Genomic DNA, 57,671 nt, shown 5'->3' on the forward strand with positions numbered 1-57,671 from the left:
GCTCGACGGACGGCAAGGACTGGAAGACCCTCGACACACGCTCCGGTGAGTCGTTCGACGAACGGTTCCGGACAAAGTCGTACGACATCGCGGATCCGGCCGAATACCAGCACTTCCGGCTCGAGATCACGAAGAACAACGGCGCCGACGGCATCCTCCAGCTGGCCGATGTGCAGCTGTCCACGGGCGGTGGCGAGGGGCCGGTGCCGCCGGACATGCTCTCGCTGGTCGACCGCGGTCCGAGCGGATCGCCCACCGCGAAGGCGGGCGCCGGGTTCACCGGAAAGAGAGCCCTGCGCTACGCCGGACGGCACATCGCGGACGGGCGGGCGTACTCGTCCAACAAGGTCTTCGACGTGAACGTGGCGGTGGATCCGCTGACCCGGCTGTCGTACCGGATCTTCCCGTCGATGGCGGACGGCGACCGGGACTACGACGCGACGAACGTCTCCGTGGACCTGGCCTTCACCGACGGCACCTACCTGAGCGAGCTCGGGGCGCGTGACCAGCACGGATTCGCGCTGTCGCCCCAGGGGCAAGGCGCCGCCAAGGTGCTCTACGTCAACCAGTGGAACAACGTGGTCTCGCGGATCGGGTCGGTCGCGGCCGGGAAGACCGTCGACCGGATCCTCGTCGCCTACGACTCCCCGAGCGGACCGGCGAAGTTCCGGGGCTGGCTGGACGACGTGACGCTGGAGCGGGCCGCGCCGGAGAAGCCGAAGGCGCATCTGTCGGACTACGCGCTCACCACCCGCGGCACCAATTCCAGCGGCGGCTTCTCGCGCGGCAACGACTTCCCGGCGACGGCCGTGCCGCACGGCTTCAACTTCTGGACGCCGGTGACCAACGCGTCCTCGCTGAGCTGGCTCTATGACTACGCCCGCGCGAACAACGCGGACAATCTGCCGACGATCCAGGCGTTCAGCGCGAGCCACGAGCCGAGTCCGTGGATGGGCGACCGGCAGACCTTCCAGGTGATGCCGTCGGCCGCCCCGGGCACCCCGGACACCGGCCGTGAGGCGCGGGAACTGCCGTTCCGGCACGAGAACGAGACCGCGCGGCCGTACTCCTACGGGGTGCGGTTCGAGAACGGGCTGAAGGCGGAGATGACGCCGACCGATCACGCGGCGGCCCTGCGCTTCACCTACCCGGGCGACGACGCGAGCGTGCTCTTCGACAACGTGACGGACCAGGCGGGACTGACACTCGACAAGGACGCCGGGGTGATCACGGGCTACTCGGACGTGAAGTCCGGCCTGTCCACCGGGGCGACCCGGCTCTTCGTGTACGGCGTCTTCGACAAGCCGGTGAAGGACGGTTCCGCCGCCGGGGTCAAGGGCTATCTGCGCTTCGACGCCGGTGCGGACCGAACCGTCACGCTGCGGCTCGCGACCTCGCTCATCAGCCTCGACCAGGCGAAGGACAACCTGCGCCAGGAGATCCCGGACGGCACCTCCTTCGAGACGGTCCGGGACCGGGCCCGGGGGCAGTGGGACCGGCTGCTCGGCAAGGTCGAGGTGGAGGGCGCCACGCAGGACCAGCTGACCACGCTGTACTCCAGCCTGTACCGGCTGTACCTGTACCCCAACTCGGGCTTCGAGAAGGTCGGTTCGGCGTACCAGTACGCCTCGCCGTTCTCCCCGATGCCGGGCCCGGACACCCCGACGCACACCGGCGCGAAGATCGTGGACGGCAAGGTGTACGTCAACAACGGCTTCTGGGACACCTATCGGACCACGTGGCCGGCGTACTCACTTCTGACGCCCTCTCAGGCGGGCGAGATGGTCGACGGGTTCGTGCAGCAGTACAAGGACGGCGGCTGGACCTCGCGCTGGTCCTCCCCCGGGTATGCGGACCTGATGACCGGCACCTCGTCGGACGTGGCCTTCGCGGACGCCTATGTGAAGGGCGTCGACTTCGACGCGAAGTCGGCGTACGACGCGGCCCTGAAGAACGCGACCGTCGTGCCCCCGTCGTCCGGCGTGGGCCGCAAGGGCATGGCGACCTCGCCCTTCCTCGGCTACACCAGCACCGACACCCACGAGGGCCTGTCCTGGGCGCTGGAGGGCTACCTCAACGACTACGGCATCGCGCGGATGGGACAGGCGCTCTACGCGAAGACCGGCGAGAAGCGCTACAAGGAGGAGTCGGAGTACTTCCTCAACCGGGCCCGCGACTACGTGAACCTCTTCGACTCGAAAGCGGGCTTCTTCCAGGGCCGGGATGCCGACGGCAACTGGCGTGTGGGGTCGTCGAGTTACGACCCGCGCGTGTGGGGCTACGACTACACCGAGACCAACGGCTGGGGCTACGCCTTCACCGCCCCGCAGGACAGCCGGGGCCTCGCCAACCTGTACGGCGGCCGCTCCGGGCTCGCGGAGAAGCTGGACGAGTACTTCGCGACACCCGAGACGGCCTCACCGGACTTCGTCGGCTCCTACGGCGGTGTCATCCACGAGATGACGGAGGCGCGGGACGTCCGGATGGGCATGTACGGGCACTCCAACCAGGTCGCCCACCACGTCACCTACATGTACGACGCAGCCGGTCAGCCGTGGAAGACGCAGCGCAACGTCCGTGAGGTGCTGTCCCGGTTGTACGTCGGCAGCGAGATCGGTCAGGGCTATCACGGTGACGAGGACAACGGCGAGCAGTCGGCCTGGTACCTGTTCTCGGCGCTGGGCTTCTACCCGTTGGTGATGGGCAGCGGCGAATACGCGGTCGGCTCACCCCTGTTCACCAAGGCGACGGTCCATCTGGAGAACGGTCGGGACCTGGTGGTCAGGGCGCCCAAGAACAGTGCGCGGAACGTGTATGTGCAGGGACTGAAGGTCAACGGCCGTGCGTGGACGTCGACTTCACTGCCGCACTCCCTGCTGGCCCGCGGTGGTGTCCTGGACTTCGACATGGGTTCCCGTCCATCGAAGTGGGGCACGGGGAAGAACGCGGCTCCGGCGTCGATCACCCAGGACGACGAGGTGCCCACGCCGCGTGCGGACGTGCTCGTCGGTGACGGGGCGCTGTTCGACAACACCTCGGCGACGGACGCGGCCGTGACCTCGGTGGATCTGCCGGTGTCCCAGCAGGTCAAGGGCGCCCAGTACACGGTGACGTCGTCCTCGGACCACACGAAGGCGCCGAGCGGCTGGATCCTCCAGGGCTCGGACGACGGGACCACGTGGAAGACCCTGGACCGGCGGTCCGGGGAGTCGTTCGCATGGGACCGGCAGACACGGGCGTTCACCGTGAGGTCTCCGGGTACGTACGGGAAGTACCGTCTGGTGCTCGACGGCGAGGCGGTGGTGTCCGAAGTCGAACTGCTCGCCTGAGCAGCAGCGTTGGGGGTCTCATGCAGGGTGTCGATCCGGCCTGGCTGCCGGACGGGGCGTTCCGGCCGATCGGCACCCGGCGGACACTGATCCGCGGCACGGGTCCACTCGTGGACACGGTGTACGGGGAGGTGGCGGAGGCCTGCGAGCGGTACGGAGGGAGCGTCTCTCGGGAACCCGGCTCGTACGATCTGGTGTTGGAGCTGGAGGGTGACGACGGCTCCGAGGGGTTCGTGTACGGACGCCGTGACGGCTGTACGACCGTCACGGCGTCCGGCGCGCGCGGGTTGTTGTACGGGTTCTTCCACGTCGTACGGCTCGGGGAGGCGGCGTTCCAGGGCCAGGCTCAACTTCACGAGAATCGGCCCTTGTTGGCACTGCGCATGCTCGATCACTGGGACAACGTGGTCGTGCATCCGGTCATGGGGCAGGTGGAGCGCGGGTACGCCGGCGGGTCACTGTTCTGGGAGGACGGGCGGGCGCGTGGGGACCTGGAGCGGGTGCGGGCCTACGGCAGGCTGCTGGCGGCCTGCGGGATCAACGCCGTGGCCGTCAACAACGTCAACGTGCACGCGACCGAGGCACGGCTGCTGACCGATCGGATCGGTGAAGTGGCGGACCTCGCCGACGCGTTGCGGCCGTACGGTGTCCGGACGCATCTGTCGGTCACCTTCGCCGCGCCGGTCGTGCTGGGCGGGTTGGCGAGCGCGGATCCGCTGGACGAGTCGGTGCGGGCGTGGTGGGCCGAGGCGACCACCCGGGTGTACACGGCGATCCCCGACTTCGGCGGGTTCGTGGTGAAGGCCGACTCCGAGGGACAGCCGGGCCCGTTCGCGTACGGGCGCAGTCACGCGGACGGCGCGAACATGCTCGCCGCCGCGCTCGCGCCGCACGGCGGTACGGTCCACTGGCGGGCCTTCGTCTACGACCATCACCAGGACTGGCGGGACCGCTCGACGGACCGGGCACGGGCCGCGTACGACCATTTCGTGCCGCTGGACGGGGAGTTCGCCGACAACGCCGTCCTCCAGGTCAAGCACGGGCCGATGGACTTCCAGGTGCGGGAGCCGGTCTCCCCGCTGATCGGGGCGATGCCCGGCACCCGGCTGGCCGTGGAGCTGCAGGCGACACAGGAGTACACCGGGCAGCAGCGGCATGTGTGCTGGCTGGGGCCGATGTGGAGCGAGGTGCTGCGGTTCGGCATCGACGGGGAGTCCTCGGTGGGCGCGCTGGCGCGTGGCGGGCTCGTCGCCGTGGCTAACGCCGGGGACGACCCGTTCTGGACGGGGCATCCGCTGGCTCAGGCGAACCTGTACACCTTCGGCCGGCTGGCCTGGGATCCGGATGCCGACCCGCAGCACGTCCTGGACGAGTGGATCCGGCTCACCTTCGGGCGGCCCGGGCCCGCACTCGCGGCGGGTCTGCGCTCGATTCTGGACGGCTCGTGGCGTACGTACGAGAAGTACACCGCTCCCCTCGGCGTGGGGTTCATGGTCCAGCCGGGGCACCACTACGGGCCGAGCGTCGACGGCTACGAGTACAGCCCCTGGGGCACCTATCACTTCGCCGACCGTGACGGCGTGGGTGTCGACCGGAGCGTGGCGAGCGGGACCGGGTACGCGGGGCAGTACGCGAAACCCTGGGCCGACGTGTACGAATCGCCGCTCTCATGCCCGGACGAGCTGTTGCTGTTCTTCCACCACGTGTCGTACGGGCACATGCTGCGCAGCGGCAAGACGGTGATCCAGCACATCTACGACACGCACTTCGAGGGCGTGGCGGAGGTCGAGGCGGCCCGGGAGCGGTGGGCCTCGCTGGTGGACCTCGTGGACCCGGAGCGCCACGCACGGGTGGCGGAGCGGTTCGAGGAGCAGCTCCGCAGCGCCCGCGAGTGGCGCGATCAGGTCAACAGCTACTTCTTCCGGAAGTCGGGGGTGCCGGACGAGCGGGGGCGGACGATCTACTGAGCACGGAGTACGGCGACGCCCAGCGGGTCGAGGGTGAGAGGGTCGCCCGCCTCCATCTTCTTGCCGCTGAGCAGGTCGGTCGCGGTGGTGTGGGCCGTCAGGTCGGCCGGCTGTGCCGCGTGGTTGAGGAGGAAGAGCAGGCGGGTGCCGTCGGGGGCGACCCGGGCGGCGGTCTCCAGGCCCTCGTGGTCGGCGTACGGGCCGATGAGGCCGTGGCGGGACAGGACGCGGCGGACCACCTGGTCGACGCCCGGCTGGTCGAGCGCGGTGGCCACGTACCAGCCCTCGCCCCGCCCGTAGGTGTTGCGGGTGACGGCGGGGGTTCCCGCGTAGAAGTCGGAGCCGTAGGTGGCAACAGTCTCGGCGCCCCGTGGCTGCACGATCTCGAAGACGAGCCGTCCTTCTGACGCGAGTTCCGGGATCGGCTGGGCGAACTCCGCCTGGCGGGCGTCCCATTCGTCGATCCGGATGCCCATGAGCGGGGCGAGCGGCCCGGGGACGTCGGTGAGGAAGGCCCGGCCGTGTGCGTCGACGCGGCCGGAGAGGAAGGTGGCCAGGACCGTGCCGCCGCGTTCCGCCACCGCTTCGAGGCGGGCGGCGAGGTCGCCCTTGACCATGTGCAGGGCGGGGGCGAGGACCACGTCGTACGGGGTGAGGTCGGCGGTGTGCGGGACGACGTCCACGTCGGCGCCGGCCTCACGGGCGGCCCGGTAGTAGGCGTGGACCACCTCCTGGTACTTCACCAGCCGCGAGGGGCCGTCGGAGATCTCCAGGGCCCACCAGCTGTCCCAGTCGAAGAGCAGGGCGGTGCGGGCGGGCGTGCGGGCGCCGAGGGTCGCGTCGCCGAGCGTCTCCAACTCCGCCCCCAGGGCGGCCACTTCCCGGAACACCCGGGTGTCGTCGCGGCCCGCGTGGCCGATGACCGCCCCGTGGTACTTCTCGCAGGCGCCGCGGGAGGCGCGCATCTGGAAGTAGAGGGCCGCGTCGGCGCCGTGGGCGATGGCCTGGAAGGTGGCCAGGCGCAACTCCCCTGGTCTGCACAGTGGGTTGACGTCGCGGCAGGCCGTCGTGGACGGGGTCTGCTCCATGAGCCAGAAGGGGGCGCCGTCCTTGAGGCCGCGCATCAGGTCGTGGGCCAGGGCGGGCCAGGTCGGCGGGGCGTCCAGGGGCGGGTAGCTGTCCCAGGACGCGAAGTCGAGGTGGGGTGCCCAGCGGTGGTAGTCGAGGGGGCGAAACATGCCCATGAAGTTGGTCGTGACGGGGGTGACCGGATCATGGGTGCGGATCACCTCCTTCTCGGCGAGGAAGCAGCCGAGCAGCGCGTCGGTGGTGAAGCGGAAGTAGTCGAGCGTGATGCCCTGGAAGGCGGTGTGGTCCGGGCCCCGCCAGTGCTCGGTGAGGGCGTTGGGCGGCTCGATCTCCTCGAAGGAGGTGTAGCGGTGCGACCAGAACGTCGTCCACCAGGCGTCATTGAGGGCGTCGAGGGTGACGTACTTGGTCCGCAGCCAGTCGCGGAACGCGCCGGCACACAGGTCGCAGTAACAGACGCCGCCGTACTCGTTGTTGATGTGCCAGGCGAGCAGCGCCGGGTGCTCCGCGTACCGTTCGGCGAGCCGTGCCGCCATCGCGGTCGCGAGTCGGCGGTACGCAGGTGCGCTGGGGCAGAAGTTGTGGCGCTGGCCGTAGCGGTGGCGGCGGCCCTCGAAGTCGGTGCGGTTGACCTCGGGGTACGCCTTGCCCAGCCAGGGCGGCAGGGCTGCCGTACCCGTGGCCAGACAGACCTGTCGGCCCTCGGCCGCCGCCCGGTCGAGGACGCGGTCGAGGATGGTGAAGTCGTAGGTGTCCTCGGCGGGTTGGGTGAGCGACCAGGAGAAGACGCCCACGGTGAGGGTGTCGATGCCGGCCCGGGTGAACAGCCGGTGGTCCGCGTCCCAGAACTCCTGCGGCCACTGCTCGGGGTTGTAGTCGCCGCCGTAGGGGATCTTGGAGTTCGACGGGCTCATGCGGTGAAGTCCTCCTGGGTCTCGGCGATCACCGGACGGCTGCTGTGCAGCAGGGACAGCAGCAGCGGGGCGGCCAGCAGCGCGGGCAGTGCCTCGGTGAGTACGGCGGTCCCGGCGGCGGTCAGGACGAGCAGCGAGGCGGCGCCGAGGGTGGCGCTGCGGTGCCGGAACAGGAAGTGGCCTGCGAGGCGTGCGGTGTCCCTCGCCCGGAAGGTGAACAGGGCGGTGAGGACCAGCGCGTGCGCGCCCCAGAGCAGGGAGCCGGCGCCGATCGCCGCGAGCAGCACCGCCCACCAGCCGGGCAGGCCGGTGGCGGTGAAGTGGGTCAGCGTGAAGGCGATGACGGTGAGCCAGGCCAGCAGGGGTGCCCACAGCTTCAGGGCGGGGACGGCGTTGAGGCGCCAGCCGCGCCAGTAGGCACGGGCCGGGTGGAGCTCGGTGAGGTCGCGGTCGCGGTGCTGGAGGGCGTACAGGGCGGCGGCCGTCGCCGGGCCGAGGGGCAGCAGGCACACGGCGGCGAGGGGGAGGTTGGCGGGGGCGGGGCCCAGCAGGAACAGACCCGCAAGGCCCGGGAAGGCGGCGACGAGGAGCAGGGCCTCCACGATGACGAGGGTGTGGACGAGGGCGGCGGCGCGGGAGAGGGAACCGGTGCCGAAGGAGGGAGCGGCGGAGGTGGCGCGGGGGTTGACTCCGGGCCCGGGGTCGCGTCGCACTCGGCTCGCTCCGCTCACCGCGGTCACTCCCCTGACCCCGCTCACTGCGGTCCCGTCCCCAGCAGTCGGCGCTCGTCCCACCACTCCGGTGCCTCCTCCACGACCGGGGCCACCTCCACGAGGGTGATCTCGTGGCGGGCCAGCGTCAGGTCCAGTACGGCCCGGTCGTCCTCCACCGGCAGCCGCAGGTGCTGCCGGCCGGGCTCGGCGGCCTCGTGGAGTACGTCGAGCTGGTGCGGGCCGGGTGAGCGCGGGCTGCCCATCCGCTGCCAGGCGGTGCGGGCGTTGCCGTGCTCCTCGTCCACCACGGACCGCCGTACGAACGCCTCCCGCGCGCCCCGCACCGGCACGGACAGGCGCAGCCTGTGCCCGGACGGCCCGGGGGTCTGCCCGCTCGCGTCGACCGGCGCCCAGGCGAGGACGGTCACCCGGCCGTCGGGGTGCCGGGTGACCAGGTGGTCGGCGCCCCGGGTGAGGAGGTCGGGGCCCATGCGAGCCATGAAGGCGTACAGGTGGTACGTCGGCTTCTTCACCTGGCGGTGGGTGAGCAGACCGAATCCACCGTGGAAGAGAGCCGTGGGGGGCCCTTCCTCCTCGAACATGTCGCTGAAGGTCCAGTACGAGAAGGAGTCGACGTGGTCGCCGCCGCGTGCGAGGACCGGCGCCAGGTACGCCGCGTGGAAGGCGGAGTCGTGGACCGGGTTGTCGGGGCGGTAGGAGGAGTTGAACTCCGTGATGTGGACCGGGAGTCCGACGAGTCGGGTGCCCTTCAGACGCTCGCGGGGCGTGGCGAACTGGTCCAGCAGGTCCTGGGCGGGTGCCAGGGTCTGGTGGGTGCCGAAGGGGACGTGCTGGGCGGGGCCCGAGGTGTAGGCGTGCTTCGACACGAAGTCCACCGGGACATCGCGCTGTGCGGCGAACTCCGCGAAGCGGTCCAGCCACTCGTCCGCGGCCGGTGAGATCGCGGGGCCGCCGACCTGGAGATCCGCGTCCACGTCCTTCACCACGCCCGCCGTCACCTCGTAGAGGCGGTGGTACGCCTTCTCGTCCGCGCCCTGCCAGAAGTCGGACAGATTGGGCTCGTTCCACACCTCGATGGGCCAGGTGCGCACCTCGGCGAGGCCGTATCGGTCGATGAGGTGCCTGAGGGTCGCCCGGACCAGTTCGGCCCACTCCTTCTCGGACCGGGGCGGGGTGACGTTCCCGTGCCACCAGAACACGGTCTGCTCCCCCGACGCCAACTCCGCGGGCATGAAGCCGAGTTCGAGGAAAGGCCGGATGCCGAGCTCCAGGTAGGCGTCGACGACCTGGTCGACGTAGGTGAAGGAGTGCCGGACGCGGCGGGTGCCCTGCCACTCATAGGGCCGGTACACGCCCATGCCGTCGCTCAGCAGTCCGTGTCCCCGGATGTACCGGAAGCCGATCTCGCGCTGGAGCAGCTTCAGGGAGTCCTGGTAGTCGCGGCGCAGGGCGAGTTCGATCCGGCCGGTGCCGACGCAGTGCCGCCAGGCGTCGGACAGGGGGCCGGACGGCTCGGTGGGGACGCGGAAGATCACCCGTTCTCCTTCTTGAACCGGTCGTGCGCCTTGTTGTGCAGGTCGACGAGTTGCTGCATGTTCTTCGCCTTCAACTCGGCGACGAACGCGTCCCATTCGGACATCGGGCGCTTGCCGAGCACGAATTGCAGGGTGTTCTGGATGGCGTGGTCCTTGAGCGGGGTGTCCCAGAGGGTCGCCTGTTCCTGCTCGAAGGACTGCAGGGGGTGGGCCGGGTCGACGGGCAGTTCCTTGCGCCGGGACATGACGTCCTGGAACTTCTTCTCGTCCGGGCCGAAGTTGGAGGACACCAGCTCCCAGCTGCCGCCGTAGGTGAACACGCCGTTGAAGAAGCCGTAGTCCTTCTGGAGGTCCTTCGGGGCGTCCGGGTCGGAGCCCATCAGTGAGATCCCGGGCTTCAGCGTGTACGTGCCGCCGGACTCGGTGTAGGTGACGCCCTCCACGCCCCACTTGCAGAACTTCTGGCCCTCGTCGGAGTACCAGAGCCAGTCCACGAACTGCATCATCGCGACGAAGTCGGCGCTCTTGAGGGCCTTGCTGGGGATCATGACGCCGTTCTCCAGCCGGATGCCGCTCAGCAGGATCGGACCGGCCGGACCGAGGGGCACCGGAACCATCTCGATCTTCGAGCCCTTGACCTGTTTGCCCAGGTTGTAGCGGTAGTTCTGCACCAGCTCCTGCGGGTTGGCGCTGATCACATAGGACTTCTCGGCCAGCAGCTTCTGTACGGCCTGGTCGTCCTGCTGGGTGAAGCTCTCGGGGTCGAGCAGCTTCTCGGCGACGATCTTTCTCAGGTACTCGATCATCTGCCGGTAGGCGTCCTGGGCCGCGGTGAAGACGAACTTCTGCGCCTTGGTGTCGAAGCTGATGTTGTCGTACGTCCATCCCGCCTTGACGCCGTACGCCTGGCCGAGGTAGCTGAACAACGCGCCGCACGGGAACGGGGTGTTGGTGCTCCAGCGGTCGGTCCAGGGGTATTTGTCGGGGTACTCCGCCTTGAGCGCCTTGAGGACGTCGTACACCTCGTCCCAGGTCGTCGGCAGGGTCAGTCCGTGCTTGTCGAGGATGTCGGTGCGGAAGGACAGCGAGTAGCCGGCCTTGGGCCGCTCGTGCAGGCCGGGCAGCAGGTAGTACTTGCCGTCGGACTGGCGGATGGAGTCGAGCTCGGGCTCGAGCCTCCACTTCCTCACCTTGTCGCGGAAGTTGGGCATCAGGTGGACGTACTCGCTGACCGGGAGGATCGCGCCGGAGGACACGAACGCCACCTCCGCGGGGTGGTACGTCTTCGGGATCAGGAAGGGTGCGTCACCCGCGCCGATGAGGACGCTGCGCTTCTTCTCGTAGTCGGCCAGCGGGACGTCGAGGGGTTTGATCGTGATGCCGGTGCGCTGGGTGACCTCCTTCCAGAACAGCCAGTTGTTCTTGAGGGGGTAGACCGGGTTGTCGTTGTGCAGCATGGAGAAGGACAGCGCCTTGGTCGCCTTGAACTGCTGGCCGGCCCGGTACTCCTTCATCGCGCCGTTCTGCTTCTTGGAAAGGTCCTTGGAGTCGCCTCCGTCCTCACCGCCGCCGCAGCCGGTGAGGGTGGCGAGGCCGACAAAGCCTGCGGCGGCCAGGATCTGACGCCGTGACAGCTGTCCGGTGTTCTCCACGGATACTCCCTTGTTCCGTAAGTGACATGACGGGCCGTCAGCCCTTGACCGCGCCGAGCATCACGCCCGAGACGAAGAAGCGCTGGACGAACGGGTACACGCAGATGATCGGCAGTGCGGTCAGCACGATCGTGACGGCCTGGATGCTCGCGCCGACCTGGCTGAGCTCCGCGGTGCCGGCGCCCGCGTTGCCGCCGCCGGTGGCGCCCGCGATGAGATTGCGCAGATAGACGGTGACCGGCATCAGGTCGGAGTGGTCCATGTAGAGGAACGCGCTGAACCAGGAGTTCCAGAAGGACACCGTATAGAACAGCACCATGGTCGCCACCACCGCCTTGGACAGCGGCAGCACGATCCTGAGCAGGATGCCGTAGGTGCTCAGGCCGTCGATCTGCGCGGCCTCCTCCAGCTCGGTGGGCAGGCTCTCGAAGAACGCCTTCATCACCAGCAGGTTGAAGACGCTGATCGCGTTGGGCAGCGCGATCGCCCAGACGCTGTTCTTCAGTCCGAGCTCGGTGACCAGGATGTAGTTCGGGATCAGACCGCCGGTGAAGAACATCGTGAACACGGCGATGCCGACGAGCAGCCCGCGCCCCCTGAGGTGCTTCTTCGACAGGACGTAGGCATAACAGGTCGTCAGGACCATCGCCACGACGGTCGACACAACGGTGTAGAACACGGTGTTGCCGTAGTTCCGCCAGAACATCGAGTCCTGGAACACGATCCGGTACGTGGTGAGGTTGAACCCCTTGGGCCACAGGGTCACTTCACCGGCCCGGATCTGCCGCTCCCCGCTGAAGGAGCGAGCGACGATGTTGACGAAGGGATAGAGGGTCACCACCACGACGAGGGTGAGGATCACCCCGTTGACGCCCTGGAAGACCCGGTAGGAACGGCTCGGCTTCACCACAGGCTGGTCCCCACCGTGCGGCGCGAGAGCGTGTTGGCGGTGGTGATCAGGACCAGGCCGATGACCGCCTCGAACAGCCCGATGGCGGCGGCGTAGCTGAAGCTGTTGGACTCCACGCCCGCCCGGTACACATACGTCGAGATCACGTCGGCGGTCGGGTAGGTCAGCGGGTTGTACAGCAGCAGGACCTTCTCGAAGCCGACCGCCATGAACGTGCCGACGTTGAGGATCAGCAGCGTGATCATGGTGGGGCGGATGCCGGGCAGGGTGACGTGCCAGATCTGCTTCCAGCGGTTGGCGCCGTCGATGCGCGCGGCCTCGTACAGGTCCTCGTCGATGGTGGTGAGCGCGGCGAGGTAGAGGATCGTGCCCCAGCCCGCGGTCTGCCAGATCTCCGAGCCGACGTAGATCGTGCGGAACCAGCCGGGTTCCTGGATGAAGCGGATCTCGTCGTGGCCGAGCCAGCCGAGGGCGTGGTTGACCGGCCCGTCGGTGGCGAGCATCTGCAGGGTGAGGCCCGCGACGATCACGATCGACAGGAAGTGCGGGAGGTACGACACCGACTGCACGAACCGCTTCAGGGAGCGTCGGCGCACCTCGTTCAGGAGCAGGGCGAGGACGATCGGGATCGGGAAGCAGAACACGAGCGTGAGCCCGCCGAGCCACAGGGTGTTGCGGAACACCTGCCAGAAGGTCGGGTCGCTGAGGAACATGTGCACATAGCGCAGCCCCACCCAGTCCTCGCCGAACATCGAGCCGCCGGGCTCGAAGCGCCGGAAGGCGATCACGTTGCCGATCATCGGCAGATAGCGGAAGACCAGGAAGAACAGCAGCGGCAGGACCGCCAGCGAGTACAGCTGCCAGTCGCGGCGCAGGGCCCGGCGCCATCCGCTGCGCGGCGCCGGACGGGCGACTGCCGCGGGCGGGTCTTCGATGCCGGGTGGTGGAGAGGCCGACTTGACGGATGTGCTCATGCTCGGTCCTCTCAGACGGAGGCACGGAACCGAAACTTTCGAGCTCTTACCGGTAACTGCGCGGCAACTTAGAGGTACGAAGAAAGCGCTGTCAATGGGTCGGACGTGAGATACCTGGGGCACGTGTGGGGTAGAACAGGGGGGCCAAGACCCAGCGCCGTCCGCAAGTTTCACTGTCTGGACCGACTCATGCGAGGTGTCCTGTGCCCGCGTTCGACCTGCCCAGGAGGGAGCTGGAGCGGTACCGTCCCGACGTCCAGGAGCCCCCGGATTTCGACGTGTTCTGGCGTGACACCCTCAAAGAGGCGGCGCAGACGGACGTGTTGGTGTCGGTGCGCCCCGCGGAGAGCGGGCTACGGCTGACGCAGACCTGGGACGTGACCTTCCGGGGCTTCGCCGGCGATCCGGTGCGCGCCTGGTACAGCAGACCGGCCGGGGTGGACGGGCCCCTGTCCGCGGTCGTCGAGTACGCCGGGTACGGCCGCGGGCGTGGCCTGCCGCACGAGCGGCTGACCTGGGTGAACGCCGGGTACGCGCATCTGCTGATGGACAACCGCGGACAGGGCGACCAGTACGGCAACGGTGGGGCCACCCCCGACCCGCACGCCTCGGCACCGGGCGGCCCGGGACCGGCGGCACGCGGCCTGCTCGACCCCCGCGACTACCACTACCGGCGGCTGATCACGGACGCGGTGCGGGCGGTGGCCGCGGTGCGCGCCCTTCCGGGTGTGGACGCGTCCCGCGTCGCGGCCGTCGGCAACAGCCAGGGCGGCAGCCTTGCGCTGGCCGTCGCGGGACTGGTGCCGGACCTGGCGGCGGTCCTGGTCACCGCGCCTTTCCTGTGCGGCATCCGACGGGCTCTGGATCTCACCGACGCGAGTCCGTACGGCGAAATCAGCGCGTACCTCTCCGTGCACCGGGGCGCGCAGGAGGCCGCGTACCGCACCCTCGCGTACATGGAGGGCGTCTCCTTCGCGCGGCGCGCCGCCGCCCCGGCCCACTTCGGGGTCGGCCTGCGCGACACGGTGTGCCCGCCGAGCGGGGCGTACGCGGCCTTCAACCGCTACGGCGAGCTGACCGGCGTGGACCCCCGCAAGGAGATCCACGCCTATCCGTACAACGGCCACGAGGGCGGCGACGCGGTGCAGGTGCGGCACCAACTCGACTGGCTGGGCGAGGTGTTGGAGCCCGGCCCGGCCAGCTCACCGCCAGGGTGAACCGTGCAGGTCCGTCGGTCCAGCCGATTGCCCCAACTGATTTGACGTCGTTGTCCGTTGAGGCGGTAGAGTCACGTACAGACCCACGCGACAACGTTGTCGCGTGCCGTGTCGTCCCAAGCCATGCATCATCCGCGCCGGCCACCACCCCCCTGCGCCGGCACGGCTCGCGGACCCGGTGGCGCACAGCCCCACCGGGTCCGCCCTGAGCGGTTCGAGCGTGTCCTGACGGTGACTCAGCCGACGCGGCAGGGAAGGGTCGTGGCCGTGTCGCCTCCGGAGCCGGTGACGACGTATCCGAACGTCGTACTCTGCCCCGGACTGAGCGAGCCGTTCCAGTTGGCGTTGTGGACCATCACGTCCTGGCCGGTGTAGGTGGCGTTGCCGTTCCAGAGACTGTCGACCTTCTGGCCGGCCGGCAGGGCCCAGTCGACCATCCAGCCCAGCATCGGGACGTCGCCGGAGTTGGTGACGGTCACCTCGGACTGGTAGCCGCCGCTCCAACTGCCCGTGGTCTTACGGGTGGCCGTGCAGGTGCCGGGCACCGGTTCGGTCGGGTTGCCGGGCTCGTGGATGCCGGTGACCTCGCCGTTGCCGCCGTCGAAGACGACGTCGGAGCAGGAGTAGAAGGTCTCCGCGCTGTCCGAACGCTGCCAGACCATGTAGATGATGTGGCGGCCGGACTTGTTCGCCGGAAGCTGCCCCGTCCAGGAGTAGTTGGCCTCGACCGTGCCCGGGCTGCCGTTGAGCGGCGGGTGGTCGACGCTGAGGAACGGCTGGGCCTCCATGTCGTCCCAGGTGAGGGTCTTCTTCGGGTCGAAGCCGTCCTTGGTGACGTAGACGTAGAACCAACCCGGGTGCGCGGCCCAGGCGTTGTAGGAGAAGTCGACCGTCTTGCCCGCGGTGAGGTGGGTGAGCGGCCAGTCGTCGCGGGCGGCGTTGAAGCCGGTGAAGTTGGTGTTGCCGCCGCTGCACAGCTCGCCGTCCGGCACGAAGCCGCGGGTGCGGCCGGCACCGTCCGAGCGGAGCACGGAGAACCAGTTGTAGAACGGTGTGGTGCCGCTGACCGCCTGCGCGTTCTTGCAGGCCGGGTTGACCGGCTTGATCTCACCGGTGTCGGTCAGCCCGTCCTGCCAGCACAGGAAGGTGCGGCTGGCGGGCTTCATCGGGGTGCCGTGGGCCTCGGCCTTGCCGCCGGTCGTGAGGACGAGGCTGAGGGCGGGGATGGTGGCGAGCAGGGAGACGAGGACCAGGAAGAGGGCTCTGGGGCGGGTCACCCTCGATAACTTTGTCAGGATCATGACATTCCCGTCCGTTCCTTGAGGTACGGGCCGTTGCGGGGTGTGTGCGGTGCCGTGGGGTGGGGGCGGCACGCGGGCGGGTTCCGGTCCGTCCGCATGGGAGCGCTCCCACCCCACGTGTTGCGGAAGGTAGCGCGAACCGGGGCGACTGTAAACAGCCGGCGGTCCTTCGTCTGCACGATCACACGCGGGCGGCGGTCACACCGGGTGGGCCGTCTGGAAGGCCAGCCGCTCCTGCGCGCCTTCTCCTACGGCCGTCAGCGCGTCGTCGAGGTCCAGGAACTCCTCCCAGAGCGTCCGCCCGCTCACCTCGGCCAACCTTCTGACCACGAGGTCCTCCAGCTCCGGCACCCGTTTGTTCTTCCAGATCTTGTCGGCGACGCTGACGAGCAGGTCCTCGAGACCGATGTCCGGGAGGGTCCAGCTCGCGTGGGTGGCGGCGAAGCGGGCGAGTTCGGGGGCTGTGCCGTGGGCCAGAAGGAGCTCACGGCCGGCCTCCTCGTGTGCGGAGCCGGGGCCGGAGAGCTCGCGGACGCGCACGGCCTTGCCCACGTCGTGCGTCGCGGCCCCGAACAGCACTGCCTCACGGTCGAGTGGGAGCGCCGGGTACCGCTGGGCCAGCCACTCGACGAGCTCGTACGCCACGTCGTGCACCAGCCGCAGGTGCGCCGCCAGGCGCGGCGGGGCGTCGAGGACACGCAGGAGGCGGGCCACCTCGTCGGGGAGGGGGCGTGGGCCGGGGGCGTGGAGGGCTCGGTGCAGGGGGTCGGGGGTGGTCACGGGGCAAGGGTAGGGGTGGGGTGGGAGGGGGGAGGTGATTCCGGCCGATCATCTGGCAGAGCCGATGGGGATGGCGGCTTTGTCTGTTTGTCGAAGGGTTACAGGGGCGCCAACTGCACCCTGCCGGTGAACCGGCCGCCCACTTGGTCGGCGAGCCAGTGGACGCGGGCGATCTGGTCGCTGTTCCGGTCCCGGGCGTGAACGAAAACGGTGTGGTCCTGCGACGGTTCGTCCTGGTAGAGGTCCCGGGAATTGACCGTCAGCGTGAGGTAGGCCCACTTCTGCGAGATCGCTTCCAGCCCGGCTTCGGGAACCGCAGGCCATGCGTCCAGATCCCACCGAACTGCCGCGGGATCCGGCCCCAGAGCGGTGATGAAGGGCTCCGCGCGGTCCAGCGGGCGCCCCCAGTCGAACACCCGGATCGGCAGATGGTCTGAAGGGTTGTCGCCGGCCTCCGACGATCCGTGCTCTTCGCCGGCCAGCGCCCGCCATACGAGGTCGGGCAGTACGTGACGTACGTGCTTCAGGACATCCCGCGACCTGATCACGCCTTCGAAGTCGACTTCTCCGTGGTGGAAGTCTGCGATGCCCAACAGTGTGCGCACCGCACGTATGGCTTCAGGCAGGTCGGCGGTCGTCAGGACAGCCGCCGCGGCAGAGTTGCTCATCTCGGCACCATACGACGGCAATGGATGGGTTACACCGGAGCCCGTTTCCCTGCGACCGTCCACTCCTCCAGCCCGGCCTCTGCGGCCGCCGGAAGTTCGATCGTGAACTCCGTGCGGCCCGGGGCGCTGTCCACCTGGATGCGGCCGCCGTGCGCGTTCGTGATCGCGGCCGCGATGGCCAGACCGAGCCCGGATCCGCCGGACTTGGCGTCGGCGCGGGAGCGGGACGTGTCCGCTCGGGTGAAGCGTTCGAAGACCGTGGGGAGGAGGGCGGGCGGGATGCCCGGGCCGTTGTCGCGGACTCGGATGACGCGGCGCTCGTCCGTCGACTCCACCGACGCCACCACCCTCGTCCCGCCCGGCGTGTGCATCCTCGCGTTGGACAGGAGGTTGGCCACCACCTGGTGCAGGCGGGCCTCGTCGCCGGTGACCAACGCCGGTGCGCCCAGCTCCAGTTCGAGCTGCCAGTCGTGGCCGCTGCCTGCCGCCCGCGCGTCCCACACCGCCTCCGCGACCAGCGCCGCCAGGTCGACCTCGCGGGACTGAAGAGGGCGGCCCTCGTCGAGGCGGGCGAGGAGGAGCAGGTCCTCCACCAGACCCGTCATCCGTGCGGACTCCGCCGAGACCCGGCGCCAGGCCAGTACCGGCTCGATCCGGTCGGTGCCGCGGTTCATCAGCTCGGCGTATCCGGCGATCGAGGCGAGGGGCGTACGGAGTTCATGGCTGGCGTCGGCCAGGAACCGCCGCATGCGCTCCTCGCTGCGCTGCCGTTCGGCGAGGGAGGACTCCACGTGGTCGAGCAGATGGTTGAGCGCGGCGCCGACCTGGCCGGCCTCGCTGTCGGGGTCGGTGTCCCGCTCCGGCACCCGGGTCAGGACGGTGACCTCGCCGTGTCCGAGCGGGGCGCGGGAGACCTCGGCGGCGGTGGCGGCGACCCGGCCGAGGGGGCGCAGTTGCCGTCGTATGACCACCGTGCAGACGCAGCCGGCGGCGGCGAGCCCGGCCACCGCGACGCCTGTCTCGATCATCACGAGCCCGCTGATCATGTCCTGGACGTCGGCCATGGGCAGGCCGGCGAGGACCCGGACGCCTTCGCCCATGAGAACGGTGACCCGATAGGTGCCGAGGCCGGGCACGGTCCGGGTGTGCATCGCGCCGTCGGCCCCGATCCCGGCCAGGGCGGCGCGCTGGCCGGTGCTGAGCCCCTGGATGGGGGCGTCCTGGACGACGACGGCCGCGGAGACGACGGCGCCGTCCTCGTCGAGCCGGGCGGCGAGCATTCCCGCGGGCTGCCCGCTCTCCCTCAGGAACGTCAGATCGTCCTGGAGGTTCTGGTGCAACGAGGCTCCTCCCAGGGCCCGTTCGGCGGTGTCGAGGACGCGGTCGTCCAGGTTGCCCATCAGATAGGCGTGCTGGAAGAGCGTGGTGATCAGGCCCATCGCGACACAGACGACGACCAGGGTGGCAGTGACGAAGACGAGCAGGCGGGTACGGAGGGACCGGGTGCGCATCCCCGCGTTCGGTCGCCGGCTCATCTCCCGTCCTCCGCGGCCCTGATGGCGTACCCGAGACCGCGCACGGTGTGGATCATCGGTGCCCGTCCCCTGTCGATCTTCCGGCGCAGACTGGAGATGTAGACCTCGACAAGATTGCCGCCGCCGTCGAAGGAGCTGCTCCAGACCTGGTCGAGGATCTGCGCCTTGCTGAGCACCTGGCGTGGATGGCCGAGCAGCAGGCTGAGCAGGTCGAACTCCTTCGCGGTGAGCTGGACGGGCACACCCGCCCGGCGCACTTCGCGGGTGTCCCCGGTCATGACGAGGTCGCCGAGCACGTGGACGGAGTCGCCGGTGCGGCCGTCCCGGGACGCGGCCCGGCGCAGCAGTCCGCGCAGCCGCAGCACGACCTCCTCCAGGGAGAAGGGCTTGGTGACGTAGTCGTCGGCGCCTGCCTCCAGGCCGTCGAGGCGGTGTTCGAGGGCGTCGCGGGCGGTGAGCATGAGGACGGGCAGCTTCGGGTGCTCGTGGCGCAGCTTGCGCAGCACCTGGAGGCCGTCCAGATCGGGAAGCATCCCGTCGAGTACGACGGCGTGCGGTGCGCAGTCGCGCGCCGTCCTCAGCGCGCTGCGCCCGTCGAGGGCCGGATAGGGACGCCAGCCCGCCTCGGTGACGGCGACGGACAGCACGTCGTTGAGTGCGGGCTCGTCGTCGACGAGGAGCACGCGTACACGGCCCGTTCGGGGCCCGGAGGTGCCGGTCATGTACCGATCGTGTCCCGGCCCGCTGAGGGAATCCTGTGTTCCACCTGAGGGTGGGTGATGACCTGCGGCGGCGGGGTACGGCGAAGGGCCGCACCCCCGTCACCGGGAGTGCGGCCCAGGCCCTTGCGCGCCCGAAGGACTTACTTGCGGATCAGGCTGCGCAGCACGTACTGCATGATGCCGCCGTTGCGGTAGTAGTCGGCCTCACCGGGGGTGTCGATGCGGACGACCGCGTCGAACTCCACGCCCGTGTCGGTGGTGACCTTGACCGTGCGCGGCGTGGTGCCGTTGTTGAGCTCCTCGACGCCGGTGAAGGAGAAGGTCTCCTCGCCGGTCAGGCCGAGGGACTCGGCGCTCGCGCCCTCCGGGTACTGCAGCGGCAGGACGCCCATGCCGATGAGGTTCGAGCGGTGGATGCGCTCGTACGACTCGGCGATGACGGCCTTGACGCCGAGGAGCGCGGTGCCCTTGGCGGCCCAGTCGCGGGACGAGCCGGAGCCGTACTCCTTGCCGGCCAGGACGACCAGCGGGATGCCCTGCTCGATGTAGTGGCGCGAAGCGTCGTAGATGAAGGAGACCGGAGCGCCCTCGACGGTGAAGTCGCGGGTGTAGCCGCCTTCCGTCCCCGGCGCGATCTGGTTGCGCAGGCGGATGTTGGCGAACGTGCCGCGGATCATGACCTCGTGGTTGCCTCGGCGCGAGCCGTAGGAGTTGAAGTCACGACGCTCCACACCGTGCTCGGTGAGGTACTTGCCGGCCGGGGTGTCGGCCTTGATGGCACCGGCGGGCGAGATGTGGTCCGTCGTCACCGAGTCGCCCAGCTTGGCGAGCACGCGGGCGCCGTTGATGTCGGAGACCGGGGTGGTCTCCATCGTCATGCCCTCGAAGTACGGGGGCTTGCGGACGTACGTCGACTGCGGGTCCCACTCGAAGGTGTTGCCGGTCGGGATCGGCAGCGCCTGCCACTGGGCGTCGCCCGCGAAGACGTCGGCGTAGGACTTGTTGAACATGTCCTCGCCGATGGCGTTCGCCACGACGTCGTTGACCTCGGCCTCGGAGGGCCAGATGTCCTTGAGGTAGACCGGGTTGCCGTCCTGGTCGATGCCCAGGGCGTCCTTGGTGATGTCCACCTTCATGGAGCCGGCGAGGGCGTACGCGACGACCAGCGGCGGGGACGCCAGGTAGTTCATCTTGACGTCGGGGTTGATACGGCCCTCGAAGTTCCGGTTGCCGGAGAGGACCGAGGTGACCGCGAGGTCGTGGTCGTTGACGGCCTTGGAGACCTCCTCCGGCAGCGGGCCGGAGTTGCCGATGCAGGTGGTGCAGCCGTAGCCGACGAGGTTGAAGCCGACCTTGTCGAGGTAGGGGGTGAGCCCCGCCTTGTCGAAGTAGTCGGTGACGACCTTGGAGCCCGGGGCGAGGGTGGTCTTGACCCACGGCTTGCGGGTCAGGCCCTTCTCCACGGCCTTCTTCGCGACGAGCGCGGCGGCGACCATGACGTACGGGTTGGAGGTGTTGGTGCAGGAGGTGATGGCCGCGACCGTCACCGCGCCGTGGTCGATCTCGTACGTCGAGCCGTCGGGGGCGGTCACGGTGACCGGGTTGGACGGGGCGCCGTTCGGGGCGACGGCCGGGGCGTCGGAGGCCGGGAAGGACTCCTTGCCCGACTCGTCGACGTCGTCGACGTAGTTGCGGACGTCCTGCTTGAACTGCTCGGCCGCGTTCGCGAGGACGATACGGTCCTGCGGGCGCTTCGGGCCGGCGATGGACGGGACGACCGTCGACAGGTCCAGCTCGAGCTTCTCGGAGAAGTCCGGCTCGGCCTTCGGGTCCAGCCAGAGGCCCTGCTCCTTGGCGTACGCCTCGACGAGCGCGAGCTGCTGCTCGGAGCGGCCGGTGAGCTTGAGGTACTTGATGGTCTCGTCGTCGATCGGGAAGATCGCGGCGGTCGAGCCGAACTCCGGCGACATGTTGCCGATGGTGGCGCGGTTCGCGAGGGAGGTGGCGGCGACGCCCTCGCCGTAGAACTCGACGAACTTGCCGACGACACCGTGCTTGCGGAGCATCTCGGTGATGGTCAGCACCAGGTCGGTGGCGGTGGTGCCGGGCTTGAGCTCACCGGTCAGCTTGAAGCCGACGACGCGCGGGATGAGCATGGAGACCGGCTGGCCGAGCATGGCCGCCTCGGCCTCGATGCCGCCGACGCCCCAGCCCAGCACACCGAGGCCGTTGACCATCGTGGTGTGCGAGTCGGTGCCGACGAGGGTGTCGGGGTACGCCTGGCCGTTACGGACCATGACGGTGCGGGCCAGGTGCTCGATGTTCACCTGGTGGACGATGCCGGTGCCGGGGGGTACGACCTTGAAGTCGTCGAAGGCGGTCTGGCCCCAGCGCAGGAACTGGTAGCGCTCGCGGTTGCGGCCGTACTCCAGCTCGACGTTCTGCGCGAAGGCCTCGTTGGTGCCGAACTTGTCGGCGATGACGGAGTGGTCGATGACCAGCTCGGCCGGGGAGAGCGGGTTGACCTTCGCCGGGTCGCCGCCGAGCTCCTTCACGGCCTCACGCATGGTGGCGAGGTCGACGACACAGGGCACGCCGGTGAAGTCCTGCATGATCACGCGGGCCGGCGTGAACTGGATCTCCTGCGACGGCTGGGCCTTCGAGTCCCAGCCGCCGAGGGCGCGGATGTGGTCGGCGGTGATGTTCGCGCCGTCCTCGGTACGGAGCAGGTTCTCCAGGAGAACCTTGAGGCTGTACGGCAGGCGGGCCGAGCCCTCCACCTTGTCCAGCCGGAAGATCTCGTACGACTCGTCGCCCACGCTCAGCGTGGCGCGGGCGTCGAAGCTGTTCGCCGACACGACAGTCTCCTTCATTTTTGTGCGCTTACCACCGCATCCTGCCGCCACACCGTCTTGGCCGATCCGCTAAGGTAAGGCTAAGTTAGGCATGCCTTACTGTCAGACCCGGCGAAAGCGTGCGACTGCGGTACGCCTCGGCAGATATCTCGATGTCGAGATAACTCTAGTACATGAGGCCGGAATGGTCATGCCCGGCTTCCCTGTGCCGCCCGCCGCCGCGGTCCCGGGTCGGCGCGGTCGCGGTCATCAGTTCGCCAAGTCGGGGTATGCGGAGGGAGTTGGGAGCACCAGACCGACCCGAGGGGAGACCCACATGGGCCTCACGTTCCGCAAGAGCTTCCGGATCCTGCCCGGCGTGCGGCTGAACATCAACCGGCACTCCTGGTCCATCACCACCGGCGGCGGCAAGCACGGCCCGCGGCACACGCACAGCAGCACGGGACGTCGTACGACATCGATGGATCTGCCCGGACCTTTCGGCTGGCGTCGCACCCGTACCGCCAAGCGCCACTGAGGCTCCCTCAGGTCCGCGGAGGTCCTCTCACCCGAATGGACCACCCGGAATGCGCCATCTCATATCTGAGATAGCCTCGAGCTCATGGCAGACGACTACCTCGTACGCATCGGCAAGCTCATCCGTGACGCCCGGCAGCACCGGGGCTGGACACAGTCGCAGCTTGCCGAGGCGCTCGGCACCAGTCAGAGCGCCGTCAATCGCATCGAGCGCGGCAACCAGAACATCAGCCTTGAGATGATCGCCCGTATCGGTGAAGCACTGGACAGCGAAATCGTCTCTCTGGGCTATGCGGGCCCCATGCATCTGCGCGTGGTCGGCGGCCGTCGGCTGTCCGGCACGATCGACGTCAAGACGAGCAAGAACGCGTGTGTGGCCCTGCTCTGCGCCTCACTCCTCAACAAGGGGCGCACGGTGCTGCGCAGGGTCGCCCGTATCGAGGAGGTCTACCGCCTCCTGGAGGTGCTGAGCTCCATCGGGGTCCGCACCCGGTGGATCAACGACGGGGTCGACCTCGAGCTGGTGCCGCCGGCTGAGCTGAACATGGACGCCATCGACGCCGAGGCCGCCGTCCGCACCCGCTCCATCATCATGTTCCTCGGTCCGCTGCTGCACCGTATGGACAGCTTCAAACTGCCGTACGCCGGCGGTTGCGACCTCGGCACCCGGACCATCGAGCCGCACATGATCGCGCTGCGCCGGTTCGGTCTGGACGTCGCGGCGACCGAGGGCCAGTACCACGCGCGCGTGGACCGGGCGGTCCGCCCCGGCCGTCCGATCGTGCTGACCGAGCGCGGCGACACCGTGACGGAGAACGCGCTGCTCGCGGCCGCCCGCCACGACGGCGTCACCGTCATCCGCAACGCCTCCTCCAACTACATGGTCCAGGACCTGTGCTTCTTCCTGGAGGCGCTGGGGGTGAGGGTCGAGGGCATCGGCACCACCACCCTCACCGTGCACGGCGTGCCGCACATCGACGTGGACGTCGACTACTCCCCCTCCGAGGACCCGGTCGAGGCGATGAGCCTGCTGGCCGCGGCCGTGGTGACGGAGTCGGAACTGACCGTGCGCCGGGTGCCCATCGAGTTCCTGGAGATCGAGCTCGCGGTCCTGGAGGAGATGGGGCTCGACCACGACCGTACGCCGGAGTACTTCGCCGACAACGGCCGTACCCGGCTGATCGACCTCACGGTCCGGCCCTCCAAGCTGGAGGCGCCGATCGACAAGATCCACCCGATGCCGTTCCCCGGGCTGAACATCGATAACGTCCCGTTCTTCGCGGCCATCGCGGCGGTCGCACAGGGTCAGACCCTCATCCACGACTGGGTCTACGACAACCGGGCGATCTACCTGACGGACCTGAACCGGCTGGGCGGGCGCCTCCAACTCCTCGACCCGCACCGGGTGCTGGTGGAGGGCCCCACCCGCTGGCGTGCCGCCGAGATGATGTGCCCGCCGGCCCTGCGCCCCGCCGTGGTCGTCCTGCTGGCGATGATGGCGGCCGACGGCACGTCCGTGCTGCGCAACGTCTATGTCATCAACCGCGGTTACGAGGATCTGGCCGAGCGGCTCAACTCGGTGGGGGCGCAGATCGAGATTTTCCGGGACATTTGATGAGCGCATGCCGCCGCACCCCGTCTGGCCTGCGGTGCAAGGGGGCAGGGAGGGGTTCGGCGGCGTCTCTGGGACTTCGCTGGGACTGAGCAACACATGCGTGAATTGCCGGCCGGGGTCTGGTCGTACGGGGTGACGAGACTTCGCCAGACCCTGAGCTGTCGGTCCGGCGCACGACCGTGATCCTCTCCTTGTCGCGGTCGGCGTCGTGTGTAGGGACAATCGCGCGCGCCGGCTGGTCGATCGACGTGCGGGGCGGATCACTTGAGTGTGGTGGCCGGTGGGCCGGCGACGGCGGTGAGTTGGAGCTTGGTTTCGTCCTCGCTGCCGGGCACGGCGGTCATGATGACGATCTTGAGCTCGGAGTCGCCGTCGGTCAGGACGTCGCAGTCCACCGTGACAGGGCCCACCGACGGGTGGTCGATGGTCTTGTGGTCCTCGCGGTGCGCGGACACCTCCCCGGTGGCCCATAGTTCGGCGAACCTCTGGTTGCCCGCGTTCAGTTCACGGATCAGCGTGGCCAGGCGGCTGTCCCGGGGGAAGCGGCCGGTGGCGCGGCGCAGGTCGGAGACGACGGCGGCGTCGGTGGCGTCGCGGTCCGCCTCGGTGACCGGCCACAGCGCGAGGCGGGCGGGGCCGGCGTCCACCGGGAACCTGTCGCGGGCGAAATTGCGCAGCCGCGGCGGCGAGGCCGAGGGGTCGCCCAGCAGGGCCGCCCATCCACGGTTCCACCACACCAGTTGCCAGTCCGCCGCGAACACGGCAGCCGCCACGTCCCCGAGGCGGGCGAGCACCCGCTGCATGCCGGGCGGGAGATGGTCGGAGATCGCGCCGTCTACCGGCGGTACGAGCTGGGCCAGCAGGTACAGATGGTCCCGCTCGGCGGTGGACAGCTGCAGGGCGCGCGCCAGGGACGCCACCACCGATGCTGAGGGTGTCGTGGCCCGCCCCTGCTCCAGGCGCACGATGTAGTCGACCGATACCCCGGCCAGATCGGCCAGTTCCTCACGCCGCAGCCCGGCGGCCCGGCGCCCGCGGGACACCTGCAGCCCGGCGGCCGACGGAGGCAGCCGATCACGCCACGTGCGGATCATCGCGCCCAGTCCGGTCCCGGGTGTCGTCGACATGGACTCCATCCTCCTGCATCCCCCGGTCGTGCGTGGGGCGCAAGGGTGGTACTGGTCTTCCTACCGTCGAAGCGTCCCTGGTCCGCCTCCCTCGTGGAGGCAAGCATCGAACGCATGACCATCACCTTCATCACCGGAGCCAACAAGGGCCTCGGCCGCGAGACCGCCCGCCGCCTGATCGAATGTGGGCACACCGTCCTCGTCGGAGCCCGCAACCGCGAACAGGGCGAGGAGACCGCCGCCGTGCTCGGCGCACGCTACGTCCCCATCGACGTGACCAACGACGCGTCCGTGGCCGCCGCGGCCGCGGACGTCGCCGAACACGAAGGCAGGGTCGACGTCCTGATCAACAACGCCGGTGTCCACGGCCCCGCCGGCGATCCCAGCGAACTCACCGCCGCCGACGCCCGCGCCGTCCTCGACGTCAACGTCATCGGCGTCGTCCGCACCACCACCGCGTTCTTGCCACTACTGCGCCGCTCGGAGGCCCCTGTGATCGTCAACGTCAGCAGCGGTATGGGCTCCCTCGCCCTCACCCACGACCCCGACCGGCCCGAGTCGCACGTCATCGCGCCGCTGTACACCTCTTCGAAGGCCGCGCTGACGATGTTGACCACGCAGTACGCCAAGGGGCTCCAGGGCATCCGCGTCAACGCCGCCGACCCCGGCTACACCGCGACCGACCTCAACGGTCACAGCGGCCCCCAGACCGTCATCGAGGGCACGGACGCGATCGTCGCCCTCGCCACCGAGAAGCCCGGTGCCGGCACCGGACGCTTCCTCTCCCGCCATGGCGAGATCGCCTGGTCCTGAACGGCGCGGGGTAACGGCGCGGGGTAGCGGTCGCCAACCGCGCCGGTCGGCAGGAGCGAGGCGCCTGGTGTTCGCCCCGGTCGGGACCGGGGTCATCCCTCGAAGCGGTAGCCCATGCCGGGTTCGGTGATGAGGTAGCGGGGGTGGGCGGGGTCCGTTTCCAGTTTGCGCCGCAGCTGGGCCATGTAGACGCGCAGGTAGTTGGTCTTGTTGCTCTGGGTGACCCCCCACACCTCCTGGAGCAGGTGCTTCTGGGTGATCAGTCGCCCCGGGCTGGTGACCAGGATCTCCAGCAGGTGCCATTCGGTCGGGGTGAGGCGGACGTCGTGGCCGCTTCGGACGGCCTTCTTGGCGAGCAGGTCGATGGTGAAGTCGGCCGTCTCCACGAGTGTGGTCCCGGGTGCGAGCGGGGTCTCCTCGGTGCGGCGGACGGCGGCCCGGAGCCGGGCGAGCAGCTCGTCCATGCTGAACGGCTTGGTGACGTAGTCGTCGGCGCCGGCATCGAGGGCGGCGACCTTCTCGTCGGACGCCTGCCGGGCGGACAGCACCAGGATGGGCACCCGCATCCAGCCGCGCAGCGCCTTGATGACGTCGACGCCGTCCATGTCGGGCAGTCCGAGGTCGAGCATCACCACATCGGGCGGGCGTGCGGCCGCGAGGCGGAGTGCGGTGGCGCCGTCGGGTGCCGCGTCGACCCCGTACCGGCGTGCCTGGAGATTGATGATGAGGGCCCGTACGAGCTGCGGGTCGTCCTCCACCACCAGCACCCGTGTCATGGGTGTACGCCTTCCTGTCGTACGACGGGCCATAGGTCTCGGGGACCCGGCAACCGACGTCGGGACTGCGGAAGTTGACGGAACCGGGAATGCTCCCGGGCTGCCGACTCCCGCATGGGCCGCATCAGGCCATCAGCCCTTGGCCACGAGGTCCTTGAGCGCGATGTTGAGCTCGAGGACATTCACGCGGGGTTCGCCCATGAAGCCGAGGGTGCGGCCCTCCGTGTGGTCCTTGACCAGCTTGTCCACCTCGGCGACGGACAGCCCGTTCTTCTCGGCGACCCGGTGGACCTGGATCTCCGCGTAGTCCGGGGAGATGTCCGGGTCCAGGCCGGAGCCTGAGGACGTCACCGCGTCCGCGGGCACCTGCGAGGAACTGACCGTGTAGCCGGGTACCGAGTTGTCCTTGACGACGGCGGCCTTGGCGGCCTTCACCTGCTGGACGAGGTCCTTGTTGTCGGCGGAGAGGTTGGTGGCACCGGACAACAGCAACGTGTACCGGGTGTTGACGCTGTTACGGCCGAGGCCGTTGGCCGGGCGGCCCTGGAACCACTTCAGGTCGGGCTCCGGGGTCTGTTGGCCCTTCTTCAGCGGCAGGTTGTAGAACTGCCCGATCAGGGACGATCCGACGACCTTGCCGTCCGCCTTGATCTCCGAGCCGTTCGCCTTGCCGGGGAACAGGCCCTGGGCGATGCCGGTGACGGCCAGCGGATAGATGACGCCCGTCACCAGGGTCAGCACGAGGAGGGCACGCAGGCCCGCCCAGAGCAACCGGGCCGTGTTCGATACCGAGTTGTTCATGGGGATCAGCACGCTTTCAAGAAATTACAGCCCGGGGATGAGGGAGATGAGCAGGTCGATGATCTTGATGCCGACGAAGGGGGCGATCAGGCCGCCGATGCCGTAGATCGTGAGGTTGCGGCGGAGCATCTTGTCGGCGCTGACGGGCCGGTACTGCACCCCCTTCAGGGAGAGCGGCACCAGCGCGATGATGATCAGCGCGTTGAAGATGACCGCCGACAGGATCGCGGAGTCCGGCGAGGCGAGGCCCATGATGTTGAGCTTGTCCAGGCCCGGGTAGACCGCGGCGAACAGCGCCGGGATGATCGCGAAGTACTTCGCCACATCGTTGGCGATGGAGAACGTGGTCAACGCGCCCCGGGTGATGAGGAGTTGCTTGCCGATCTCGACGATCTCGATGAGCTTGGTCGGGTTGGAGTCGAGGTCGACCATGTTGCCGGCCTCCTTGGCGGCCGACGTACCGGTGTTCATGGCCACGCCGACGTCCGCCTGGGCCAGCGCGGGCGCGTCGTTGGTGCCGTCGCCGGTCATCGCGACGAGCTTGCCGCCGGCCTGCTCCCGCTTGATGAGCGCCATCTTGTCCTCGGGGGTGGCCTCCGCGAGGAAGTCGTCGACGCCGGCCTCCTCGGCGATCGCCTTGGCCGTCAGCGGGTTGTCACCCGTGATCATGACGGTCTTGATGCCCATCCGGCGCAGCTCGTCGAACCGCTCCCGCATGCCCTCCTTGACGACGTCCTTGAGGTGGACGACGCCTAGGACGCGGGCGCCGTCGGTGTCCTGGACCGCGACGAGCAGCGGAGTGCCACCCGCCTCGGAGATTCGATCGGTGAGCGCGCCGGCGTCCTCGGACACCTCGCCGCCCTGCTCCCGGACCCAGGCGACGACCGAACCGGCCGCGCCCTTGCGGATCTTCCGGCCGTCGACGTCCACACCCGACATCCGGGTCTGCGCGGTGAACGCGATCCACTCGGCACCGGCCAACTCCCCCTGGTGACGCTCGCGCAGTCCGTACTTCTCCTTCGCCAGTACGACGATGGAGCGGCCCTCGGGCGTCTCGTCGGCCAGCGAGGACAGCTGGGCGGCGTCGGCCAGTTCGGCCTCTGTAGTCCCGGTCACCGGCACGAACTCGGACGCCTGCCGGTTGCCGAGCGTGATGGTGCCGGTCTTGTCGAGGAGCAGGGTCGACACGTCGCCGGCGGCCTCGACCGCCCGGCCGGACATGGCCAGCACGTTGCGCTGCACGAGCCGGTCCATGCCCGCGATGCCGATCGCGGAGAGCAGCGCGCCGATGGTCGTCGGGATGAGGCAGACCAGCAGCGCCACGAGCACGACCATCGTCAGGTGCGTTCCCGCGTAGTCCGCGAACGGCGGCAGCGTGGCCACGGCCAGCAGGAAGACGATGGTGAGCGAGGCGAGCAGGATGTTGAGCGCGATCTCGTTCGGCGTCTTCTGCCGGGCCGCGCCCTCTACCAGGTTGATCATCCGGTCGATGAAGGTCTCGCCCGGCTTCGTCGTGATCTTGATGACAATGCGGTCGGAGAGGACCTTCGTGCCGCCGGTGACCGCCGACCGGTCTCCGCCGGACTCGCGGATGACCGGTGCCGACTCACCCGTGATCGCCGACTCGTCGACGCTCGCGACGCCCTCGACGACGTCACCGTCGCCGGGGATGATGTCGCCGGCCTCGCAGACGACCAGGTCCCCGATCCTCAGTTCGGTGCCGGGGACCTGCTCCTCCACACCGTCCTTGAGCAGCCGCCGTGCCACGGTGTCCGTCTTGGCCTTGCGCAGGGTGTCCGCCTGCGCCTTGCCGCGGCCCTCGGCGACCGCCTCGGCCAGATTGGCGAAGACGACGGTCAGCCACAGCCAGGCGCTGATCGCCCAGCCGAACCAGTCGCCCGGGTCCTTGAAGGAGAAGACGGTGGTCAGCACCGAGCCGATCCACACCACGAACATCACTGGCGACTTGACCATCACCCGCGGGTCGAGCTTGCGGCAGGCGTCCGGCAGCGACTTCAGCAGCTGCTTGGGGTCGAAGAGGCCCGCGCCGACACGGCTCTCCTTGTGACCGGTCGTGACGTCCTGGTGGGGTGCCCGGGTCGGGGTGGCTGTGGACATCGAGTCCTCGTGCTTCTGCGTGTCGGTCGTCATGACGCCAGCCCCTCGGCGAGCGGGCCCAGCGCGAGGGCCGGGAAGTAGGTCAGACCGGTGATGATCAGGATGGCGCCCACCAGCAGGCCGGTGAACAGCGGCTTCTCGGTGCGCAGCGTGCCCGCGGTGACCGGGATGGGCTGCTGCTCGGCGAGCGAGCCGGCCAGCGCCAGCACGAAGATCATCGGCAGGAAGCGGCCGAGGATCATCGCGAGGCCGATCGTGGTGTTGAACCACTGCGTGTCCGCGTTCAGACCGGCGAAGGCCGAGCCGTTGTTGTTGGCGCCGGACGTATAGGCGTAGAGGATCTCGGAGAACCCGTGCGCGCCGGAATTGGTCATGGAGTGGCCCGGCGTGGGCAGGGCCATCGCCGCGGCGGTGAAGACGAGTGCGAGGGCCGGTGTGATGAGGATGTAGCAGGCGGCGAGCTTGATCTCGCGGGTGCCGATCTTCTTGCCCAGGTACTCGGGTGTGCGGCCGACCATCAGACCGGCGATGAACACGGCGATGACCGCCATGATCAGCATGCCGTAGAGGCCGGAGCCGGTACCGCCGGGGGCGATCTCGCCCAGCATCATGCCGAGCAGGGCGATGCCGCCACCGAGACCGGTGAAGGAGGAGTGGAACGAGTCCACCGCGCCGGTCGAGGTCAGCGTGGTCGACACCGCGAAGATCGACGAGGCCCCGACCCCGAACCGCGTCTCCTTGCCCTCCATCGCCCCGCCGGCGATCTGCAACGCCGGTCCATGGTGGGCGAACTCGGTCCACATCATCAGGGCGACGAAGCCGACCCAGATGGTGGCCATGGTGGCGAGGATCGCGTACCCCTGCTTGACGGAGCCGACCATCACGCCGAACGTCCGGGTCAGCGCGAACGGAATCACCAGCAGCAGGAAGATCTCGAACAGGTTGGTGAACGGAGTCGGGTTCTCAAAGGGGTGGGCGCTGTTGGCGTTGAAGTATCCGCCGCCGTTCGTCCCGAACTCCTTGATGGCCTCCTGCGAGGCGACCGCCCCGCCGTTCCACTGCTGCGAGCCGCCCATGAACTGACCCACCTCGTGGATCCCGGAGAAGTTCTGGATCGCACCGCAGGCGACCAGCACGATCGCCGCGATGAAGGCGCCCGGCAGCAGGATGCGGGTCACCCCGCGCACCATGTCGGACCAGAAGTTGCCCAGTTCCCCGGTGCGCGAGCGGGCGAAACCGCGTACGAGAGCGACGGCGACGGCGATGCCGACGGCAGCGGAGACGAAGTTCTGCACAGCCAGTCCGGCGGTCTGCACGACGTGGCCCATGGCCTGTTCGCCGTAGTACGACTGCCAGTTGGTGTTCGTGACGAAGGACGCGGCGGTGTTGAACGCCTGGTCGGGATCGATGGACTTGAAGCCGAGCGAGCCGGGCAGATGGCCCTGGAGCCGCTGGAGCAGGTAGAGGAAGACGATGCTCACGGCCGAGAAGGCGAGGACGCCGCGCAGGTAGGCCGGCCAGCGCATCTCGGTGTTCGGGTTGGCACCGATGCCCTTGTAGATCCACTTCTCGACGCGCCAGTGCTTGTCTGAGGAGTAGACCTTGGCCATGTAGGTGCCGAGGGGGACGTAGGCGAGCGCCAGCGCCGCTATGAGCGCGAGCAGTTGGAGCACGCCGGCGAGTACGGGACCCATGCTGTGTCTCAGAACCTCTCCGGGAAGATCAGGGCGAGGACGAGATAGCCCAGCAGGGCGACGGCCACGACCAGGCCGACGATGTTCTCGGCAGTCACAGCTTCGTCACCCCCTTGGCGACGAGCGCCACCAGCGCGAACACGGCGATCGTGGTGACGACGAAGGCCAGATCGGCCATCGTGTACTCCCGGGATGAGGTTCGGATTGAACGGACGCTCAGAGCAAACCGCCTCTGTGCCCGGATCCGGTCGACCGTTGACGGCTCTCTTACGGCGACCCCCACACCCTTGACGGGACTCTTACGCCCCTGAGCGCAGCCGGGCCCAGTGGAACCCTGGGGTCCCACTGGGCTCAGGCGCTCTCCAGGGCATGCAGCTGAGCCCGGACACTCCTTGCCATCCGGTGCGTCCGTCGACCTCTCGGCTCGAGATCGAGGGACCGCGACGCCACGACCGACGGAGGATCATTGTTGTCCGGTACTGCGCAGTGCCACCGCGATGTGGCTGTAGTTGGGTATGGACGCTCCGTTGGCCTTCTCGTAACGGACCGCCTGGGCGAGCCCGAGCTTCTCCCCAGTGGACAGGGTCCGGTTCCCTGTCCACAACAGCACCTTCAGTTGCTCGTTCTGGATGGTGAGAAGCGGTTCGGCAGGCTCCAATGACAGGCCGGTACGGGCGCACCAATCAGCCACCGCGGTCCAGAAGCCGGTCAGGGTGTTCCAGCAGACTGCACTGCGGGCGCCCAGCAGGGCGTACACCTCGTCGGGCGACCAGAACATGTCGAGACCGTGCGACACAAGGTTCTGGATGTTCTCCAGCAGTGAGACGACGAACTCGTAGTTCGCCTCGTCCTCGAGCAGTTCCTCCACGATCGCCAGAACCTCGGTGATCGCGCCGGAGTCGCGCTGCGCGACGCGATAGGCAACCTCTCGACCGACGACCTGGTCGTTGCCGTCATCTGTCGATGCGGGCCCGATGCCTGCAGCGTCAAGCAGTCGCCGAGATCGCCCGGCCGGCCGTCGGCGCCAGGGAATTCGCATCGTGTCCTCATCTACTTCCGCACACTCGTCCAGAGACCCTTCCGCCCTGGCGGCCGATCAGCATGACAGAGCGGTCACCGCAGAACCTATGCCGGGTGGGGAGAGCTGTTTGGCGGCGACGTTGCACGACCGGGGGCGCGCGTCCTCCTCGTACAGCAGATACCGCTGACTCAGGTCGACACCTCCCCGCCACCGCCTCACTTGCACTGCGGAAACCGATCTGTTTCCCTATGGGGAAACAGATCGGTTTCCAACCGGTGTTCGGGCCATGGCCAGCGACAAAGGAAAAAAATGACTACCACCTACGACCCTGGGGCGCCCGCCTCCGGGAAAACCGACCCGGGCCGCCGTGGCTCACACGCCGTGCGCTGGTGGGTGCTCGTCGTGCTGGGCGTGGCGCAGCTCATGGTCACGCTCGATGCGACCGTCGTGAACATCGCGCTGCCCGCCGCGCAACACGACCTCGGTTTCAGCGACGGCAGCCGGCAGTGGGTCATCACGGGCTACGCCCTGGCATTCGGCAGCCTGCTGCTGCTCGGCGGCCGACTCGGTGACCTGTTCGGCCGGCGTACCACCTTCGTCATCGGCCTGATCGGCTTCGCGGCCGCATCCGTCGCCGGCGGAGCGGCCGGCAGCTTCGAAATCCTCGTCGCGGCACGTGTGGCCCAAGGACTCTTCGCCGCACTGCTCGCACCCGCGGCTCTCTCACTGCTCAGCGTGACCTTCACCCAGCCTGCCGAGAGGGCGAAGGCCTTCGGCATCTTCAGTGCGCTGTCCGGTGCGGGCGGCGCGGTCGGACTGCTGCTCGGCGGCATGCTCACCGAGTGGGCGTCGTGGCGCTGGGTGATGTACGTGAACGTCGTGTTCGCGGCGGTCGCGCTGGTCGGCGCGTTGCTGTGGCTGGCCAAGCCGGCGGTCACCGAGCGGCCCAAGCTCGATATTCCGGGCACCGTCGTGGTGAGCGCCGCGCTGTTCGCCATCGTCTACGGGTTCGCGCACGTCGAATCCACCAGTTGGACCAACCCGGTCACCCTCGGCTCCATGATCGTCGGCGTGGTGCTGCTCGCCGTGTTCGTGTGGCTGGAGTCGAGGGTCGCGCATCCGCTGTTGCCGCTGCGACTCGTGCTGGACCGGACCCGCGGCGGTTCGTTCCTGGCCGTGTTCGTCGTGGGGATGGGGATGTTCTCGATCTTCCTGTTCCTGACCTATTACCTGGAGGCCAGCATCGGCTACTCGCCGATCAAGACCGGTCTGGCGTTCCTGCCGATGGTCGGGGGAATCGTCGCCGCGGCGACCACGGCACCTTCACTGCTGCTGCCCAGGGTCGGTCCGAAGATCGTGGTCTCCGCCAGCTTCCTGGTCTCCGCAACCGGTATGGCCCTGCTGACCCGGCTCGCGCTGGACAGCGGCTACGTCGCCGACGTCATGCCCGGGATGATCCTGCTGGGCCTTGGCCTCGGCGGGGTGATGACCACCGCGTTCCAGGGTGCGACGTCAGGCGTGCACCATGAGGACACGGGCGTCGCCTCGGCGCTGATCAACACCAGCCAGCAGGTGGGCGGCTCGATCAGCACGGCCCTGCTGACCACCGTCGCCTCGTCGGCCGCGACCGACTATCTGTCCTCGCACAAGGCCGGCGCGCTGACCGTGGCGCAGGCCGGGGTCGAGGGCTACACGGCCACTCTGGCGTGGGGCGCCGGGTTCTTCGTGGTCGGTGCGGTGCTCGCGGCGTTCCTGATACCGAACACGCCGCTGGCTCCGTCGGAAGGCGAGCCCGTCATCGGGCACTGAGCCGCATGTGCGGGCACCTTCCGTCAACTCGTCGCCAGATCCGCGAAGTTGGCCGAATGCGCCGAGGCTGACGGACACGTGGGGCAGGGCGGCGCGATCACCGGCAGGGTGATCACGCCGCCCACCTGCCGCTGCGGTGGCTGTACGCGCCCCACCCGATGGAGACGCGGACCGGCAACGACTGTAAACCGATCAGTTTTCATTTGGTGGGAATCGAGTTAACCTCACCGTATGACAACCGAGGCGAAGTCAAGTTCCAGGGAGCGGCTGCTGGAGGCGGCGGCCACGCTCACCTACCGGGATGGTGTCGGCATCGGTGTCGATGCGCTGTGCAAGGCAGCGAGGGTGTCGAAGCGTTCCATGTACCAGCTGTTCGAGAGCAAGGACGAACTGCTGGCCGCGAGTCTCGAGGAGCGTGCCGCCGCCTTCGTGGCCGGGCTCCTGCCCGCGGCGGACGACGGCCGTTCACCCCGCGAGCGGATCCTGCACGTCTTCGGGCAACTGGAGTCGCAGGCCGGTGCCCCCGAGTTTGTGGGCTGCCGGTACCTGACCGTTCAGGTCGAGCTCAAGGACCAGAGCCACCCTGCGAGCCAGGTGGCCCACCGGATCAAGGCGAACCTGACCGGGTTTTTCCGTTCCGAGGCCGAGCAGGGCGGTGCGAGTGATCCCGACCTGCTGGCCCGCCAGCTCATCCTGGTCTTCGACGGCGCCAGCGCCCGCGCGGGAATCCAGGCCGACAAGCTGACCGGGCTCATCGCACCGACGGTGACGACCCTGCTCGACACGGCAGGCGTGCGCTGACGCGACGGCCCCCACGGATTCACGCCTGCGCCGCGGTCAACCGCCTGTACGTTCACCATGGCACGGAGGCCTGCCCGCCGTGCCGTGCATTGCGTGCACGGGCCCGCTGAGCCCTTGTTTCGACACGACGGAATACCGACCGCCGTGAGGCGGAGCACCGGGTCGCTGCGCGTCACGACAGCGCGCCGTCCCACCGCCGCCGAGCCTCAGCCGGCCGGCCGGCCGGCTGACGCCCGCCCGCCCCACCCGCACCTGAGCACACCCGCACAGCAAAAGACCACCGGGAAGCGGTACATGGCGGAGCCGCAGATCGAGTTCGACGACGCGGCTCACACGCGACCCCGCCGCGTCACGGCGGCACTACGAGGCATCCGCCGATGAGACCGAGCGCGCCGGTGCAGTGGGGTGGCCCGGCCGGAGGAGGGGCCGTCGGGCCGGGACCCCGACAAGAAGCGCGCCCCCGGACACCCTCGTTCCGCGCTTCACCAACGGTCCGATCGCGGTCGTCGACGCCGCCGACCGACCAGGCCCTGCGAGGCCTCGCCCGACGCCTTCGGGAGCCAGCCCGAAGCGTCGAAAGGAGCAGACCGGCAAGCCGCCAACCTTTCGCCTCATCGACATCCCGTACACGAAGTGACAGGCCCCGGTCAAAGGCTTCCCAAGTGCCGGATACTCCCCTCCACTCATGGTCGGGTCCCAACGAAGGCCGTACGTATGCCTGTTTGGGAGGACCTCGTGTCAGTACCGACCCGTAAGAGACGATGGCTCACAACCTGGGCCATCACCGCATCCGCCGCACTCGTCGCGCTACCCGCAAGCGCCGCGTCCGGCCAGAGCAACAGCCCCTTCGGCGCCCGCACCCTCGCTCAACTCGCCGCCGAACGCACCGACTCGGTGGGCGCCATGAGCCCCAAGGCGAAGGCCGAGGACGGCGACGACGGCAACGAGGCCGACGAGATAGCCGAGGGCGCGGACCAGTACGCCGAGGCGCGCACCTCGCCCGGCATCGTCGCGCCGGGCGCCTACGGCGCCGCCTGGTCCGACCTGACCAAGCTGCCGAGCAGCGGCGGCAATTGGCGCAACGTCACTGACCTGCCGTACAACTCCGACGATTCGCGCTACCGCGACATCGACTCCAACTCCAGCGGCGGCTCAGGCAACGTCACCGGCCGGATGGCAGCGGTGGCCGCCGACGACGACGGGTACGTGTACGCGGGCAGTGCGGGCGGCGGCGTATGGCGGTCCCGGTCCGGCGGCGGACACTGGCAGCCCATCAGCGACGGGCTGCCGGCGCAGTCCACCGGCGCGCTCGCGCTCGACGGGACCGGCCGGCTGTGGCTGGGCACCGGCGAGGCGACGACCAACGCGGACGCCTACCTCGGCAGCGGCGTCTACGTCCTGTCCCACCCGCACCAGGGCACCTTCTCCACCCGCAGCCGGGTCGGCGGCGACGAACTCGAGTCGAGCAGCATCCACGAGCTGCGCTTCGGCGGCGGCAAGGTGTGGGCGGCGACCACCAAGGGTGTGTGGAGTCACTCCACGAAGACGCTGAAGGGCGCCTGGAAGCTGGAGTTCGCGCCCAACCCCGCCTATCTGCCGGGCGGTTCGGAGTCGAAGGATCCGAGCGCCCCGTACAAGAACATCGCCAACGACATCGCGATCGACCCGAAGGACCCGAGCAAGGTCGTTCTCACGGTGGGCTGGCGCAGCGGTGACGACTACAACGGCTTCTACACCAAGGGCGCGGGCGGTGCCTGGACGCGGATCACCAGTGGACTGGGCGACCTGCCCGCCGACGCGGACGACGTCGGCAACGTCACCTTCGCCCGCTCCGCCGACGGTTCCCGCTACTACGCCATCGACCAGTCACCGGAGCAACTGAACACCAACCCGGACAGCGGCCTGGAGGGCATCTTCGTCTCCAAGTCCGGCTCCCCCACCGGTCCTTGGACGAAGATCGCCGACTACCAGGGTCTGGCCGCCGACGGTTCCGCGCTGACCACCAGCGGCTACATGCCGGGGGTGCAGGCCTGGTACAACCAGTTCCTGACGGTCGACCCGGCGAACGCGGAGCACGTGTACGCGGGGTTGGAGGAGGTCTACGAGACCAAGGACGGCGGCAGCACCTGGTCGACCGTGGGACCGTACTGGAACTTCTCCTTCCCCTGCTGGAACATCGACCCCGCCAAGCAGACCGGTGACTGCAACCCGACCACCCACTCCGACCAGCACGGCGTGGCGATCGGCAGCTACCACGGCAAGAGCTTCGTGTACGTCGGCAACGACGGCGGTGTCTACAAGCGGCCGGTCAACGGCTCCCAGGACACCTCCGGGCACGCCACCGACTGGACCTCGCTGAACGACGGCACCATCGACACCCTGCAGTACTACTCGGTGGGCATCGGCAAGGATCTGGACCACGGCGGCGTCTCCGTCACCGGCGGCCTCCAGGACAACGGCCAGTCACTCCTGCGCAGCAACGACAAGGTGATGGGCTCCAACTTCGGCGGGGACGGCGGCGACACCCTCACCGACCCGGCCAACGGGTGCAACATGGCCGAGGAATACGTCTACCTCTCCATCCAGGTGACACAGAACTGTGCCGTCAACGACGGCAGTTGGATCGACGACGCCGCCAAGGCCACGTCGTACAACGTCGCCCCGGCCGACAACGCGACCGGCGAGGCCCGTTTCATCGCCCCGCTCGCGGCCGACGCCAAGAAGCCCTCGACCTGGATCGCGGGCGGCCGCCATGTGTGGGTGCAGACCCACGGCTACGCCATCCGCAGCGGCAGCGAGTGGACCAGCGTGTACGACCTCGGCGAAGGCCACACCGCGACCGCCGTCGCCACCTCCGGCGGCAAGGTGTACGCCGCCTGGTGCGGGCCCTGCAACAACCAGGGCTTCACTCGCGGGATCTCCGTCGGCAACACGGACGGTACCGGCTGGCACGACATCGCCCTGCCGGCCACCGGCGCGGACGGGACCGTACCCAACCGCTACCTCAGCGGCTTCGCCGTCGACCCGAAGAACGCCGACCACGTCTACCTCACGGTCAACGGCTTCTCCCGGCAGTGGACCGAGGGCCCGGGCGCCGGTGTCGGCCACGTCTTCGAGTCCAAGGACGGCGGCACCACCTGGAAGGACATCTCGAAGAACCTCCCCGACGTGCCGGCCGACTCCGCGGTCGTCACCCCGAACGGAGGCCTCGCCGTGGGTACCGACCTCGGCGTCGTCTACCGGGCGCCGGGACGTACGACCTGGCAGCGCGTCGGCAACCTCCCGGCGGTCGCCGTGCTCCAGGTGAAGCTGAGCCCTGACGGCAGCACGCTGTACGCGGCCACCCACGGCCGCGGCATCTACACGATCAAGGTGCGCGACTGCGGCTGACAACGGCGCGACAGGGGTGGCCCCGGCTTCCGGGGTCACCCCTGCGTCGGGTACGGCAGCACGTCCACGTGCAGGGTGAAGGCGATCCGGGCCGCGCCCGCCACGTCCGGCGCCTTCGCCCGTGCGGTGACCTGGGCCGTATCGCCCCGGGTGCCCGCGCACCGCAGCGAGGCACGGGCGGTGCCGTCCGCGTCCACCCGCCAACCGGACGCCAGGACGAAGGCCGGCGCGGAACTGAGCACGGCCGTCCACCGCCTGTCGTCCGTCCGGGGCTCCAGGACGAGGGACACGACGGCTCCCGGCCGCAGGCACAGCCGCTGGACGACCGCGTCACCGGGGCTGAAGAGAACCTCCGTACGCCCGGACACACAGCTCGCCGCCGAGCCGGACGGGCTCCCTCCGGTCGGGCTCACGGACGGGGACGGGGACTGGGACGGAACGGCGGACGCGCGAGTCGACGTACCCCCCGACGGCTCTGTCGCACCGCCGCTCCCTCCCGAAGGCCCCGAAGGGCCTCCCGCCGAGGTACCGCACGCCACCAGGACGGCCACCCCGGCCACCGCCCACACTCCGGCCCACCATCGCATTCCGGCACCTCCTGGCCCTCGTACGGACACCAGCATGCCTCGTCGACGCGGATCCGGGCCCGCTCGATGGCCCCCGGGCTGGAAGGCGCGGCTTCTTGCGATGGTCCGGAGCCGTCCCGCCGACGCTGATCGCCTATCTTGGCGCCTATGCAGTCCTACACGATCGGCCAGGCGGCGCGTCTGCTCGGAGTGAGCCCGGACACCGCTCGGCGGTGGGCGGACGCCGGCCGGGTGGCCACCCATCGGGACGAGACCGGGCGACGCCTCATCGACGGGAAGGACCTGGCCGCGTTCTCCGTCGAGTTGGCCAAGAGCGAGGGCGACGAGGAGACCTCGTACACCTCGGTCCGCAACGCCTTTCCCGGCATCGTCACGGCCGTGAAGCTGGGCGATGTCGCGGCCCAGGTGGAGATCCAGGCAGGACCGCACCGGCTGGTGTCCCTGCTGACGCGGGAGGCCGTGGAGGAACTCGGCCTGGAGGTCGGGGTGGAGGCCACGGCCCGCGTGAAGTCGACGAATGTGCACATCGACCGCACCTGACCGGGAGCCGTACGGATCAGAGGGTGAGCAGTTCCTCGTGGAAGCCACCGAACTGCCGTTCCGTGTCGACGAGATGGATCTCCAGGATCCAGTGGCAGCGCCGTCCGGCCTTGTCGGTACGGCGCAGTGGGGTGTCGTTGGCGGGCGCGATGTACGACTCCACGTCGGCGCCGTCGATCCATTCGTGCGGGAACTCGCCGACCAGGTGACCCGCGTGCCAACCGCCCAGTTCCCAGCCCGACTTGGCGGCCAGCCGCTCGATCTCGGCGTAGAGCCGTGCGCCGGTGATGTCCGGGTCGGCCTCGAAGCGGCTCCGGCCCGCGGCGAAGATCTTCGGCAGGTCCTCACGGAGGCGGTGCTTGACCGGGTCGTCGCCGAGGACGAAGGTCCGGCCGAAGTCGGCCTCGTACTCCTCGAAGATCGGGCCGAAGTCGGCGAAGACGATGTCGTCCGTGCCGATCACCCGGTCCGGCGGGTTCTCCCGGTACGGCTCGAGTGTGTTCGGTCCGGAGCGCACGATCCGCTTGTGCCAGTGACGCGTGGTGCCGAACAGCTCGTTCGCCAGGTCCCGGATCCGGTCGCTGACCGCCCGCTCCCCCTCCCCCGGCGCCACCAGCCCGCGCTCCTCGATCTCCGCGAAGAGCCGAACGGCCTTCGCCTGAGCGTCCAGCAGTCGTGCCGCGCGCGTGGGTTCGTCGTCCGCCATGGAGGCGAACGTAATCACCGGGATCGTCCCCGGCAACGGGATTGCCGCGTCCCGTACAAACGCACATGCCACCCTGATCTATCAGGTTTCAAGCTCATGCGATGTGACAGCAGACTTTCACCTCGCATCTGCGCCAGTATCGTGGACCGTGGAAGGTCCGCCAGGACCGCAGGTGAATGTGTCCGTCAGGACCAGAGGGAGTGGACCCGTGATGACCCGTACCGCGCGCCGGAACCGCCGGACCCTGCAGGTGACCGGGGCGGGCGCCGCCGCGCTGCTGGCCCTCAGCGCCTGCTCGTCGTCCGACTCGGGCTCCTCGTCCACGACCTCGGGCACCTCCGGGTCCGGCTCGGACAAGCTCTCCGGCACGGTGACCGTCTTCGCCGCGGCCTCCCTCAAGGAGAGCTTCACGACGTTGGGCAAGCAGTTCGAGCAGGCCCACCCCGGCACGAAGGTGACCTTCAGCTTCGGCGGCAGCGACTCGCTCGCCGCGAGCATCACCGGCGGCGCCCCGGCGGACGTGTTCGCCTCGGCCAGCCCCAAGACGATGAAGATCGTCACGGACGCCGGGGACGCCTCCGGCACCCCCGCCACCTTCGTGCGCAACCAGCTGGAGATCGCCACCCTGCCCGGCAACCCGGACAAGGTCGCGTCGCTGAAGGACCTCACGAACCCGGACCTGAAGGTCGTGCTGTGCGACAAGGAGGTACCCTGCGGCGCCGCCGCCCAGAAGGCACTCGACGCGAGCAGGCTGAAGCTCACGCCGGTCTCCTACGAACAGGACGTCAAGGCCGCGCTGACGAAGGTCGAGCTGAAGGAGGCCGACGCGGCCGTCGTCTACAAGACCGATGTGCACGCCGCGGGTGACAAGGTGGGGGGCGTGGAGTTCCCCGAGTCCGCCGACGCCGTCAACGACTACCCGATCACCCTGCTCAAGAACGCGCAGCACACCGACACCGCCAAGGCGTTCATCGCACTCGTGCGGTCCGCCGAGGGCCAGAAGGTCCTGACCGGGGCCGGATTCCTGAAGCCGTGACCCGCGCAGACCTGTCCGAGGCCGCGACCGAGACCCTCCGGGGCGGGCCGCGGCGCCGGCGTGTCCGGACGGGTGCGGTCGGCCGCGGTGTGCCGCTGCCGCTGCTCGTGCCGGCGCTGATCGGTCTGGCGTTCCTGATCGTGCCGCTGGTCGCCCTTCTTGTACGGGCGCCCTGGCGCAGCATGCCCCAGCAGCTGACCAGCGCCGAGGTGTGGCAGGCGCTTCAACTGTCCCTGGTCTGCGCCACGGCCGCCACCGCGGTGAGCCTGGTCATCGGGGTTCCGCTGGCATGGCTGCTGGCCCGTGTCGAGTTCCCCGGCCGCGGCCTGGTCCGGGCCCTGGTGACCCTGCCGCTCGTCCTGCCGCCGGTCGTCGGCGGAGTCGCGCTGCTCATGGCGCTGGGCCGCAACGGGGTCGTGGGCGAGTGGCTCGACGCCTGGTTCGGGGTCACGCTCCCGTTCACCACGGCCGGGGTCGTGGTCGCCGAGGCGTTCGTCGCGATGCCGTTCCTCGTCATCAGCGTGGAGGGCACCCTGCGGGCCGCCGACCCGCGGTACGAGGAGGCGGCGACGACCCTGGGCGCCTCCCGCTTCACCGCGTTCCGCCGGGTCACGCTGCCGCTGATCGCACCGGGCATCGCCGCGGGCGCGGTACTGGCCTGGGCGCGGGCGCTGGGCGAGTTCGGAGCGACGATCACGTTCGCCGGCAACTTCCCGGGCCGCACCCAGACCATGCCGCTCGCCGTCTACCTCGCCCTCCAGAGCGACCCGGAGGCGGCCGTCGCCCTCAGCCTGGTCCTCCTGGCTGTGTCGGTGGCGGTGCTGGCGGGGCTGCGCGATCGCTGGATGACGGCGGGATGAGCGAAATGGGCGGAGGCGGGGCGGGAGGAGTCGGTGGTGGCCGGGCTGCGGAGGTCGGTGACGGCAGGACTAACGAGGCCGGTGGTGGCGAGACTGCCAGGACCGATGACGGCGGGACGGGCGAAGCACGTGACAGCCGGACTGCCGGGGTCGGTGACGGCGGGACGGCCGAGTCCGGTGACAGCCGGACTGCCGGGGTCGGTGACAGCCGGACTGCCGGGGTCGGTGACGGCGGGACGGGCGAGGCCGGTGGTGGCGAGACTGCCAGGACCGATGACGGCGGGACGGGCGAAGCACGTGACAGCCGGACTGCCGGGGTCGGTGACGGCGGGACGACCGAGGCCGGTGACAGCCGGACTGCCGGGGTAGATGCCGGGAGGGCCTGCGGTGGAGCGGGCCGACAGTCGAGGCCGGTGACAGCGGGGACCAGTGACAGCCGACCGGCGGGAGCAGAGGACCCCGGCCGACGGGGAGCGGAGCGCGCCCGATGATCGAGAAGAGCCGAGCCGCCGCCCCCGGCATCCGCCCCGGCACCGCCCCCGACGGCCTCGACGCCCGTCTCGTCGTGGACCGCGGCGCCTTCCGCCTCGATGTTTCGCTCACCGTCGCCCCCGGCGAGGTAGTCGCCCTCCTCGGTCCGAACGGTGCCGGAAAGACCACCGCCCTGCGCGCACTCGCCGGTCTGACCCCCCTCACCGACGGTCATCTACGGCTGGACGGCACCGCGTTGGAGCGCACGCCGCCGGAGTCCCGTCCCGTCGGCGTCGTCTTCCAGGACTATCTGCTCTTCCCGCACCTCACCGCTCTCGACAACGTCGCGTTCGGCCCGCGCTGTCAGGGCGCGACCAAGGCGGTGGCCCGGACGCGGGCCGCCGCATGGCTGGAGCGCATGGGTCTCGCCGACCACGCGGGCGCCAAGCCGCGCAGATTGTCCGGTGGCCAGGCCCAACGCGTGGCCCTGGCACGCGCGTTGGCGACCAACCCCCGGCTGCTGCTCCTCGACGAGCCCCTGGCCGCCCTCGACGCCCGCACCCGACTCGAGGTCCGTGCCCAACTGCGGCGCCATCTGGCGGAGTTCGAAGCCGTCGCCGTACTCGTCACGCACGATCCCCTGGACGCCATGGTCCTCGCCGACCGTCTCGTGGTCGTCGAACACGGCGAGGTCGTCCAGGAAGGCGCCCCGTCCCACATCGCCCGCCATCCGCGCACCGACTACATCGCCCAGCTGGTCGGCCTGAACCTCTACCGCGGCGAGGCCGACGGCCACACGGTCCGCCTCGAGGTGGGGCCCGCGCTCACCACGACGGACGACCTCTCCGGGCCCGTGTTCGTCGCCTTCCCGCCGAGCGCCGTGACCCTCTACCGGGAACCGCCCGCCGGCTCCAGCGCCCGCAACCACTGGCGCTGCGAGGTGGCCGGCCTGGAGACCCACGGCGACCAGATCCGCGCCGACCTCACCGGCGAGCTTCCCCTCGCGGCGGACCTCACCACGGTGGCCGCGGCGGAACTCGACCTGCACCCGGGCGCGGAGGTCTGGGCGGCGGTGAAGGCGGCCCAGACGCACGCGTATCCCGTCTGAGCCGGCTCCCGCGGTCCGAGCCGTCGACTCGCGGGTGATCCTGCGCGGCCACAACCTGGTGCCCCGCGTCCGGTACCGGCCGGTCGTCGCCGCGGGCGCTCCCGGCGAGGCGAACCGCACGCTTGGCGGCACCGCATCCCCCTGAACGCCCGGACACGCGATCGGTCGCCTTCACCCGAACGGCCACCCGGACAGGCTGCCGGCCCTGCCCGTACCCAGCGTGAGGGCATACAGCACGCGCCCGACCAACCGCCGGCCCACAGAGGCAGAGGCAGAGGCAGAGGCAGGAGCGCCGGACCACCGACCACAGAACCGCACGCCGGACCGCAGACCCGCCGCTGTCCCGTCGGCACGCGTGGGCCGCGCTCAGCCCTTCGTCAACGTGACGTCCTGCTGCGCGGCCGCGTGGAAGCGGGGCAGCGGCAGGCCGCCCTCGGGGCTGAGTTCCATGAGGGTGGCCTCGACGTGGGCCTGGCCCGGTTCCAGGGCGTCGGAGCCGGGCTTGCCGGTGTTCTCCCAGCTGTGCTCCACGCCGTCGCACACCGCGCGGCTGCCGCCGATGCCCTGTCGGACCAACGGGGAGCGCTGGCTCACGGAGGAGCTCACGAACACGGGACCCGTGCTGCCGGCGCAGCGATAGGTGCCGGACAGGGTCACGGTGCCGTCCTCGGCGATACGGCCGACGGGGCCGATGGTGACGGTGTCGGACGGGTCGGCGCTCGCGGGCAGCGCCGGGGCGGCGAGCAGGAACAGCGCGGCACCGGCAGCGGTGGCGAGGGCGGAGCGCAGGAGCAGGGGGCGGACGGACATGGTGTGTCTCCCGGTCGAGTGGAATGAGGGCCTCCACTGCTACCGGGAACACGCGCCGACAGCCGTGATCGTCACTCCTTTGGTGGCGAGTCCGCACCGAGCGTCGTGGAACCGTCCGAGAGTTGTCCGCGTGTTGTCACGCTTCATGCTGGGCCGTTCCGATGAGTTCGCGAAGGGAGCATGGTCTACCCATACGGACACGGACCCCATGGGGACGGTCCCACCAATATGGAGGTGCGCCATGTGTTCTCACCAGTCTTCGTGCGCTTCGTCCGACAGCACCACCCCGCACATCGTCGCGGCCCATCCCGAACAGGGCTGGAACCTGCTGTGCAACGGCGCGATCGTCTTCGACGACAGCGGCGAGCTGCTGCCCGACGGCCGGATCGTCGCGCCGCACCGGGTGCCGGCCGGACAGCTGGCCGTCGCCGCCTGATCACTTCCCCGCGATGAACTCCCGCACCGCGCAGGCATGACGCTCCGGCTGGTCCTCAGCGATCGGCGTCCGCGAGCCCTCGGTCTCGAGGAGCCCCCGTGCGGGGGGGGAGTCCGGCCAGGCGACGATCACGGGTGCCGTGTTCGGTGTTCCGGATGCACGTCCCCGCGACGCCGTAAGCCCCGCCGGGCCTCCGCGTCCGCCCCAGCCCCCAGCGCCCGCAGCCGCCGTCGACGATCTCGTCCGGCACCGGCCGCCCGCGGAGCAGGCCGATCCCGACCGTCAGTCCGAGCAGCGGCTTCAGCCCCGACGCCGGCACCGGAAACGCCACCCCGCCGAACCCCCGGCAGGCCGCTGACAGACCCAGCAACGTCCCGCCCCCCCATGCAGGGCACGTTAGGGCAGCACCGCGAAGCCGTCGAGCTCCACCGCCGCCTGGTCGTCCCACAGCCGTACGACCTCCACGACCGCCATCGCGGGGTAGTCCCGGCCCGCCGACTCCCGCCAGATGCGGCCCAGTTCAGGGGCGTGGGTGCGGTACGCGCCGATGTCGGTGGCGTACACGGTGACGCGGGCGAGGTCGGACGGAGTGCCACCTGCGGCCGCGAGAGCGGTGAGGAGGTTGTCGAGCGCCTTCTCGAACTGCTCCGGCAGGGATTCCCCGACCACCTTGCCGTCGGCGTCGAGAGCGGTCTGCCCCGCGAGGAAGACCAGCCGGGACCCGGTGGCGACGACCGCGTGCGAGAAGCCGGTGGGCGGGGACAGTTCGGGTGGGTTGATGCGCTCGGCGGTCATGAAGCCTCCATCGTCTCTACGGCATCCCCGGCATCCCCGGCATCCCCGGCCTTCACGGTCGCCAGGTCGGCGTACAACTCCTTGGCGATGATGCCCCGTTGCACCTCGCTCGCCCCTTCGTAGATGCGCGGGGCGCGCACCTCCCGGTACAGGTGCTCCAGCAGATGACCGCGGCGCAGTGCGCGTGCGCCGTGCAGCTGGACCGCGGTGTCGACGACGTACTGCGCGGTCTCGGTCGCGAGCAGCTTCGCCATCGCCGCGCGCTTGGGCACGTCCGGGGCGCCTTCGTCGTACGCCGTCGCCGCCGCGTACACCATCAGGCGGGCCGTGTCCGTGCGCAGGGCCATCTCGGCAACCGTGTGCGCGACGCTCTGAAGGTCCCTCAACTTGCCGCCGAAGGCGTCCCGTCGAGAGGTGTGCGCGAGGGTCGCGTCCAGCGCCGCCTGCGCCATGCCGACCGCGAAGGCGCCGACGCTGGGCCGGAAGAGGTTGAGGGTGCCCATGGCGACCCGGAAGCCGCGGTCGACCTCCCCGAGGACGTCGTCGGCGCTCACCGGCACGGCGTCGAAGGTGAGAGCGCCGATGGGGTGCGGGGAGAGCATGTCCAGGGCGGTGCCGGTGAGACCGGGACGGTCGGCGGGCACCAGGAAGGCGGTCACTCCACGGGCGCCGGCGTCGGGGGTGGTCCGCGCGAAGACGGTGGAGAAGTCGGCCTCGGGGGCGTTGGAGATCCAGCACTTCTCCCCGGTGAGCCGCCAGCGGGAGGGGCCGTCGGGGACGGCCGACAGGGACAGTGCCGCCGCGTCCGACCCCGCCCCCGGCTCGCTCAGCGCGAACGCGGCCACCGCGCCGCCCTCGCTCACCGCCGGGAGCCAGCGCTCCCGCTGGGCCGGAGTGCCGTACGCGTGGACGGGGTGGGCGCCGAGGCCTTGGAGGGCGAGGGCGGTCTCCGCCTCCGTGCAGGCGTACGCGAGGGATTCCCGCATGAGGCACAGATCCAGCGCACCGGAGGTGAACAGACGCTCCAGGAGGCCCAGTCGGCCCAGCTCGGCGACCAGCGGACGGTTCACACGGCCCGGCTCGCCCTTCTCCGCGAGCGGGCGCAGCCGTTCCGCGGCGAGGGTGCGCAGCTCCGCACACCGGGCGATCTGGGACGGTTCGAGCGAGAATGCGGGCATTGCCGGTCCCCTCTCTCGACAGGGCCCCACGACAGTATCGCGTGGCGTTGACTGTCGTCACCAACACGATACGCTCCTTGTGCGAGCCCACCATCGACGCCCACAAGGCGGCCCACGGCAAGGGGGCGACCCGCCATGAACGTCTCGGCCCACGTCGACACCTTCGCGCGCGACCACCTCCCGCCTCCCGACCAGTGGCCGGAGCTCCGCTTCGACCTTCCGGAGCTGCGCTACCCCGATCGGCTGAACTGTGCCGCCGAGCTGCTGACCGGCCCACCCGACGACCGTCCGGTGTTCCACACCCCCGCCGGGGACACATGGACGTACGGCACACTGCGTGCCCGCGTCGACCGGCTCGCGCATCTGCTCACCGGTGACCTCGGGGTCGTCCCCGGCAACCGTGTCCTGCTGCGCGGCCCGACCACACCCTGGCTCGCGGCCTGTTGGCTGGCGGTGCTGAAGGCGGGCGCGGTCGCGGTGACGGTGCTGGCCCAGCAGCGGCCGCACGAGCTGGCCACGATGTGCGAGATCGCGCGCATAGAGCACGCCCTGTGCGACATCCGCGCTGTCGACGATCTCGCCAAGGCCGAGATACCGGGCCTCAGGATCACGACGTACGGGGGCGACGCCCCGGACGACCTCCTGAACCGCGAGGCGCCCGGGACGCCGTACCCCGCCGTGCGGACCGCGGCCGACGACGTGGCGCTGATCGCTTTCACCTCCGGGACCACGGGGCGGCCCAAGGGCTGTATGCACTTCCACCGGGATGTGCTCGCGATAGCCGACACCTTCTCCAAGCATGTGCTCAAGCCCCATGTGGACGATGTCTTCGCGGGCAGTCCCCCGCTCGGTTTCACCTTTGGGCTCGGCGGCCTGGTGATCTTCCCGATGCGCGCGGGCGCCAGCTCGCTCCTGCTCGAACAAGCCGGTCCCCAGCAGCTGTTGCCGGCCATCGCCGAGCACCGGGTCTCGGTCCTGTTCACCGCCCCCACCGCCTACCGCGCGATGCTCGACGAACTCGACGCGTACGACATCTCGTCGCTGCGCCGCTGTGTCTCCGCGGGTGAGAACCTGCCCGCGGCCACCTGGCGGGCCTGGCAGGAGCGGACCGGCCTGGGGATCGTCAACGGCATCGGCGCCACCGAGCTGCTGCACATCTTCATCTCCGCCGCCGACGAGCACATCCGGCCCGGGACGACCGGGGTGCCCGTGCCGGGATGGCACGCGCGCGTGGTCGACGAAACAGGTCGGGAGAGGCCCGACGGCGAGCCCGGTCTGCTCGCCGTGCGCGGTCCCGTCGGCTGCCGCTACCTCGCCGATCCCCGGCAGCTGGAGTACGTGCGGGACGGCTGGAACATCACCGGAGACACATACATCCGCGAGAACGATGGGTACTTCCGCTATGTGGCGCGCGCGGACGACATGATCATCTCCGCCGGGTACAACATCGCCGGACCGGAGGTCGAGGACGCCCTGCTGCGGCACCCGGATGTGGTCGAGGCGGCCGTCGTGGGGCGGGCGGACGAGGCACGCGGTCAGGTGGTCGTGGCCTTCGCCGTCCTCAAGGAGGGCGCCGAGCGAAACGCCGAGGCGCTGCGCGCCTACGTCAAGACCGAACTGGCGCCCTACAAATGCCCGCGCGAGATCGTCTTCCTGGACGCGCTGCCGCGCACGGCGACCGGCAAACTCCAGCGGTTCAGGCTGCGCACCGATGGTGACCAGCAGTGATCCACACGAACTAAGATGATCAACGTGTCCGACCAGCATGCACCACGGTCTCTCATCGTCACGCTCTACGGAGCCTACGGCCGCTTCATGCCGGGCCCCGTGCCCGTCGCCGAGCTGATCCGGCTACTGGCCGCGGTCGGCGTGGACGCCCCCTCCGTACGCTCGTCGGTGTCCCGCCTCAAGCGGCGCGGCCTGCTGCTGCCGGCCCGCACGGCCCGGGGCTCGGCCGGATACGAACTGTCGCACGAGGCCCGTCAGCTGCTCGACGACGGCGACCGGCGCATCTACGCGGTGACCCCGCCGGAGGACGAGGGCTGGGTGCTCGCGGTGTTCTCGGTGCCGGAGTCGGAGCGGCAGAAGCGCCACGTGCTGCGTTCACGGCTGGCCGGACTCGGCTTCGGCACGGCGGCCCCCGGGGTGTGGATCGCCCCGGCGCGACTGTACGAGGAGGCCCGGCACACCCTCCAGCGGCTGCGGCTCGACCCGTACGTCGACTTCTTCCGCGGTGAGCATCTCGGCTTCGCCGCGACCGTCGAGGCGGTGTCCCGCTGGTGGGACCTGGCCGCGATCGCCAAGGAGCACGAAGCCTTCCTCGACCGCCACGCGCGCGTGCTGCACGACTGGGAGGACCGGGCCGACACCCCGCCCGAGGAGGCCTACCGCGACTACCTGCTCGCCCTCGACTCCTGGCGCCATCTCCCCTACTCCGACCCCGGCCTGCCCGCCCTGCTGCTCCCGGAGGACTGGCCGGGCCGGCGGGCGGCGGCGGTGTTCCAGGGTCTGCACGAGCGGCTGCGGGACGCGGGCGCCACCTTCGCCGGTCTGTGATCCCAGGCTCAAGTCCCGAGCGTGAGCCGGGGCTTGGGGGCGTCGGTGCGTCCGGTCTGCGGTCGGCGGCTGCCCGCGCGGTACGGGTCCGGCCAGACGACGCCGGGACCGTGGTACCCCTGCTCGGCGGCCGCGTGGAGGGTCCAGTGCGGGTCGTAGAGATGCGGGCGGGCCAGCGCGCACAGGTCCGTACGCCCGGCCAGGATCAGCGAGTTGACGTCGTCCCAGGAGGAGATGGCGCCGACCGCGATCACCGGGACACCGGTCTCGTGACGGATCCGGTCGGCGTACGGCGTCTGGTAGGACCGCCCGTACTCCGGGTGCTCCTCGGCCACCACCTGTCCGGTCGACACGTCGATCGCGTCGGCGCCGTGCGCGGCGAAGGCGCGGGCGATCTCGACGGCGTCCTCGGCCGTGTTGCCGCCCTCGGCCCAGTCGGTGGCGGAGATACGGACGGTCATGGGCCGTTCCTGCGGCCACACCTCCCTGATGGCGTCGAAGACTTCGAGTGGGAAGCGGAGGCGCTTCGCGAGAGAGCCGCCGTAGGCGTCCGTGCGCCGGTTGGTCAGCGGGGAGAGGAAGCCGGAGAGCAGATAGCCGTGCGCGCAGTGCAGTTCGAGGAGGTCGAAGCCGGCCCGGGCGGCACGCCAGGCCGCCGCCGTGAACTGCTCACGGATGTCGGTCAGTTGGGCACGGCCGAGTTCGCGCGGAGTCTGGCTGGAGGGCTTGTACGGGAGCGGGGACGGCGCCACGACCGGCCAGTTGCCCTCCGGCAGCGGCTCGTCGATGCCCTCCCACATCAGCTTGGTCGAGCCCTTGCGGCCGCTGTGTCCGAGCTGCACGCCGATCGCGGTGCCCGGCGACTGCGTGTGCACGAAGTCGGTGATCCGTTTCCAGGCCGCGGCCTGTCTGCCGTTGTAGAGGCCGGTGCAGCCGGGGGTGATCCGTCCCTCGGGCGAGACGCACACCATCTCGGTCATCACCAGCCCGGCGCCGCCGAGGGCCCGGGCGCCCAGGTGGACCAGGTGGAAGTCGCCGGGGATGCCGTCGGTGGCGGAGTACATGTCCATCGGCGACACCACGACCCGGTTGCGCAGGGTCAGTCCGCGCAGCCGGAACGGGGTGAACATCGGGGGCGTGCCCGGCGCGCAGCCGAACTCGCGCTCCACGGCGCCGGTGAAGCGCGCGTCGCGCAGGCGCAGGTTGTCGTGGGTGACGCGGCGACTGCGGGTGAGCAGGTTGAAGGCGAACTGGCGGGGTGGCTGGTCTAGATAGAGGCCGAGGTTCTCGAACCACTCCAGGCTGGCGCGGGCGGCGCGCTGCGTGGAGGCGACGACGGGTTTGCGCTCCGCCTCGTAGGCCGCCAACGCCCCTCCCACCGTGGGCTGTTCCTCCAGGCAGGCGGCCAGGGCGAGGGCGTCCTCGACGGCGAGCTTGGTGCCGGAGCCGATGGAGAAGTGGGCGGTGTGGGCCGCGTCGCCGAGCAGCACGGTGTTGCCGTGCGACCAGTGGTCGTTGACCACCGTGCGGAAGGTGGTCCAGGTGGAGTTGTTGGAGCGCAGAGGGCGGCCGCGGAGTGCTTCGGCGAAGATCTTGGCGCAGCTCTCCGTCGATTCCCGCGGGGGGACTTCGTCGAAGCCGGCCGCCTTCCAGACCTCCTCACGCATCTCGATGATCACGGTGGAGGCGTCGGGGGAATAGGGGTAGCCGTGGAGTTGCATCACGCCGTGGTCGGTCTCGGCGATCTCGAACCGGAAGGCGTCGAAGGGGAAGTCGGCGGCAAGCCATATGTAGCGGCAGTGGTGCGGGGTCACATGGGGGCGGAACACACGGCTGTGCCGTTCGCGCGTGGTGCTGTTGACTCCGTCGGCGGCGATGACGAGGTCGTGCGTCTCTTCGAGACCGGCCGGGGCCACCGTACGGAAGCGGAGGTCCACGCCGAGAGCGCGGCAGCGGTCGTGCAGTATCTCGAGGAGTCGTCTGCGGCCGAGTGCAGCGAAGCCGTGGCCTCCGGAGGTGTGGCGGGTTCCTCTGCGGACGATGTCGATGTCGTCCCAGCGGACGAAGTCGGACTGCATCGCCTCGTAGACCACCGGGTCCGCGTGCTCGATGCCGCCGAGGGTCTCGTCGGAGAGGACCACGCCGAAGCCGAAGGTGTCGTCGGGGGCGTTGCGTTCCCAGACGGTGACTTCTCTGCGGGGGTCGAGGCGTTTCAGCAGGGCGGCGGCGTAGAGGCCGCCCGGGCCGCCGCCGACGATCGCTACTCGTAGGGGGTGGCTGGGCTTGTTCGGCGGCTGCGGGTTCGATGTGGCTGATCGCGCCGTTCCCCGCGCCCCTATAGGTCGGGACACTTACCGCCCCTTCCATTTCGGTGGCCTCTTCTCTGTGAACGCGGCGTGGAACTCCCGGTAGTCCTCGCCGTTCATCAGGAGGGCCTGCGTCGAGGCGTCCAGTTCCACCGAAGCGGCCAACGGCATGTCCAGCTCCGCCGTCAGCAGGGCCTTCGTCTGGGCGTACGCCAGTGCAGGGCCGTCCGCCAGCCGGCGGGCCAGGCGCGCGGCGGCCTCGTCCGCGCCGCCCTCCTCGGTCAGTTCGCTGATCAGGCCGATGCGCTCGGCCTCGGGAGCGCGGACCGGTTCGCCGAGCATGAGGAGCCGGGTGGCATGGCCGAGGCCGACCACGCGCGGCAGCAGATAGGCCGCGCCCATGTCTCCGCCGGACAGGCCGACCCGGGTGAAGAGGAAGGCGAAGCGGGCCGAGGTGTCCGCCACCCGGAAGTCGGCCGCCAGGGCGAGGACCGCGCCCGCGCCCGCCGCCACCCCGTGCACCGCCGCGATCACCGGGAACGGACACTCCCGTACGGCCCTCACCACCTGGCCCGTCATCCGGTTGAAGTCGAGGAGCTGGGCGGTGTCCATGGCGAGGGTCGCGCCGATGATCTCGTCGACGTCACCGCCGGAGCAGAAACCGCGGCCCTCGCCGGCCAGGACCAGGGCGCGGACGGACCGCTCCCGGGACAGTTCGGCGAGGAGGTCGCGCAGGTCGGCGTAGGCGCCGAAGGTGAGCGCGTTGAGTTTCTCGGGGCGGGCGAGGGTGACGGTGGCGACCCCGTCGGTGAGGTCGACGCGCAGGTGCCGCCAGTCGGAGGTGGGGGCGGCGGAGCCGGTGAAGGGACTCATGGCGTGCGGCCTCCTCGTGCTCGGACGCAGTGCGAGTGGCGAGGTTCCCGGCGCATCCAGGTGCAATCCATGCGCTCTCCCTCGAAGCTATCACCCCTCTTTGACTGTCGTCACGAGTGCGCGATAAAGGCGTCCGGATCTGACCTGGCCGGGTCACATCCGTCACGGCTCGTCGACAGACAGGCAACGGCGGGATCAGCGGTGGGAGGCAAGCCGTTGCTACGGGTAAGCCGCCTGCCAACGGGGCCGAAGGTCCCGTACGGCGCCCGCCGGACGACTCTGCCGACGGCGCCGTACCATTCATACGGTTGAAAGCAGGACAGCCTGCTCATGAACGGAACCGCCTTGCAAGATCGCCCCCCGGCCTCCGCCTCCTGGCGCATCGCGCTGCCGCACTCCGCCGCGGCCGTGCCCGTGGCGCGCGCTCTGGTCCGCACCGCGCTGGCCGAGCTGGAGCACGGGGCGGACAGCGACACCGCGGAGCTGCTGACGGCCGAGCTGGTGGCGAACGCCGTGGAACACACCTCCGGCGACACCCCGATAGAGCTGGTCGTGGAGCTGCTGCCGACCGGCTGCCAGGTGGAGGTGCACGACCCGGACCCGGCGCCCCCGGGCCATCTGACCCGGCCGGACGCCAGGGACCCGGATCCCTGGCAGGAGCACGGCCGCGGCCTGCTCCTGATCAGGGCGCTCAGTTCGTCGTGCGGGCACCGCCCGACCGAGACCGGCAAGGCGGTGTGGTTCCGGCTGCCGGTGGTGCCGCCTCAGCGACACCCGGCGTGAGACTCAGGCCAGCGTCGCCACCAGGACCGCCTTGATCGTGTGCAGCCGGTTCTCCGCCTCGTCGAAGACCACCGAGTGCACCGATTCGAACACCTCGTCCGTGACCTCCAGGGACTCCAGGCCGTGGCTCTCGAAGATCTCCTGCCCCACCTTGGTACCGAGGTCGTGGAAGGCGGGCAGACAGTGCAGGAACCTGACGTCCGCGTTCCCCGTGGCCCGCAGCACGTCCGTGGTCACCGCGTACGGCGACAGCGCGGCGATCCGCTCGTCCCACACGTCCTTCGGCTCCCCCATGGAGACCCAGACGTCGGTCGCGACGAAATCCGCCCCCCGCACGCCCTCCTCCAGCGACTCGGTGAGAGTGATCCGCGCCCCGCTGTCCACGGCGAGCGCACGGGCCCGCTCGACGACGTCCTGCGCGGGCCAGTAGGCCTTCGGCGCGACGATCCGTACGTCCATGCCCAGCAGCGCGCCGGTGACCAGATACGAGTTGCCCATGTTGAACCGCGCGTCACCGAGGTAGGCGAAGACGATCTCCCGGACCGGCTTCGCGGTGTGCTCGGTCATCGTCAGCACGTCGGCCAGCATCTGGGTGGGGTGCCAGTCGTCGGTGAGCCCGTTGTACACCGGCACCCCGGCGTACGCGGCCAGCTCCTCCACCTTCTGCTGACTGTCCCCGCGGTACTCGATCCCGTCGTACATACGGCCGAGCACACGCGCGGTGTCGCGCACGGACTCCTTGTGCCCGATCTGCGAGCCGGACGGGTCCAGGTAGGTCGTCGAGGCGCCTTGGTCCGCCGCGGCGACCTCGAACGCGCAGCGCGTGCGCGTCGAGGTCTTCTCGAAGATCAGCGCGATGTTCTTCCCGTTCAGGTACCGCGTCTCGGTCCCCGCCTTCTTGGCGGCCTTCAGCTCGGCTGCCAGTTCGACCAGCCCGAGGAACTCCTGCTCGGTGAAGTCGAGCTCCTTGAGGAAGTGGCGGCCGGCGAGGGCGGTCGGGACTGTCGCCATGGGGGGCGCTCCAGAGGTGCGTGAACAGACGGACCTTGGAAGTCTATACGATGCTCAGCATTTATATACAGACTGCTGTACGACTATGCGATCGCGCGTTCCGTAGAGGATCTCTCCTATACGGCCTCCCGCTCCACCGGACAGCTCATGCAGCGCGGCCCGCCCCTGCCCCGCCCCAGCTCGCTGCCCGGGATCTCGATCACCTCGATGCCCTGCTTGCGCAGATGGGTGTTGGTGGTGGCGTTGCGCTCGTAGGCGACGACGACACCCGGCTCGACGGCGAGGACGTTGCAGCCGTCGTCCCACTGTTCACGCTCGGCGGCGTGCACGTCCTGGGTGGCGGTCAGCACACGGATCTCGCTCAGCCCGAGCGCGGCGGCGATCGCGCGGTGCATGTGCTCCGACGGGTGGTCGGTGACCTTGAGCTCCTTGTCACCGACGCCCGGTTCGATGGTGTACGACCTGAGCATGCCGAGTCCGGCGTACTGGGTGAAGGTGTCGCCGTCGACCATCGTCATCACGGTGTCGAGATGCATGAAGGCCCGCCGCTTCGGCATGTCGAGGGCCACGATCGACTGCGCGGAGTCCTCGGCGAACAACTTGTGCGCGAGCATCTCGACGGCCTGGGGCGTGGTGCGCTCGCTCATGCCGATGAGGACGGCGCCGTTGCCGATGACGAGGACGTCCCCGCCCTCGATGGTGGACGGGTAGTCGGCCTGCCCCTCCGACCAGATGTGGAACGTTTCGTCACGGAAGACGGGGTGGTGGCGGTAGATCGCCTCGAAGTGGACCGTCTCCCGCTGCCGGGCCGGCCAGCGCATGGCGTTGACGGCGACACCGTCGTAGATCCAGGCGGAGGTGTCACGGGTGAAGAGGTGGTTGGGCAGCGGAGCGAGCAGGAAGTCGTCGAGGTCCATGACATGGAAGCGCACGGAGGTCGGCTCCGGGTGCGCCTCAAGGAACTCCCGCTTGGTCATGCCGCCGACCAGGGCCTCGGCCAGTTCCGCGGCGGGCAGTGTCTCGAAGGCGGCCCGCAGATGATCGGTGGCCAGCGGGCCGTACTCCTTCTCGTCGAAGACGCGGTCCAGGACGAGTGACCGGGCCGCCGGGATCTCCAGGGCCTCGGTGAGCAGATCGCCGAAGAGATGGACGGCGACACCGCGGTCGCGCAGCACGTCGGCGAACCCGTCGTGCTCGGCGCGCGCCCGGCGCACCCACAGCACGTCGTCGAAGAGCAGTGCGTCCTTGTTGCTGGGGGTGAGCCTTTTGAGCTCGAGATCCGGCCGGTGAAGGATGACGCGGCGCAGCCGCCCGGCCTCGGAGTCGACATGGAATCCCATGCCTCCATCCTGACCAACCAGGGGCCTCTTGACCCGTGGTCCGACCGGCTTTCTTGTTCTCGTCCCCTTGACGACAACTCGCTCTCCCGGTTATCGTCCAACAGACGAAAAGAGGGGACTCGATGGCCGACATCACCCGGCGCCTCGGCTGGCGCCACCTGCGCGGCGCGCCCACGGCGCACATCCGGCACCACCGCGGCGGCGCGCTGCTGCACGACGGTCCGGGGCTCAGCTTCTGGTTCCGTGCACTGACGGCCGCGCTCTCCGAAGTTCCGGTGGACGACCGCGAGTTGGCCATGACGTTCCATGCCCGTACGTCGGACTTCCAGGACGTGGCCGTACAGGCGACCGTGACCTACCGGATCGGTGACCCGGCGCTCGCCGCCGCCCGCCTGGATTTCTCGATCGATCCGGACACCGGGGCGTGGCGGGGCGCGCCCCTGGAACAACTGGGCACGCTGCTCACGGAGACGGCCCAGCAGCACGCGCTCGACGTGCTGACCCGGACCTCCCTGGCCTCCGCCCTGGTCGACGGCGTCTCGGCGGTACGCGAGAGGATCGCGGCGGGCCTGGACGCCGAACCGCGGCTGCCGGCCACCGGCATCGAGGTGGTGGCCGTACGCGTGATGGCGTTGCGCCCCGAGCCGGAGGTGGAACGGGCCCTGCGCACCCCGGCCCGCGAACAGATCCAGCAGGAGGCCGACCGGGCGACCTACGAACGGCGGGCGGTCGCCGTGGAGCGGGAGCGGGCCATCGCCGAGAACGAACTGGCCAGCCAGATCGAACTCGCCCGCCGCGAGGAGCAGTTGGTGGAGCAGCGCGGCACGAACGCACGCCGGGAGGCTCAGGAGCACGCGGCGGCGGACGCGGTACGGGCCGAGGCGGAGGCGACCCGCTCGGTACGGCTCGCCCGCGCGGAGGCCGAAGGGGCGCGCACGGTGGGCGACGCGAAGGCGCAGGCGCAGGCCGCCTGGTTGCGGGTGCACGCGGAGGTCGACGTCGCCACGCTGCACGCCCTCACCGGGACCCGGCTCGCGGAGAACCTGCCGAACATCGACAGCGTGACGATCTCGCCGGACGTGCTGACGGGGCTGCTGGCGAAGCTGGGCGCACGGGAGCCGGAGTGAGTCTCGCCCCGCGCGCGGTCCTGGTGCACCGCACCACGGAGTACGAGGAGTTGGTGGCCCACCACGGCACCCACGGCCAGGCCGCCTTCTTCCTCTCCTCCCGGGGCCGGGACATCGCGGAGGTCGCCGGACGTCATGAGCGCACCCGGCGGGCGCTCGCGGAGGTGACCTCCGCGATCCCCCTGACCTGGCGTCAGGCGCGGGTGGAGCGGGCCGACCTGGACCGCTTCCTGTTCGCGCCCGAGGACGTCGTGATCGTGGTCGGGCAGGACGGTCTGGTGGCGAACGTGGCCAAATACCTCTCCGGGCAACGGGTGGTGGGCATCGACACCGACCCCGGCCGCAACCCCGGTGTCCTGGTACGCCACCGTCCCGCGCAGGCCGCGGCCCTGCTCCCGGCGGCCCTCGACACCACCGTGGACGAACTCACCATGGTCGAGGCCGTCGCCGACGACACACAACGGCTGGTCGCCCTGAACGAGATC

At 69.8% G+C, this 57,671-nt stretch carries 48 protein-coding genes (2 of these 48 running past the window's edge); 19 read left to right on the forward strand and 29 right to left on the reverse strand.

Features of this window, described 5'->3' with window-relative positions:
* Together ACIBJB_RS09555 and ACIBJB_RS09560 are read left to right on the forward strand one after the other, a co-directional pair.
* Positions 1-3,329 carry the 3' portion of a GH92 family glycosyl hydrolase gene (locus ACIBJB_RS09555; protein ID WP_398928442.1) on the forward strand. 400 nt of this gene lie to the left of the window's left edge, so only the last 3,329 of its 3,729 coding nucleotides appear in the window; the start codon falls outside the window, past its left edge; it ends in the stop codon at positions 3,327-3,329.
* 20 nt (positions 3,330-3,349) lie between these two features.
* Positions 3,350-5,296, forward strand: a complete 1,947-nt coding sequence (locus ACIBJB_RS09560) for an alpha-glucuronidase (RefSeq protein ID WP_398928247.1) — start codon at positions 3,350-3,352, stop codon at positions 5,294-5,296.
* Here ACIBJB_RS09560 and ACIBJB_RS09565 read toward each other — a convergent pair.
* From ACIBJB_RS09565 to ACIBJB_RS09590, 6 genes are read right to left on the reverse strand one after another with little or no spacing between them, the layout of a single operon-like run.
* A complete protein-coding gene (locus ACIBJB_RS09565; protein ID WP_398928249.1) occupies positions 5,290-7,299 on the reverse strand; it encodes a beta-galactosidase in 2,010 nt (669 codons plus the stop codon). The genes ACIBJB_RS09560 and ACIBJB_RS09565 overlap by 7 nt on opposite strands.
* Entirely contained in the window at positions 7,296-8,012 is a 717-nt protein-coding gene (locus ACIBJB_RS09570; RefSeq protein WP_398928444.1) for a hypothetical protein, read from the reverse strand. The genes ACIBJB_RS09565 and ACIBJB_RS09570 overlap by 4 nt, the downstream gene beginning before the upstream one ends.
* 41 nt (positions 8,013-8,053) lie before the next feature.
* Complete coding sequence (locus ACIBJB_RS09575) at positions 8,054-9,565, reverse strand: xylan 1,4-beta-xylosidase (protein ID WP_398928446.1); 1,512 nt, start codon at positions 9,563-9,565, stop codon at positions 8,054-8,056.
* Entirely contained in the window at positions 9,565-11,220 is a 1,656-nt protein-coding gene (locus ACIBJB_RS09580) for an extracellular solute-binding protein (RefSeq protein ID WP_398928251.1), read from the reverse strand. The genes ACIBJB_RS09575 and ACIBJB_RS09580 overlap by 1 nt, the downstream gene beginning before the upstream one ends.
* 37 nt (positions 11,221-11,257) lie before the next feature.
* The gene (locus ACIBJB_RS09585) at positions 11,258-12,130 is read right to left on the reverse strand and encodes a carbohydrate ABC transporter permease (RefSeq protein ID WP_398928253.1); all 873 of its coding nucleotides are present in this window, start codon (positions 12,128-12,130) and stop codon (positions 11,258-11,260) included.
* On the reverse strand, positions 12,124-13,104 hold the full coding sequence (locus tag ACIBJB_RS09590; RefSeq protein ID WP_398928255.1) for an ABC transporter permease: 981 nt from the start codon (positions 13,102-13,104) through the stop codon (positions 12,124-12,126). The genes ACIBJB_RS09585 and ACIBJB_RS09590 overlap by 7 nt, the downstream gene beginning before the upstream one ends.
* A gap of 203 nt (positions 13,105-13,307) precedes the next feature.
* Here ACIBJB_RS09590 and ACIBJB_RS09595 point away from each other — a divergent pair, with 203 nt between their 5' ends.
* On the forward strand, positions 13,308-14,321 hold the full coding sequence (locus tag ACIBJB_RS09595) for an acetylxylan esterase (RefSeq protein ID WP_398928257.1): 1,014 nt from the start codon (positions 13,308-13,310) through the stop codon (positions 14,319-14,321).
* Positions 14,322-14,557: 236 nt separating this feature from the next.
* Here ACIBJB_RS09595 and ACIBJB_RS09600 read toward each other — a convergent pair whose 3' ends face one another.
* The 6 genes from ACIBJB_RS09600 to acnA all read right to left on the reverse strand — a co-directional run bounded on the left by ACIBJB_RS09600 (position 14,558) and on the right by acnA (position 22,185).
* On the reverse strand, positions 14,558-15,622 hold the full coding sequence (locus ACIBJB_RS09600; RefSeq protein ID WP_398928259.1) for a lytic polysaccharide monooxygenase: 1,065 nt from the start codon (positions 15,620-15,622) through the stop codon (positions 14,558-14,560).
* A gap of 198 nt (positions 15,623-15,820) precedes the next feature.
* Positions 15,821-16,402 (reverse strand): HD domain-containing protein, encoded by a 582-nt coding sequence (locus tag ACIBJB_RS09605; protein WP_398928261.1) that lies wholly within the window; start codon positions 16,400-16,402, stop codon positions 15,821-15,823.
* Between the two features lie 98 nt (positions 16,403-16,500).
* The gene (locus ACIBJB_RS09610; protein WP_398928263.1) at positions 16,501-17,070 is read right to left on the reverse strand and encodes a hypothetical protein; all 570 of its coding nucleotides are present in this window, start codon (positions 17,068-17,070) and stop codon (positions 16,501-16,503) included.
* 29 nt (positions 17,071-17,099) lie between these two features.
* Positions 17,100-18,605 carry a sensor histidine kinase gene (locus tag ACIBJB_RS09615; RefSeq protein WP_398928265.1) on the reverse strand — a complete coding sequence of 502 codons (1,506 nt, stop codon included), beginning with the start codon at positions 18,603-18,605 and terminating at the stop codon, positions 17,100-17,102.
* Positions 18,602-19,327 (reverse strand): response regulator transcription factor, encoded by a 726-nt coding sequence (locus ACIBJB_RS09620; RefSeq protein WP_398928267.1) that lies wholly within the window; start codon positions 19,325-19,327, stop codon positions 18,602-18,604. Before ACIBJB_RS09620 ends, ACIBJB_RS09615 begins: the two co-directional genes overlap by 4 nt.
* Positions 19,328-19,467: 140 nt before the next feature.
* The gene (gene acnA, locus ACIBJB_RS09625; RefSeq protein ID WP_398928275.1) at positions 19,468-22,185 is read right to left on the reverse strand and encodes an aconitate hydratase AcnA; all 2,718 of its coding nucleotides are present in this window, start codon (positions 22,183-22,185) and stop codon (positions 19,468-19,470) included.
* 313 nt (positions 22,186-22,498) lie between these two features.
* Between acnA and ACIBJB_RS09630 the strand changes: the two genes are divergently transcribed.
* Positions 22,499-22,699: a DUF4236 domain-containing protein gene (locus ACIBJB_RS09630; protein ID WP_057611210.1), complete on the forward strand. Its 201-nt coding sequence runs from the start codon at positions 22,499-22,501 to the stop codon at positions 22,697-22,699.
* Positions 22,700-22,783: 84 nt separating this feature from the next.
* Positions 22,784-24,313 carry a helix-turn-helix domain-containing protein gene (locus tag ACIBJB_RS09635; protein WP_398928277.1) on the forward strand — a complete coding sequence of 510 codons (1,530 nt, stop codon included), beginning with the start codon at positions 22,784-22,786 and terminating at the stop codon, positions 24,311-24,313.
* Positions 24,314-24,573: 260 nt separating this feature from the next.
* On the opposite strand, the gene ACIBJB_RS09640 is transcribed toward ACIBJB_RS09635, so the two are convergent.
* Entirely contained in the window at positions 24,574-25,440 is an 867-nt protein-coding gene (locus tag ACIBJB_RS09640) for a helix-turn-helix transcriptional regulator (RefSeq protein WP_398928279.1), read from the reverse strand.
* Between the two features lie 114 nt (positions 25,441-25,554).
* On the opposite strand from ACIBJB_RS09640, the gene ACIBJB_RS09645 reads away from it, so the two are divergent.
* Complete coding sequence (locus tag ACIBJB_RS09645; protein WP_398928281.1) at positions 25,555-26,253, forward strand: SDR family NAD(P)-dependent oxidoreductase; 699 nt, start codon at positions 25,555-25,557, stop codon at positions 26,251-26,253.
* A gap of 92 nt (positions 26,254-26,345) precedes the next feature.
* Here ACIBJB_RS09645 and ACIBJB_RS09650 read toward each other — a convergent pair whose 3' ends face one another.
* From ACIBJB_RS09650 to ACIBJB_RS09680, 7 genes are all read right to left on the reverse strand, one after another.
* Positions 26,346-27,029, reverse strand: a complete 684-nt coding sequence (locus ACIBJB_RS09650; RefSeq protein WP_398928283.1) for a response regulator — start codon at positions 27,027-27,029, stop codon at positions 26,346-26,348.
* Between the two features lie 132 nt (positions 27,030-27,161).
* Positions 27,162-27,830, reverse strand: a complete 669-nt coding sequence (locus ACIBJB_RS09655) for a potassium-transporting ATPase subunit C (RefSeq protein ID WP_398928285.1) — start codon at positions 27,828-27,830, stop codon at positions 27,162-27,164.
* Positions 27,831-27,854: 24 nt separating this feature from the next.
* The gene (gene kdpB, locus ACIBJB_RS09660; RefSeq protein WP_398928287.1) at positions 27,855-29,981 is read right to left on the reverse strand and encodes a potassium-transporting ATPase subunit KdpB; all 2,127 of its coding nucleotides are present in this window, start codon (positions 29,979-29,981) and stop codon (positions 27,855-27,857) included.
* A complete protein-coding gene (gene kdpA / locus ACIBJB_RS09665; RefSeq protein ID WP_398928290.1) occupies positions 29,978-31,642 on the reverse strand; it encodes a potassium-transporting ATPase subunit KdpA in 1,665 nt (554 codons plus the stop codon). Before kdpA ends, kdpB begins: the two co-directional genes overlap by 4 nt.
* Positions 31,643-31,650: 8 nt before the next feature.
* Complete coding sequence (gene kdpF / locus ACIBJB_RS09670; protein ID WP_016434100.1) at positions 31,651-31,740, reverse strand: K(+)-transporting ATPase subunit F; 90 nt, start codon at positions 31,738-31,740, stop codon at positions 31,651-31,653.
* A complete protein-coding gene (locus tag ACIBJB_RS09675; RefSeq protein WP_398928292.1) occupies positions 31,737-31,925 on the reverse strand; it encodes a hypothetical protein in 189 nt (62 codons plus the stop codon). The genes kdpF and ACIBJB_RS09675 overlap by 4 nt, the downstream gene beginning before the upstream one ends.
* A 180-nt stretch (positions 31,926-32,105) precedes the next feature.
* Positions 32,106-32,681: a hypothetical protein gene (locus ACIBJB_RS09680; protein ID WP_398928294.1), complete on the reverse strand. Its 576-nt coding sequence runs from the start codon at positions 32,679-32,681 to the stop codon at positions 32,106-32,108.
* Between the two features lie 291 nt (positions 32,682-32,972).
* Here ACIBJB_RS09680 and ACIBJB_RS09685 point away from each other — a divergent pair, with 291 nt between their 5' ends.
* The 3 genes from ACIBJB_RS09685 (at position 32,973) to ACIBJB_RS09695 (ending at position 38,663) form a co-directional block, all read left to right on the forward strand.
* Positions 32,973-34,472, forward strand: coding sequence for an MFS transporter (locus tag ACIBJB_RS09685; RefSeq protein WP_398928296.1), 1,500 nt, complete (start codon positions 32,973-32,975; stop codon positions 34,470-34,472).
* A 231-nt stretch (positions 34,473-34,703) separates the two neighbouring features.
* Positions 34,704-35,273 (forward strand): TetR/AcrR family transcriptional regulator, encoded by a 570-nt coding sequence (locus ACIBJB_RS09690; RefSeq protein WP_398928298.1) that lies wholly within the window; start codon positions 34,704-34,706, stop codon positions 35,271-35,273.
* 735 nt (positions 35,274-36,008) lie between these two features.
* Complete coding sequence (locus ACIBJB_RS09695) at positions 36,009-38,663, forward strand: glycosyl hydrolase (RefSeq protein WP_398928300.1); 2,655 nt, start codon at positions 36,009-36,011, stop codon at positions 38,661-38,663.
* Between the two features lie 35 nt (positions 38,664-38,698).
* Here the strand turns inward: ACIBJB_RS09695 and ACIBJB_RS09700 are convergent, their stop codons facing one another.
* Positions 38,699-39,076 (reverse strand): acetyl-CoA synthetase, encoded by a 378-nt coding sequence (locus ACIBJB_RS09700; protein WP_398928302.1) that lies wholly within the window; start codon positions 39,074-39,076, stop codon positions 38,699-38,701.
* Positions 39,077-39,397: 321 nt separating this feature from the next.
* Between ACIBJB_RS09700 and ACIBJB_RS09705 the strand changes: the two genes are divergently transcribed.
* Positions 39,398-39,790 (forward strand): molybdopterin-binding protein, encoded by a 393-nt coding sequence (locus ACIBJB_RS09705; RefSeq protein WP_069761794.1) that lies wholly within the window; start codon positions 39,398-39,400, stop codon positions 39,788-39,790.
* Positions 39,791-39,806: 16 nt separating this feature from the next.
* On the opposite strand, the gene ACIBJB_RS09710 is transcribed toward ACIBJB_RS09705, so the two are convergent.
* The gene (locus ACIBJB_RS09710; protein ID WP_398928304.1) at positions 39,807-40,496 is read right to left on the reverse strand and encodes a M24 family metallopeptidase; all 690 of its coding nucleotides are present in this window, start codon (positions 40,494-40,496) and stop codon (positions 39,807-39,809) included.
* A 211-nt stretch (positions 40,497-40,707) separates the two neighbouring features.
* Between ACIBJB_RS09710 and modA the strand changes: the two genes are divergently transcribed.
* The 3 genes from modA to ACIBJB_RS09725 all read left to right on the forward strand — a co-directional run bounded on the left by modA (position 40,708) and on the right by ACIBJB_RS09725 (position 43,971).
* Positions 40,708-41,532, forward strand: a complete 825-nt coding sequence (modA, locus tag ACIBJB_RS09715; protein WP_398928306.1) for a molybdate ABC transporter substrate-binding protein — start codon at positions 40,708-40,710, stop codon at positions 41,530-41,532.
* Positions 41,529-42,392 carry an ABC transporter permease gene (locus tag ACIBJB_RS09720; RefSeq protein ID WP_398928308.1) on the forward strand — a complete coding sequence of 288 codons (864 nt, stop codon included), beginning with the start codon at positions 41,529-41,531 and terminating at the stop codon, positions 42,390-42,392. Before modA ends, ACIBJB_RS09720 begins: the two co-directional genes overlap by 4 nt.
* Positions 42,393-42,879: 487 nt before the next feature.
* Positions 42,880-43,971, forward strand: coding sequence for an ABC transporter ATP-binding protein (locus tag ACIBJB_RS09725; RefSeq protein WP_398928310.1), 1,092 nt, complete (start codon positions 42,880-42,882; stop codon positions 43,969-43,971).
* A 366-nt stretch (positions 43,972-44,337) separates the two neighbouring features.
* Here ACIBJB_RS09725 and ACIBJB_RS09730 read toward each other — a convergent pair whose 3' ends face one another.
* Positions 44,338-44,781: a DUF6299 family protein gene (locus ACIBJB_RS09730; RefSeq protein WP_398928312.1), complete on the reverse strand. Its 444-nt coding sequence runs from the start codon at positions 44,779-44,781 to the stop codon at positions 44,338-44,340.
* 241 nt (positions 44,782-45,022) lie between these two features.
* On the opposite strand from ACIBJB_RS09730, the gene ACIBJB_RS09735 reads away from it, so the two are divergent.
* Positions 45,023-45,217 (forward strand): DUF5999 family protein, encoded by a 195-nt coding sequence (locus ACIBJB_RS09735; RefSeq protein WP_069761789.1) that lies wholly within the window; start codon positions 45,023-45,025, stop codon positions 45,215-45,217.
* A 396-nt stretch (positions 45,218-45,613) separates the two neighbouring features.
* Here the strand turns inward: ACIBJB_RS09735 and ACIBJB_RS09740 are convergent, their stop codons facing one another.
* The gene (locus tag ACIBJB_RS09740; RefSeq protein ID WP_398928314.1) at positions 45,614-46,012 is read right to left on the reverse strand and encodes a RidA family protein; all 399 of its coding nucleotides are present in this window, start codon (positions 46,010-46,012) and stop codon (positions 45,614-45,616) included.
* Positions 46,009-47,190 (reverse strand): acyl-CoA dehydrogenase family protein, encoded by a 1,182-nt coding sequence (locus ACIBJB_RS09745; RefSeq protein WP_398928317.1) that lies wholly within the window; start codon positions 47,188-47,190, stop codon positions 46,009-46,011. Before ACIBJB_RS09745 ends, ACIBJB_RS09740 begins: the two co-directional genes overlap by 4 nt.
* Positions 47,191-47,325: 135 nt before the next feature.
* Here ACIBJB_RS09745 and ACIBJB_RS09750 point away from each other — a divergent pair, with 135 nt between their 5' ends.
* On the forward strand, positions 47,326-48,918 hold the full coding sequence (locus ACIBJB_RS09750; RefSeq protein ID WP_398928319.1) for an AMP-binding protein: 1,593 nt from the start codon (positions 47,326-47,328) through the stop codon (positions 48,916-48,918).
* A 15-nt stretch (positions 48,919-48,933) separates the two neighbouring features.
* On the forward strand, positions 48,934-49,746 hold the full coding sequence (locus ACIBJB_RS09755; RefSeq protein ID WP_398928320.1) for a PaaX family transcriptional regulator C-terminal domain-containing protein: 813 nt from the start codon (positions 48,934-48,936) through the stop codon (positions 49,744-49,746).
* Between the two features lie 8 nt (positions 49,747-49,754).
* Here the strand turns inward: ACIBJB_RS09755 and ACIBJB_RS09760 are convergent, their stop codons facing one another.
* Both ACIBJB_RS09760 and ACIBJB_RS09765 read right to left on the reverse strand, forming a co-directional pair.
* Complete coding sequence (locus ACIBJB_RS09760; protein ID WP_398928322.1) at positions 49,755-52,097, reverse strand: bifunctional salicylyl-CoA 5-hydroxylase/oxidoreductase; 2,343 nt, start codon at positions 52,095-52,097, stop codon at positions 49,755-49,757.
* Entirely contained in the window at positions 52,098-52,925 is an 828-nt protein-coding gene (locus ACIBJB_RS09765) for an enoyl-CoA hydratase family protein (RefSeq protein ID WP_398928324.1), read from the reverse strand.
* Between the two features lie 330 nt (positions 52,926-53,255).
* Between ACIBJB_RS09765 and ACIBJB_RS09770 the strand changes: the two genes are divergently transcribed.
* On the forward strand, positions 53,256-53,708 hold the full coding sequence (locus ACIBJB_RS09770) for an ATP-binding protein (RefSeq protein ID WP_398928326.1): 453 nt from the start codon (positions 53,256-53,258) through the stop codon (positions 53,706-53,708).
* Between the two features lie 3 nt (positions 53,709-53,711).
* Here the strand turns inward: ACIBJB_RS09770 and argF are convergent, their stop codons facing one another.
* Positions 53,712-54,719: an ornithine carbamoyltransferase gene (argF, locus tag ACIBJB_RS09775; protein ID WP_398928327.1), complete on the reverse strand. Its 1,008-nt coding sequence runs from the start codon at positions 54,717-54,719 to the stop codon at positions 53,712-53,714.
* Between the two features lie 116 nt (positions 54,720-54,835).
* Positions 54,836-56,059: an arginine deiminase gene (locus tag ACIBJB_RS09780; RefSeq protein WP_398928329.1), complete on the reverse strand. Its 1,224-nt coding sequence runs from the start codon at positions 56,057-56,059 to the stop codon at positions 54,836-54,838.
* Between the two features lie 122 nt (positions 56,060-56,181).
* On the opposite strand from ACIBJB_RS09780, the gene ACIBJB_RS09785 reads away from it, so the two are divergent.
* The gene (locus ACIBJB_RS09785) at positions 56,182-57,186 is read left to right on the forward strand and encodes an SPFH domain-containing protein (RefSeq protein ID WP_398928331.1); all 1,005 of its coding nucleotides are present in this window, start codon (positions 56,182-56,184) and stop codon (positions 57,184-57,186) included.
* Positions 57,183-57,671 carry the 5' portion of a hypothetical protein gene (locus ACIBJB_RS09790; protein ID WP_398928333.1) on the forward strand. The gene runs 405 nt beyond the window's last position, so 489 of the gene's 894 nt are visible here — the first part of the coding sequence; it begins with the start codon at positions 57,183-57,185; the stop codon falls past the right edge of the window. Before ACIBJB_RS09785 ends, ACIBJB_RS09790 begins: the two co-directional genes overlap by 4 nt.

Origin of the sequence: Streptomyces sp. NPDC050759, assembly GCF_044456945.1 — a bacterium.
In the GTDB taxonomy this organism is placed as follows: domain Bacteria; phylum Actinomycetota; class Actinomycetes; order Streptomycetales; family Streptomycetaceae; genus Streptomyces.

Coding starts and splice junctions, on each gene's coding strand:
- ACIBJB_RS09710 (WP_398928304.1), bottom strand. CDS start 40,496: ATGGCGGACGACGAACCCACGCGCGCGGCACGACTGCTGGACGCTCAG.
- ACIBJB_RS09560 (WP_398928247.1), top strand. CDS start 3,350: ATGCAGGGTGTCGATCCGGCCTGGCTGCCGGACGGGGCGTTCCGGCCG.
- ACIBJB_RS09770 (WP_398928326.1), top strand. CDS start 53,256: ATGAACGGAACCGCCTTGCAAGATCGCCCCCCGGCCTCCGCCTCCTGG.
- ACIBJB_RS09640 (WP_398928279.1), bottom strand. CDS start 25,440: ATGTCGACGACACCCGGGACCGGACTGGGCGCGATGATCCGCACGTGG.
- ACIBJB_RS09610 (WP_398928263.1), bottom strand. CDS start 17,070: ATGAGCAACTCTGCCGCGGCGGCTGTCCTGACGACCGCCGACCTGCCT.
- modA (WP_398928306.1), top strand. CDS start 40,708: ATGACCCGTACCGCGCGCCGGAACCGCCGGACCCTGCAGGTGACCGGG.
- ACIBJB_RS09765 (WP_398928324.1), bottom strand. CDS start 52,925: ATGAGTCCCTTCACCGGCTCCGCCGCCCCCACCTCCGACTGGCGGCAC.
- ACIBJB_RS09690 (WP_398928298.1), top strand. CDS start 34,704: ATGACAACCGAGGCGAAGTCAAGTTCCAGGGAGCGGCTGCTGGAGGCG.
- ACIBJB_RS09590 (WP_398928255.1), bottom strand. CDS start 13,104: ATGAGCACATCCGTCAAGTCGGCCTCTCCACCACCCGGCATCGAAGAC.
- kdpB (WP_398928287.1), bottom strand. CDS start 29,981: ATGACGACCGACACGCAGAAGCACGAGGACTCGATGTCCACAGCCACC.
- argF (WP_398928327.1), bottom strand. CDS start 54,719: ATGGCGACAGTCCCGACCGCCCTCGCCGGCCGCCACTTCCTCAAGGAG.
- kdpA (WP_398928290.1), bottom strand. CDS start 31,642: ATGGGTCCCGTACTCGCCGGCGTGCTCCAACTGCTCGCGCTCATAGCG.
- ACIBJB_RS09780 (WP_398928329.1), bottom strand. CDS start 56,059: ATGGGATTCCATGTCGACTCCGAGGCCGGGCGGCTGCGCCGCGTCATC.
- ACIBJB_RS09785 (WP_398928331.1), top strand. CDS start 56,182: ATGGCCGACATCACCCGGCGCCTCGGCTGGCGCCACCTGCGCGGCGCG.
- ACIBJB_RS09635 (WP_398928277.1), top strand. CDS start 22,784: ATGGCAGACGACTACCTCGTACGCATCGGCAAGCTCATCCGTGACGCC.
- ACIBJB_RS09755 (WP_398928320.1), top strand. CDS start 48,934: ATGATCAACGTGTCCGACCAGCATGCACCACGGTCTCTCATCGTCACG.
- ACIBJB_RS09650 (WP_398928283.1), bottom strand. CDS start 27,029: ATGACACGGGTGCTGGTGGTGGAGGACGACCCGCAGCTCGTACGGGCC.
- ACIBJB_RS09750 (WP_398928319.1), top strand. CDS start 47,326: ATGAACGTCTCGGCCCACGTCGACACCTTCGCGCGCGACCACCTCCCG.
- ACIBJB_RS09630 (WP_057611210.1), top strand. CDS start 22,499: ATGGGCCTCACGTTCCGCAAGAGCTTCCGGATCCTGCCCGGCGTGCGG.
- ACIBJB_RS09730 (WP_398928312.1), bottom strand. CDS start 44,781: ATGTCCGTCCGCCCCCTGCTCCTGCGCTCCGCCCTCGCCACCGCTGCC.
- ACIBJB_RS09615 (WP_398928265.1), bottom strand. CDS start 18,605: ATGAGCCGGCGACCGAACGCGGGGATGCGCACCCGGTCCCTCCGTACC.
- ACIBJB_RS09655 (WP_398928285.1), bottom strand. CDS start 27,830: ATGAACAACTCGGTATCGAACACGGCCCGGTTGCTCTGGGCGGGCCTG.
- ACIBJB_RS09725 (WP_398928310.1), top strand. CDS start 42,880: ATGATCGAGAAGAGCCGAGCCGCCGCCCCCGGCATCCGCCCCGGCACC.
- ACIBJB_RS09745 (WP_398928317.1), bottom strand. CDS start 47,190: ATGCCCGCATTCTCGCTCGAACCGTCCCAGATCGCCCGGTGTGCGGAG.
- ACIBJB_RS09600 (WP_398928259.1), bottom strand. CDS start 15,622: ATGATCCTGACAAAGTTATCGAGGGTGACCCGCCCCAGAGCCCTCTTC.
- ACIBJB_RS09680 (WP_398928294.1), bottom strand. CDS start 32,681: ATGCGAATTCCCTGGCGCCGACGGCCGGCCGGGCGATCTCGGCGACTG.
- ACIBJB_RS09705 (WP_069761794.1), top strand. CDS start 39,398: ATGCAGTCCTACACGATCGGCCAGGCGGCGCGTCTGCTCGGAGTGAGC.
- ACIBJB_RS09620 (WP_398928267.1), bottom strand. CDS start 19,327: ATGACCGGCACCTCCGGGCCCCGAACGGGCCGTGTACGCGTGCTCCTC.
- ACIBJB_RS09685 (WP_398928296.1), top strand. CDS start 32,973: ATGACTACCACCTACGACCCTGGGGCGCCCGCCTCCGGGAAAACCGAC.
- ACIBJB_RS09735 (WP_069761789.1), top strand. CDS start 45,023: ATGTGTTCTCACCAGTCTTCGTGCGCTTCGTCCGACAGCACCACCCCG.
- ACIBJB_RS09565 (WP_398928249.1), bottom strand. CDS start 7,299: ATGAGCCCGTCGAACTCCAAGATCCCCTACGGCGGCGACTACAACCCC.
- ACIBJB_RS09740 (WP_398928314.1), bottom strand. CDS start 46,012: ATGACCGCCGAGCGCATCAACCCACCCGAACTGTCCCCGCCCACCGGC.
- ACIBJB_RS09645 (WP_398928281.1), top strand. CDS start 25,555: ATGACCATCACCTTCATCACCGGAGCCAACAAGGGCCTCGGCCGCGAG.